This window comes from Cellulomonas sp. P1_G12_2 (assembly GCF_056405535.1).
In genome coordinates, this window is the sequence record NZ_JBFUBX010000002.1 from 566,429 (window position 1) to 624,099 (window position 57,671).

Below are 57,671 nucleotides of genomic sequence, written 5' to 3' on the forward strand. Positions count from 1 at the left end.
CGACCGGCCCCTCGGGCGTCATCGGACAGGAGGACGGCAAGTGAGCCTCACCCACTACCTGGTCCTGTCCGCGCTGCTCTTCTCGATCGGCGCCACGACGGTCCTGCTGCGCCGGAACGCGATCATCGTGTTCATGGGCGTCGAGCTCATGCTCAACGCCTCGAACCTGGCGCTCGTGACGTTCGCCCGGATCCACGGTGACCTGACGGGGCAGGTGCTCGCGTTCTTCGTGATGGTCGTCGCCGCCGCCGAGGTCGTCGTCGGGCTCGCGATCATCGTGGCCATCTTCCGCACCCGGCGCTCGGCCTCGGTCGACGACATCAACCTGTTGAAGAGCTGAGGGGCGACGTGCACACCCTGACCACTCTGGTGGCGAGCCTGCCGTCCGAGAGCTTCGAGCCCGCGAGCGAGATCGTCCGCAGCGGCGTGCTCCTCGTCGCGCCCCTGCTCGTCGGCCTGCCCCTGCTGAGCGCCGCGGTGCTCCTGCTGTCGGGCCGCCGGTCCGACCGGTGGGGCCACTGGCTCGGCGTGCTGGCGTCGACGGCGTCCTTCGTGGTCGCCGCGATCGTGTTCGTCGCGATGCTGCAGCGGTCGGCCGACGCCCGCGTCATCGACGTGTCGCTGGGTACCTGGATCGACGCGGGGGCCTTCCAGCTCGACGCGGGGATGCGGCTCGACCCGCTGTCGCTCACGTTCGTCCTGCTGGTGACGTTCGTCGGCACGCTGATCCACGTCTACGCCGTGGCGTACATGGAGCACGACGTCGACCGCCGCCGGTTCTTCGCGTACCTCAACCTGTTCGTCGCGGCGATGCTCATCCTCGTGCTGGCCGACAGCTACCTGCTGCTGTTCGTCGGCTGGGAGGGCGTCGGTCTCGCGTCGTACCTGCTCATCGGGTTCTGGAACCACAACTACGACTACGCGGTCGCCGCCAAGAAGGCGTTCGTCGCCAACCGCATCGGCGACCTGGGCCTGATCATCGCCCTCGGGCTCATGTTCGCCACCTTCGGCGCCGTGGACTTCGGGACCGTGCTCAGCGGCGTGGAGGGCAGCGCGAGCCAGGGGACCCTCACCGCCATCGGGCTCATGCTCCTGCTGGCCGCGTGCGGCAAGTCGGCGCAGTTCCCGCTGCAGTCCTGGCTCGGCKACGCGATGGCCGGCCCGACGCCGGTGTCCGCGCTCATCCACGCGGCGACCATGGTCACCGCCGGGGTCTACCTCATCGTCCGGTCGGCACCCCTGTTCGACGCCGCACCGACGGCCCAGCTCGTCGTCGTCATCGTCGGCGCGATCACCCTGCTGTTCGGGGCGATCGTCGGCTGCGCCAAGGACGACATCAAGAAGGCGCTGGCCGCCTCGACGATGTCCCAGATCGGCTACATGATCCTGGCCGCCGGGCTCGGCCCGGTCGGGTACGCGTTCGCGATCTTCCACCTGATCACGCACGGCTTCTTCAAGGCCGGGATGTTCCTCGGCGCCGGCTCGGTCATGCACGGCATGGACGACCAGGTGGACATGCGCCGCTTCGGCGGGCTCGCCCGGTACATGACCATCACGTGGCTCACGTTCATGGCCGGGTGGCTGGCCATCATCGGCGTGCCACCGTTCTCCGGGTTCTTCAGCAAGGACAAGATCATCGAGGCCGCGTTCGTCCCGGTCGACGGGTCGCCGTGGCGGGCCTGGGTGTTCGGCGGCATCACGCTGCTGGGCGCCGGGATCACCGCGTTCTACATGTCCCGGCTGTTCTTCATGACGTTCGAGGGCGAGCGCCGCTGGTCCACCAAGCGCGACGGCACGGCGCAGCACCCGCACGAGTCCCCGAAGCTCATGACGTGGCCGATGATCGTCCTGGCCATCGGGTCGATCGGCCTCGGGTTCTTCCTGAACCTGGGGGGTCGGTTCGTCGACTGGCTCTCGCCGGTGCTCGGGCACCCGGAGCACGAGGAGCCGGTGCTGCCCATCTGGGTCCTCACCGTCCTCACGCTCGGGCTCGTGATCGTCGGCGTGGTGATCGCCTGGCGGCGGTACGCCGTCTCGCAGGTGCCGGTCATCCCCCCGGTGGGCACGGAGCTCACCCGCGCCGCGCGCGTCGACCTCTACCAGGACTCGGTCAACGACGTCCTGCTGGTCGAGCCGGGGCAGGCGCTCACCCGCTCGCTCGTGTACGCGGACCGCACGGTCATCGACGGCACCGTCACCGGGGTCGGCCTGTCCACCGTCCTGCTGGGCGGGTGGGCGCGGCGCCTGCAGACCGGGTACGTCCGGTCCTACGCCGCGTCGATGCTGCTCGGGCTCGTCGTCCTCGTCGTCGCCGTCCTGGTCATCCAGAACTGAGGAGTGCTCACACCGATGTCGTCCTCCCTCCCCTGGCTGACCGCCCTCATCGTCGTGCCCCTGCTGGGCGCGGTCGCGCTGTGGGTGCTGCCTGCCAGTCGCACCCGGGCCGTCGCGCTCGGCGTGGCGCTGCTCGAGCTCCTGCTCGGTGTCGCTGCGCTCACCGCCTTCGACGTCGCCGACGCCGGCACCGTCCAGCTCACCGAGGTCCACGGCTGGATCCCCGCGTTCGGGGTGTCCTACGCGGTCGGCGTCGACGGTGTGGGCCTGATCCTCGTGCTCATGTCGCTGCTCATCGTGCCGGTCGTGGTGCTTGCCGCGTGGCGCGAGCAGGGTGCGCTCACCGTCGCCACCGACCGGCTGCGCCGCTACCTGGCCCTCGTCCTGCTGCTCGAGGCGTTCATCGTCGCGGTGTTCGCGGCGCGCGACGTGTTCTTCTTCTACGTCCTGTTCGAGGCCATGCTCATCCCGGTCTACTTCATGATCGGGCTCTTCGGCGGTGCCCAGCGCAGGTACGCGGCCGTGAAGTTCCTGCTGTACTCGCTGACCGGCGGGCTGATCATGCTGGTCGCCGTGATCGCCCTGTACCAGCAGGGGCCGGGCGGTCCGCAGGGCTTCCTCACCGAGAACCTCACGGGGATCGCGCTGGACCCGACGGCCGAGAAGCTCATGTTCAGTGCGTTCTTCCTGGCGTTCGCCATCAAGGCGCCCATGTTCCCCGTGCACACGTGGCTGCCCGACGCCGCCGAGAACGCCCCCGCCGGCACCTCGACGCTGCTGGTCGGCGTGCTGGACAAGGTCGGCACGTTCGGGATGCTCACGCTCTGCCTGCCGCTGTTCCCGAACGCGTCCCGCTGGGCTGCGCCGGTGGTCATCGTGCTGGCCGTGGTCTCGATCCTCTACGGGGCGCTGCTCGCGATCGGGCAGAAGGACCTGATGCGCCTGATCGCGTACACGTCGGTCTCGCACTTCGGCTTCATCGTGCTGGGGATCTTCGCGTTCACGTCGACGTCGGTGGCCGGCTCGTCGTTCTACATGGTCAACCACGGACTCTCGACCGCGGCGCTCTTCCTCATCGCCGGCTTCCTGGTGGCTCGCCGGGGGTCGCAGCAGATCGCCGACTTCGGCGGGTTGCAGAAGGTGGTGCCGGTGATCGCGGGGACGTTCCTGGTGGCGGGCCTCTCGGCGCTGTCGCTGCCGGGCCTGTCGACGTTCGTCAGCGAGTTCCTCGTCCTGGTCGGCACGTTCGCCCGGCACCCCGCCGCGGCCATCGTCGCGAGCCTGGGCGTGGTGCTCGCCGCGATCTACGTGCTCTGGACGTACCAGCGCATGTTCACCGGCCCGGTGCGCCCGGAGCTCGCCGGAATGCCCGACGCCGTGACGCGCGAGAAGTGGGTCGTCGCGCCGCTGCTCGGCCTGATGGTGGTGTTCGGCTTCGTGCCCGGACCCGCGCTCGACCTGGTCCGGCCGCCCGCGTCCGTCACGCTCGAGCAGGTGGGCGTGCAGGACGTGCCGACCGCCGCTGCAACTGAAGGGAGCGACCAGTGACCGAGTTCGTCGCACCGGACGTCGACTGGGCCGCCCTGAGCCCCGTCGTCATCGTGCTGATCGCTGCCGTGCTCGGCGTCCTGGTCGAGGCCTTCGTGCCCGCCCGCCTCCGCCGCACGGTGCAGCTGTCCCTGGCGCTCGTGGCCCTCTTCGGCGCGATCATCGCGGTCGCCGCACTGTGGAGCGGCGTCGAGGACACGGGTGGCACCGTCGTGCTCGGCGGATCGCTGCTCGTCGACGGCCCGACCCTCGTCCTGCAGGGCACCATCGCCCTGCTGGCCCTGCTGGCGCTCCTGATCATCGCGGACCGCACCGAGACGGGGGAGGACGCGTTCGCGCCCAACGCCGCCGCGGTCCCGGGCTCGGAGTACGAGGAGCTGGCGCGCCGCAAGGGCGTCCGGCAGACCGAGGTCTACCCGCTCGTGCTCTTCGCCACCGGTGGCATGCTGATCTTCCCGGCCACGGGGGACCTGCTCACGCTCTTCGTCGCCCTCGAGGTGCTCTCGCTCCCGCTGTACCTGCTCACGGGCATGGCCCGCCGGCGTCGCCTGCTCTCGCAGGAGGCGTCCATGAAGTACTTCCTGCTGGGCGCGTTCTCCTCCGCGCTGCTGCTGTTCGGCATCGCGCTCGTCTACGGCTACTCCGGCTCGCTGCGGTACTCCGAGATCGCCGAGGCCACCCAGGTGCCCGGTGGGCTGGACAGCCTGCTGCTCGTCGGGTCCGTGCTGATCCTGTCCGGCCTGCTGTTCAAGGTCGGCGCGGTGCCGTTCCACACCTGGACGCCGGACGTCTACCAGGGTGCGCCCACCCCGATCACGGGCTTCATGGCCGCGTGCACCAAGGTCGCCGCGTTCGGTGCGCTGCTGCGGATCGTCTACACGATGCTCCCCGGCCTGGCGTGGGACCTCGGCGTGGTGCTCTGGACCGTCGCGATCCTCACGATGGTGGTCGGCACGGTGGCCGCGCTGGTGCAGACCGACATGAAGCGCGTCCTGGCGTACTCCTCGATCGCGCACGCCGGCTTCGTCCTCACGGGCATCATCGCGCTGAACAAGGCCGGCATCACCGCGGTGCTCTTCTACCTGCTGGTCTACGGGGCGGCGACCATCGGCGCGTTCGGCATCGTCTGGCTGGTGCGCGAGCGCTCCGGCGAGGGGCCGGGGGCGATCCTCGGCGAGGCCACCCACCTGTCGCAGTGGGCAGGCCTCGGCCGCAGCCACCCGCTGCTCGCCCTCACGTTCGCCCTGTTCCTGCTGTCGTTCGCCGGCATCCCGCTGACGGCCGGCTTTGTGGGGAAGTTCTCGGTGTTCTCCGCGGCGGTCGAGGGCGGCGCGTGGCCGCTGGCCCTCATCGGCGTGCTGGCATCGGCCGCGGCGGTGTTCTTCTACGTGCGGATCATCGTGCTCATGTTCTTCACCGAGCCGGCGGGTGCCGACGAGGTGGCCACCGGCTCGGCCGTGTCGGCGCCCTCCGACTCGGCGATCGGGGGCACCGCGGTGGTCGTCGAGGCCCGTTCCACGGTCACGACGGCGGTCGTGGGGACCGAGGGGTTCGCCGTGGTCGCGATCGCGGTCTGCGCGGTCCTCACGGTCCTGCTCGGCGTGTTCCCGTCCCCGGTGCTCGAGCTCATCGACGGCGTGGCGGCATTCCTGCCCTGAGTGCCCCGCCTGTCGGGCGCGGTCGCTGCGCCGGGATAGGTTCTAGCCGTGACTTCCCTGACGGCCTTCCCGCTGGCCGATCCTGACCTGGCCGACCGGTTGGCCGTGCGCCTCGCGCTGGTCGAGGAGCGCCTGCGGGACGCGGTGACCAACGTGGACCCTCTGGCCGACGACGCGTCGCGCCACCTGGTGAACGCCGGCGGCAAGCGGCTGCGCCCGCTGCTCACCCTGCTGGCGGCCGAGCTGGGCGACGGCTCGCGGCGTGAGGTGGTCGACGCCGCGGTCGTCGTCGAGCTCACCCACCTGGCCACGCTCTACCACGACGACGTCATGGACTCGGCGCCCCTGCGCCGCGGCGCACCGGCGGCGCACGAGGTCTGGGGCAACTCGGTCGCCATCCTCACCGGGGACCTGCTGTTCGCCCGGGCATCGGCCACCGTGGCCGGGCTCGGCCCCGACGCGGTCCGCATCCAGGCCGCCACGTTCGAGCGCCTGTGCCTCGGCCAGCTGCACGAGACCGTCGGCCCGCGGCCCGAGGACGACCGGGTCGCCCACTACCTCCAGGTGCTGGCGGACAAGACCGCGTCGCTCATCGCCACGTCGGCCCGGTTCGGGGCGATGTTCGCGGGCTGCCGACCCGACGTGGTGGCCACCGTCACCGGGTTCGGCGAGAAGATCGGCGTGGCCTTCCAGCTGGCCGACGACGTCATCGACCTCACCTCCGACGGGGACGTCACCGGCAAGACGCCGGGGACGGACCTGCGGGAGCGGGTGCCGACGATGCCGGCGCTGCTCCTGCGCGCCCGCGCTGCGGGCCCGGACGCGACCGAGGAGGACCGGCGGCTGGTCGCCCTCCTCGACGGCGACCTCTCGGACGACGACGACCTCGCGTCGGCCGTCGCGGCGCTGCGCGTGCACCCGGTGGTCGGCGAGACCCGGGACCGCGCGGTCGCGCTGGCGCAGGCCGCGGTCCGCGAGCTCGACCCGCTGCCGGCCGGGTCGGTGAAGGACGCGCTCGTGTCGTTCGCGGACGCGCTGGTGGACCGCGCGTCCTGAGGTCGTCGCGGGGACCCGATCTGGCACCATGGCCGCGCGGCCCCGCTCCCGGGACCGCAGCCGGAGGACCGCCGTGAGCACGACCCCGACCGAGCCGACCGCGCCACTGCCCACGCGCGCGTCCCGGCGTGCGACGAGCGGCGCGGCGTCGTACCCGGTCACGCCGGGATCGGTCGCTCCTGTGGGCACCCGGGTGCTGGCGTACGCCCTCGACGTGCTCGTCGCACTGGCCGCGGTGGGCCTCGGGTACGCGGTCGCCGCGGCCGCGTCGGCGACCCGGGCCGTTCTCCTGCCCGGCCTCCTGGGCCTGGTGGTGGCGGTCGGGCAGTGGGTGGCGGAGGCGCGCACCGGTGCGACGGTCGGCGGCGCCGTGGTGGGCATCCGGACGGTGGCCGTCTCGACGGGTCGACCCGCCGGCATGCTCGCGATCCTCGTCCGGCAGCTGGTCGTCGCGGCCGGTGCCCTCGTGTGCCTGGTGGGCCAGTGGGTCGTGGTGGCGTCGGGCGCCTGGGACGACAGCCCGGCGCAGCGGGGCTGGCACGACAAGGCGGCCGGCACGCTCGTGCTCCGCGCACGGGCCCTGCGACCGCCGGCCGCCGGAGCGGGTACGACGGCGGCGTGGAACACCGCGGTCGCGCGCGCCGTCGGGCAGGGGCCGCGTGAGCCGATCCCGTTCGTGCCGCCGGACGCGGTGGGCCAGGCGCCGCGCGAGCCGATCCCGTTCGTGCCGCCCCCGCCCGGGCCGGACTCTGCCGGTCTGGTGCGGAGCGCGCCGGACGACCGGACCCGAACCGCCCCTGCACCCAGAGAGACCCCGGTCATCACGGGGATGCCCGGCGTCGATGCTGCACAGCCCGCGGTCGAGGCGCCGGCGGCGGCGTCGGTGATCGACGTGCCGGACGCGCCGGCCCTCGACGTCCCCGCGCCGCCGGTCGGAGCACGCGGCCTCCTCCCCGGGCCGCGCCCCGACCTCACGGGTGCCCCGCGGGTGCGTCCGGCCGACCCGGGCCTGGGCGAGCTCGAGCGTCTCGCCGACGCGCCGGTGGTACGTCCGGCGGACCCGGGGCTCGACGACCCGGAGCCCGCGGAGGTCGGCCTGGGCGACCTGGAGCACACCCGGCTGCGCCCGTCGGTCCCGGCGCCCCGCGTCCACCTGCACCTGCGGTTCGACACGGGCGAGGAGCTCGACGTCGAGGGCGACGGGCTCGTCGGACGCAGCCCGGCCACGGAGCCGGGGGTCGCCCACGTGGTGTCGATCGACGACCCCGACCGGTCGATCTCGAAGGCGCACCTCGCGTTCGGGCCGGAGCCCGGCGGTCGGCGCCTCTGGGTGGTGGACCGCGGGTCGACCAACGGCACGGTGCTCGTCGACCCGGACGGCACCAGCGTCGCGCTTCCCCCGGGCACGCGCGCGGTGGTCGAACGCGGGTGGACCGTGCGGTTCGGTCGGCGGAGCCTGCTGGTCCAGGACGGTTGACCTGCACCGCGGCTGCGCCGACCCGTAGCATGGCCGCCGTGAGGACGCCGACCGCCCAGCGACGACGCCGGGCCGCGGGGGCGCGCCGATGATCGACGACCGGGTGCGACTGGACGTCGGTGTCGCGACGGCCCGAGGACAGCGGGCTCGCAACGAGGACTTCCACTGGGCGGCCGACGGGGTGTTCCTGGTGGCGGACGGCATGGGAGGGCACGAGGCCGGCGACGTGGCCAGCCGCACGGCGATCGAGGTGCTCCGGGGTCTGGCCGTCGGCACCCCGGGACCCGACGACGCGCGCCGGACGGTCCGTCAGGCGCACTCCGCGGTCCGCGACCTCCCGGCGACCACCGGACGGCGCCCAGGCACCACCGCGACCGGCGTCGTGCTGACGGAGCACGGCGACACCCCGTGCTGGCTCGTGGTCAACGTGGGAGACTCGCGCACCTACCGGATGGCGGGCGGCGTGCTCGAGCAGGTCACGCTCGACCACTCGGAGGTCGCGGAGCTCGTGGCCAGCGGCATCGTCGCGGCCGACGAGGCGAGCCGGCACCCGCGACGGAACGTGGTGACGCGGGTGCTCGGCGGTGGCGCCTCGCAGGTCGAGCCCGACGTTTGGCTGCTCCCCGTGAGCCCGGGCGACCGCATGCTCGTCTGCTCCGACGGACTCACCGACGAGCTGTCGGACGCACGCATCGAGGCCGAGCTGCGGGCCGAGGACGCGGCTCAGCCCGCGGCGGACCGGCTGGTCGCCGCGGCGCTGGCGGCCGGCGGCCACGACAACATCACGGTCATCGTGGTGGACGCGACGCTGCGGCGCTGACGTCGGCCGCGCGACGGCTGAGCCGTTGGGCGTGACCGTGGCGGATGCCGTCGACCGTGAGGATGCCGAGCGCCACCCACACGAGCGCGAAGCCCCACCAGCGCGCGGCCGGCATCTGCTCGTGCAGGACGAGGACGCCGATGAGGAACTGCAGGGTCGGCGCGATGTACTGCAGCAGCCCGATCATCGACAGGGGCAGCCGCCGGGCAGCCGTGTTGAAGAGCAGCAGCGGGATGGACGTGACGATGCCGGACGACGCGAGGACCAGGGCGTGCCCGAGGCCCTCGGTCTCGAACGTCCCCGCCCCGACCGCGCTCAGCCACGCCAGGTAGCCGAGCGCCAACGGGAACAGGACGAGGGTCTCGACCGCCAGACCCGGCACGGCGCCGACGCTGCGTCCCACGCGGTTCTTGAGCAGCCCGTAGAAGCCGAAGCTCAGGGCGAGCGTCAGCGCGATCCAGGGCAGCTGCCCGTAGCCCGCAGTGATGATCACCACCGCGGCGGCCCCGAACCCGAGCGCCACCCACTGCACCGCGCGCAGCCGCTCGCGCAGCACGACGACCGCGAGCGTCACCGTCACGAGCGGGTTGATGAAGTACCCCAGGGCGGCGTCGACGACGCGGTCGGTGAGGATGCCGAACACGAAGACGAGCCAGTTGACGGCCAGCAGGACGGCTGCGACCGACAGCACGCCGAGGGTCCGCCGGTTCCGCAGCGCCGCGACGAACGTGTCCCACGTGCGGGTGGCGAGCAGCAGGAGGAGGCAGAACACCAGCGACCAGACGACGCGGTGCGCGATGATCTCGACCGCGCCGGCGGGCTGCAGCAGCGGGAAGTACAGGGGGAGGACGCCCCACAGGACGTAGGCGCCGACGCCGGTCGCCAGGCCGAGCCCGTCGAGGGGGGTCGTCGCCGGGCGGGTGGCGGGAGCGTCGGTCACCAGCAGAGCCTAGGTCCCTGTTGACGCGTCGGGAGACCTCCCCTAGTGTCCGGTTGCAGCAAGTTTCACCCGCGTTGCAGGGCGTGTTACAGCGTGTTGTGGCGCAGGTCCAGCGCGCCCTCCACCGGGGTCCCGGCGGTCGGCACACCTCCTCCCGGGACCGGTCCCGCCGGTCCCACCCGCGTTGCCGTGCGCCGCCACCACCCGGTGCGCGTCGGGCGGATGCAGGTCGGTCCCGCGACGGTGCGGTGACCGCGAGCGGCTCGACGACGTCGTCGGGCCCCACCTCGAGGAGTGCACCACGTGTCAGACCACCCGATCCACGTCCGACCGCGCCGAGCCGCCCTCGGCGCCCTGCTCGCCGCGGTGCTGGCCCTCGCCGGGCTGACCGCCGCGGGGCTCGCCACCGCCCGGCCCGCCGCGGCCGCACCCGCCACGATGCGCCCCGCCGCCAACCTGTTCCAGTGGACCTGGAACGCGATCGCGCAGGAGTGCACCACCCAGCTGGGGCCGGCCGGCTACGGCTACGTCCAGACGTCGCCCCCCAACGAGCACGTGGTGCTCGCCGGCCAGTGGTGGACGTCCTACCAGCCGGTCAGCTACAAGATCGCGTCCAAGCTGGGCACCCGCGCCGAGTACAAGGCCATGATCGACACCTGCCGGTCGGCGGGCGTCTCGGTCATCGCCGACGTCGTCGTGAACCACATGTCCGGTCAGACCAGCGCCGGCACCGGGTGGGCGGGCACCGCGTACTCCGAGGAGCGCTACCCCGGACCCGAGGGCGGCTACGGCCCGCAGGACTTCCACGCCTGCAAGACGAACATCAGCAACTACAACGACCGCTACCAGGTGCAGAACTGCCGGCTGGTCGGGCTGCAGGACCTCGACACGGGCAGCGACTACGTCCGCTCGGAGATCGCCGCCTACCTCAACGACCTCATCTCCCTGGGCGTCCGCGGCTTCCGGGTCGACGCGTCCAAGCACATCGCCGCGGCGGACCTGGAGGCGATCCGGGGCAAGCTCACCGACCAGAGCGTCTACATCGAGCACGAGGTGATCGCGGGCGGTGGCGAGCCGATCCAGCCGGCGGAGTACTTCGGCTCCGGGGACTCCAACGAGTTCAACTACTCCCGGAACCTCAAGTCGGTGTTCCAGAGCGGAACTCTGACCTCGCTCGGCGGGCTCAAGGACCAGTCCTGGCTGCTGCCGACCGACAGGGCCGCGGTGTTCGTCGACAACCACGACACCGAGCGCAACGGCGAGACCCTCAGCTACAAGGACGGCTCTGACTACCGCCTGGCCAACGTGTTCGCCCTCAGCTACCCGTACGGCTGGCCGACGGTGTACTCCGGGTACGCGTTCAGTGCCAACGACGCGGGGGCTCCCCAGCAGAGCAGCGGCAAGGTGAACGACGCCGTGTGCGGGCAGGGCACCTGGACCTGCGCGCACCGGTGGAACGAGACCGCGCACATGGTCGGCTTCCGCAACGCCGTCGGCACCGCAGCCCTGACCAACGTCTGGAGCGACGGCGGCCGGCTGGCCTACGGGCGCGGGTCGCTCGGCTACGTGGCGATCAACCGCAACGGCTCCGCCCTGCAGCGCACCTTCCAGACGTCACTTCCGGCCGGCCGCTACTGCGACGTGATCAGCGGCGCGACGACGAGCGGCGGGTGCTCCGGCACCACGGTCACGGTGGTGTCCGGCGGAGCGGCGTCGTTCACGGTCCCCGCCAACGGCTCGGTCGCCCTGCACGTGGGGCAGCCGGCCGGGGGCACGGCGACCCCCACGCCGACGACGTCGCAGATCTCCTTCGGTGTCGACGCGACGACGTCGTGGGGCCAGAACGTCTTCGTCGTGGGCGACCGCGCGGAGCTGGGCAGCTGGAACCCGGCGAGCGCCGTCGCGCTCTCGTCGGCGACCTACCCGGTGTGGCGGGCGTCCGTGACCCTGCCGGCGGGCACGGTCGTCCAGTACAAGTACGTGCGCAAGGAGTCGAACGGCGCGGTGACCTGGGAGTCCGGGTCCAACCGCACCGCGACGGTGCCGGCCAGCGGGGTCCTCACCCTGACCGACACCTGGCGCAGCTAGACGGTCCGGGCGCCGTCCTGCACTGCGGGACGGCGCCCGTGGCCCGCGGACGGGGGTGGCGTCGAGCGCGTGGAGGTGTGCGGCGCCACCCCTTCGCGCGTCTCACGTCTGTCCAGATGCTGGCGGCCACGGAAGGTCCGCCTCGCGCCCGGTCCTACACTGGCCTCGAGCACAGTCCTGCACGGTGCCGTCCGTCGTGCCTGCACCCGGCGTGACGCACTCCCGCAGGGCTCCCCTGATCGGAAGGCACCCGCGTCCCGTGAGCACCCCGACTCTGCGAGTGGCCGTCGTCGGCGCTGGCCCGGCCGGCATCTACGCCGCCGACATCCTGTCGAAGACCGACCTCGACGTCAGCATCGACCTCTTCGAGCGCCTGCCCGCGCCGTTCGGCCTCGTGCGCTACGGCGTCGCGCCCGACCACCCGCGCATCAAGCAGATCATCGTCGCGCTGCACAAGGTGCTGGAGCGCGGTGACATCCGCCTGCTCGCCAACGTCGACTACGGCACCGACCTCAAGCTGGACGACCTGCGCCAGTTCTACGACGCGGTCATCTTCTCCACGGGCTCCATCCGCGACGCCGCACTGCCGGTCCCGGGCATCGACCTCGAGGGCTCCTACGGCGCCGCCGACTTCGTGTCCTGGTACGACGGGCACCCGGACGTCCCGCGCACCTGGCCGCTGAACGCCCAGCACGTCGCCGTCCTCGGCGCGGGCAACGTGGCGCTCGACGTGGCCCGCATCCTGGCCAAGCACGCCGACGACCTGCTGCCCACCGAGCTGCCGGCCAACGTCTACGAGATCCTCAAGGCCTCGCCCGTCACGGACGTGCACGTGTTCGCGCGCCGCGGCCCGGCCCAGGTCAAGTTCTCCCCGCTCGAGCTGCGCGAGCTCGGTCACGTCCCGGACGTCGACGTCATCGTCTACCCCGAGGACTTCGACTTCGACGAGGGCTCGATGGCCGCCATCCACTCCTCGAACCAGACCAAGCAGGTGGTCAAGACCCTCACGGACTGGACCCTGAAGGAGCCGGAGGAGAACACCGCGAGCCGGCGCATCCACCTGCACTTCCTGCACAAGCCGGTCGAGATCCTGGGCGAGGACGGCCGCGTGGTCGGCGTCCGCACCGAGCGCACCGCCCTGAACGGGGACGGCAACGTCACCGGCACGGGCCAGCTGCAGGACTGGCCGGTCGAGGCCGTGTACCGCGCCGTCGGCTACTTCGGGTCGCCGCTGGTGGACATCCCGTTCGACGACGTCGCCGGCGTGATCCCCAACCGCGAGGGCCGCGTCGTCGACGTCGACGGTGAGCACCTGCCCGGCGTGTACGCGACCGGCTGGATCAAGCGCGGCCCGGTCGGCCTCATCGGACACACCAAGTCGGACGCGTCGGAGACCATCCGGCACCTCGGCGAGGACGTGGCCGAGGGCGGCGAGGCGTTCTACACGGCCACCGACCGCGACCCCGAGGCCGTCACCGAGTTCCTGCACGGCCGCGGCGTGGACGTCATCACGTGGCAGGGCTGGGAGCTCCTGGACGCGTACGAGCGCTCGCTCGGAGAGCCGCACGGCCGCGAGCGCGTGAAGCTCGTCCCGCGCGACGAGATGGTGGACGTCTCCCTGGGCCGCAACGGCTGACAGAACGCGCGCGACGTCCGAGCAGAGGCGGGTCAGAGCCCGCACCTGCTCGGACGTCGTCGTCTACGGGCCGGTGATGCGGCGCAGGAACTCGCGCGTGCGCTCCTCGCGCGGGCTGCCGAGCACCTGGGCCGGCGTGCCGCGCTCGTGCACGCGTCCTTCGTGCAGGAAGCAGACCTCGTCGGCCACCTCGCGCGCGAAGCCCATCTCGTGCGTCGCGATCACCATGGTCAGCCCCGTCTGCTTGAGCTCCGCGAGCAGCGCGAGCACCTCGCCGACCAGCTCCGGGTCGAGCGCGCTGGTCACCTCGTCGAGGAGCATCACGGCCGGCTTGCCGACGAGGGCGCGCGCGATGGCGACCCGCTGCTGCTGCCCGCCCGAGAGCTCGTCGGGAAAGGCCTGGGCCTTCGCGGCCAGGCCGACGCGGTCGAGGACCGCCAGCGCCTCGGCCTCCGCCTCGGCCCGCGACGTCTTGTGCACGAGGCGGGGCGCGAGCGTCACGTTGTCGATCACGCGCAGGTGCGGGAACAGGTTGTAGGCCTGGAACACCATGCCGATGCGGGCCCGGACGGCGTTGGCGTCCAGGCGGGGGTCGGTGATGTCCTGACCCTCGAGCTCGATCACGCCGTCGTCGACGTCCTCGAGCAGGTCGATGCACCGCAGCAGGGTCGACTTGCCGGAGCCGGACGCCCCGATGAGCACGACGACCTGGTGCGCGTGCACGTCGAGCGAGAGGTCGTCGAGCACCACGTGGTCGCCGAAGGCCTTGCGGACCCCGCGGACGGACAGCAGCGGGCGGTCCAGGCGCAGCGGCCGGCCGGGCATCGGGTCGCGCATCGGACCGGGGCTCATCGCAGCGCTCCGCCGCCGGCCAGCGCGCTCTGCGCACCGATCCAGCCCGAGCGTCGTGCCAGCACGTCGGTGAACCGGGTCAGCGGGATGGTCAGGGCCACGAACAGCACCCCCGCGACGACGTACGGCGTGAAGTTGGCGTACCGCGCGGTCTCGATCTGCGCGGCTCGGACCGCGTCGATGGCCCCGAGGATCGAGATGAGGCCGGAGTCCTTGGAGAGTGCGACGAGGTCGTTGAGCAGTGGTGGGATCACGCGCCGGACCGCCTGGGGGAGCACCACGTGCCGCATCGCCTGCGCGCGCGTGAGCCCGAGCGAGCGTGCCGCGGCCACCTGCGACGGGTGCACGGACTCGATCCCGGCCCGGAAGACCTCCGCGACATAGGCCGAGTACGTGAGCACCAGCGCCAGCGTGCCGAGCGCGACCGCCGACGTCGGGATCCCCTGCAGCCGCAGGCCCGGCAGCCCGAACCCGACGAGCAGCAGGACGAGGATCAGCGGCAGGCCGCGGAACACGTCGACGTAGCCGGTGGCCAGCGCCCGGACGGGGAAGAACACCGGGCCGCGCAGCGTGCGGGCGAGCGCCAGGGCCATCGCGACGATGACGATGAGGACGGCACTGACCGCCATCACCCGGATGTTCAGCCACAGCCCCTGCAGGATCGCCGGGAACGACTCGACCGCCACGTCCCAGTCGAAGAAGGACGCCTTGACCCGCGGCCAGCCGGGGGAGGACACCAGCGCCAGCACGGCGATGGCGACCAGCGCGATCGTCGACAGGAAGGCGACGGCGGTCGACCGGCGGGCACGGCTGCGGCGGTAGGCGTCCCGCTCCTCCTGGCGCTCGGACGGCACCCAGCTCACTGGAGGACCGGTGCACCCGCGGCGTCGGTGAGCCACTGCGCCTCGAGGTCAGCCAGCGTGCCGTCGTCGCGCAGGGCGTCGACGGCCTCGGTCACCGGCGTCGTGAGCGCGCTGCCCTTGTCGAGCACGAGCCCGAACTCGTCACCCCCGGCGCTGTCGGGCAGCGTGCCGATGATCTTCCCGCCGTCCAGCTCGGCCGCCGTGATGTACAGGGCGGTCGGCAGGTCGACGACGATCGCGTCCACGAGCCCGGCGGTCAGGGCCTGCTTGACCTGGTCGTTGTCGTTGAACGGCGACACGGGCGTGCTCGGGTCGATCGCCTCCTGGGCCGCGGTGAGGCTGGTCGTGCCCACCATGGCACCGATCTTCAGCGCCTTGAGGTCCGCGAGCGTCGTCGCGCCGGCGCCTGCCGAGCCCTCGAGCGTCACGACGGCCTGCGAGGTCGTGTAGTACGGCGAGGAGAAGTCGAGGTTGGCCTCGCGCTCGTCGCTGATCGACACCTGGTTGATCGCGAAGTCGAAGTCCTTGGCGCCCGGCGCGATGATCTGGTCGAAGCTGGCGACCGTCCACTCCACGTGGTCCTTGTCGAAGCCCAGCTGGTCGGCCACCGCGTACGCGACGGCCGACTCGAAGCCCTCGCCGCTGGTCGGGTCGTTGTCGATGACCCAGGGCTGGTAGGCCGGATCGGACGTCGCGATGGTCAGGACGCCGTCCGTGACCGTCGCCAGCGTCCCGTCGCTCGGGGCGGCGCCTGCGTCCTCGTCGGTCGGAGCACACGCGGCCAGCGCCAGGGCGGCGACGGCGGCAAGGGTGGTCCAGCGGGCTCTGCGCACGGCGTGCTCCGGAGGTGTCGTGGGAAGGGTGGGGTCAGGATACGAGGGAACCCCGACGCGGTGGCGCGCGTTCCACGGGTGCACTGCTGCGAGGAGAGAGAGACGATGGGTCACCGGCACTACAACGGTTTGAAGACGGCCGCGCTGTTCGGCGTGATGTGGGCCGTGCTGCTCGGCATCGGGTGGCTGCTCGGCCGCGGGACGCCGAAGTTCCTGCTGCTGTTCACCGCGCTCGGCCTGGTGATGACCGCGTACAGCTACTGGAACTCCGACAAGATCGCGATCCGCGCCATGAAGGCGCGACCGGTCAGCGAGATCGAGCAGCCGGCGATGTACCGGATCGTCCGCGAGCTCTCCACCGCTGCCCGGCAGCCGATGCCCCGTCTGTACATCTCACCGACGGCGGCGCCCAACGCCTTCGCCACGGGCCGCAACCCGAAGAACGCCGCGGTCTGCTGCACCGAGGGCATCCTGCAGCTCCTCGACGAGCGCGAGCTGCGCGGGGTGCTCGGCCACGAGCTCATGCACGTCTACAACCGCGACATCCTCACGTCGTCCGTCGCTGCGGCGGTGGCGGGCGTCATCACGTCGCTCGCGCAGTTCGCGCTCTTCTTCGGCGGGGGCAGCGACCGCGACCGCGGCGGCAACCCGATCGCCGGGCTGCTCCTGGTGTTCCTCGCTCCGCTGGCCGCGATGATGGTCCAGCTCGCGATCACGCGCACCCGCGAGTACGACGCCGACGAGGACGGGGCCCGGCTCACCGGCGACCCGCTGGCGCTCGCGTCCGCCCTGCGCAAGCTCGAGATGGGCACCCGGGCCAGGCCGCTGCCGCAGGACCGCCAGCTGGTGGACGTGTCGCACCTGATGATCGCGAACCCGTTCCGCGGCGCGGGGATGGCGAGGCTGTTCTCGACACACCCGCCCATGGCCGACCGGATCGCCCGCCTCGAGCGTCAGGCCGGCCCGCAGGACGGCATCTCGCGCTACTGACCTGGCACCGAGCGCGGTGGTTGCCGCGGAGCTCGGTGCCTCGAACCACCGAGCTCGGCGCCGACCACCGAGCTCGGCGCCGACCACCGAGCTCGAGGGCGTCAGCGGTAGTTGGTGAACTGCAGGTCGGCGTCGACGTCGGCGCCCTTGAGCAGCGCGATCACGGCCTGCAGGTCGTCGCGGCTCTTGCCCGTGACGCGCAGCTCGTCGCCCTGGATCTGCGTCTTGATGCCCTTGGGCCCCTCGTCGCGGACGATCTTGGCCACCTTCTTGGCGGTCTCGCTGCTGAGCCCCTCCTTGATGAGGGCCTCGAGGCGGTACTCCTTGCCGGACGGCTTGGGCTCGGGGGTGTCCTCCTCGCCGGTGTCCAGCGACTTCAGGGAGATGCCGCGTCGGATCAGCTTGGTCTGGAACACGTCGAGGACCGCGAGAACCCGCTCGGAGGAGTTGGCGATCATGAGGATCTTCTCGCCGCTCCAGGCGATCGACGCCCCGACGCCCTTGAAGTCGTACCGCTGCGCGATCTCCTTCGAGGCCTGGTTGAGGGCGTTGTCCACCTCCTGGCGGTCGACCTTGCTGACGACGTCGAACGAGGCTTCGCTCGCCATGTTTCCTCCTGCTGCTACGGGCACTGGGGCGCGGGCTCGGCATCGCTTTCGCTAGCACCGCCCGGGTGTTGCTATCCTTCCACCCGCACGCTGCACGCGCGTTCGCCCCCTGGGTGTCCTCTCGTTCGGCTGGCATCCCCGGCGGGTTACCCGAGTGGCCAAAGGGGGCTGACTGTAAATCAGCTGGCAACGCCTACGGGGGTTCGAATCCCTCACCCGCCACGTTGTGATCACGACCCCGGACCGCCTGCGGCCCGGGGTCGTGTCGTTGGTGTGGGCGAGTGCTGGCAGGGTGGGCGCGTGCCCCAGACCACCCGTGACGCCGCCCTCGACGTGCTGCGCCGACTCGTCGGCAACCCGACCGCCGACTTCCACGAGGGGCAGTTCGAGGCCATCGAGACGCTCGTCGACGACCGCCGCCGTGCGCTCGTGGTGCAGCGGACGGGGTGGGGCAAGTCGGCGGTGTACTTCGTCGCGACGATGCTCCTGCGGCAGCGGGGTGCCGGTCCGACCGTCCTCGTCTCGCCGCTGCTGGCCCTGATGCGCGACCAGGTCGCGGCCGCCGAGCGTGCCGGGGTGCGGGCGGTGGCGATCAACTCGACCAACGCGCACGAGTGGGACGAGCTCCTGGCGCGCCTCGCCGCCGACGAGGTCGACGTGCTGCTCGTCTCGCCGGAGCGTCTCAACAACCCGGCGTTCCGGGAGAACCAGCTGCCGGCCCTGGTGCGACGGCTCGGCATGCTGGTGGTCGACGAGGCGCACTGCATCAGCGACTGGGGCCACGACTTCCGGCCCGACTACCGGCGTCTGCGGGACCTCATCGCGACCATGCCGCCGGGAGTGCCGGTGCTCGCGACGACGGCCACCGCCAACAGCCGGGTCGTCGCCGACGTGGCGGAGCAGCTGGACTCGGGCGGCGACGGCGTGCTGACCATCCGCGGACCGCTCGCCCGGGCGTCCCTGCGCCTCGGCGTCCTGCGGCTGCCCGACGCGCGGACGCGGCTCGCCTGGCTGCTCAGCCACCTCGGTGACCTCCCGGGGTCCGGGATCATCTACACGCTCACCGTGGCGGCCGCGCAGGACACCGCACGCCTGCTGCGCGAGGCAGGCCACGACGTGCGGGCCTACACGGGCCAGACCGACCCCGCGGACCGGGAGGCCGCCGAGGCCGCGCTCAAGGCCAACGAGGTCAAGGCGCTGGTGGCGACGAGCGCGCTGGGCATGGGCTTCGACAAGCCGGACCTCGGGTGGGTGCTGCACCTGGGGGCGCCGTCCTCGCCGGTCGCCTACTACCAGCAGGTCGGCCGCGCCGGCCGCGCCACCGCCAGCGCGGACGTGCTCCTGCTGCCCGGCACCGAGGACCCGGACATCTGGCAGTACTTCGCCACGGCCTCGATGCCGAACCAGGACCGGGCGGAGCGCGTGATCGCGGAGCTGTCGGACCGCCCGATGTCGACACCGGCCCTGGAGGCGCGGGTGGACGTCCGCCGCACCCCGCTGGAGCTGCTGCTCAAGGTGCTCGACGTGGACGGTGCCGTGCGCCGCGTGCAGGGCGGCTGGGTGGCCACCGGGCAGCCGTGGACCTACGACGCGGAGCGCTACGCACGCATCGCCGCGGCCCGCCAGGCCGAGCAGGAGCACATGCTCGAGTACGAGCGCACCGACGGCTGCCGGATGGAGTTCCTGCAGCGCAGCCTCGACGACGAGACCGCGACGCCGTGCGGGCGCTGCGACTCGTGCGCGGGCGCCTGGTACCCGCGGGACGTCGCCGAGGGCGCGACGGCCTCGGCGGAGCGCTCGCTCGACCGCGTGGGCGTGCCTGTCGAGCCGCGGGTGCAGTGGCCGGTCGGCGCCGACCGGCTCGGCCTGCCCGTGCGCGGTCGCCTCGCCGAGTCGGAGCGGGCGGTCGAGGGCCGGGCGCTCGCCCGGCTCACCGACCTGGGCTGGGGGACCGCCCTGCGCGAGATCTTCGCGGCCGGCGCGGTCGACGCGCCCGTCACGCGGGCCATGCTCGACGGCTGCGTGCGCGTGCTCGCGCAGTGGGGCTGGGACGATCGACCCGCGGCGGTGGTCGCCCTGCCGTCGCGGCGGCGACCGCTGCTCGTCGACTCGCTGGCCCGGGGTATCGCCGAGATCGGCCGGTTGCCGTACGCGGGTGCCCTGGCGCCGCGCGACGGCGGTCCGAGCGGGGAGCCGGGGGGCAACAGCGCGTTCCGGCTGGCAGGCGTCTGGGGGCGGTTCGACGCGTCCGCGCTGCAGCTGCCGTCCGGGCCGGTGCTGCTCGTCGACGACCTGGTGGACAGCCGGTGGACCATGACCGTCGCCGCCCGCGAGCTGCGGCAGGCGGGTGCGCCGGCCGTGCTCCCGTTCGCGCTGGCGCTGCGCGGCTGATCAGGCGGGCGGCTCGACCGTCGTCACGCTCACGCCCCCCTGCGACAGCCGGGCGGCGGCGCGCAGCGTGGTGGGCAGGGCCACGGCGGCCGTGAGGTCCACCAGGACCGTCGCGTCGAACCCGTCCGCGCGGGCGTCCAGGGCGGTCGCGGTGACGCAGTGGTCGGTGGCCAGGCCGACGACGTCCACCTCCGTGACCCCCGCCGCGGTGAGGACCTCGGTCAGCCGGGCACCCTCGGCGCCGACGACCTCACCGGCGAACCCGGAGTAGTCCTGCCGGCTCTGACCCTTGCGCACGTGGACGGTGTCGGTGGGCAGGTGCAGGTCGGGGTGGTACTCGGCGCCGACGGTCCCGGCGACGCAGTGCACGGGCCAGGTGGTGACGTAGTCGGGATCGGCGCCGGTGGCGAAGTGCCCGTCGTTGGTGTCCGGCAGCGGTGCGTGCCAGTCCCGGGTGGCGACGACCGCGGCGTACCGGTCCTCGTGCTCGCGCACGTAGGCGGACACTGCCCGCGCGACCTCGGCGCCGCCGGTGACCGCCAGCGAACCGCCCTCGCAGAAGTCGTTCTGGACGTCCACGACGATCAGTGCCCTGCTCATGGTGCTGCCCCGCTCTCTGCCTGGACACCCATTCTCGTCCGGCGGGGCGCGGGTGTCAGGACGCGGCGCCGCAGGTGTAGGTGCCGGGGGTGATCGAGACCGTCGCGCCCTCGTAGAGCGTGTCGAACATGCCGGCGTCCTGCGCCGACCCGAAGGCCACTCCGACCCCGAGCGGGTTCGCGTACCCGGTGAGGCCGGCCAGCTGCTCCTCGGCGCCGCTCTGGCAGGCGGGGTCCAGCGGCAGGGTCGGGTAGCCCAGGGCCGCGAGGGAGTCGATGGACGGCTGCAGCGTGGTCGTGTCCCCGGCGCCGGTCTCCACGACCTCGGTCCAGACCACCCAGAACTGCTCGGTGGTGGCCGTGGGGTCGATCGCGGTGGGCCACGCGGGGACGGTCACGGCGTCCGTGGTCGGTGCGTCGTCGCCGTCGTCGTCGCCCGTGCACGCGGCGGTGCTGAGCAGGAGGGTGGCGGACAGGAGCAGGGCAGCAGCGGTGCTGCGTCGTGGCTGGCGCATGGGCCGGATCGTGGCACGCGGCGAGGGGCGGGGACCACGAGATGAATCGTTTAGGCAACCGCGTCGGCGCACGGTGCGAGGAGCCGATTTCGCGAGCACCCGTGGGCCCGTGTAACCTTGCTCGCGCTGCCCCGATAGCTCAGTCGGCAGAGCGTCTCCATGGTAAGGAGAAGGTCAAGGGTTCGATTCCCTTTCGGGGCTCTGTGGTGTGTTCGGGGTGCGACGCAGGTCGCACCTCGATATCACCCGAGGCGGGGTAGCTCAGGTGGTTAGAGCGCACGACTCATAATCGTGAGGTCGCGGGTTCGATCCCCGCTCCCGCTACATCCCAGTGACACAGCTGCGCGTCGGCCGGCGCGCAATGACAAGATCGCATGCATCCCGTTCCGGGTGCGAGAGGTGGCAAGACCATGGCCAGCAAGAGCTCGGACGTCCGTCCGAAGATCACGCTCGCGTGCACCGAGTGCAAGGAGCGGAACTACATCACCAAGAAGAACCGTCGGAACGACCCCGACCGTCTCGAGATGAAGAAGTTCTGCCCCCGCGACAACCGCCACACCCTGCACCGCGAGACCCGCTGACCTCGCACTGATGCCGGTCGACGTCGGTTACGCGGGTCGTCAGTACCCGCCGACCGCTGCCTACGAGGTAGGTCGTCAGAAGCTCCAGGAGTTCGCCGACGCGGTCGGCGCCTCCCACGCAGCCCACACGGATCCGTCGGTGGCGCGCGCGCTCGGGTATCCCGACGTGATTGCGCCGCCGACGTTTGCCGTCCTGGTGGCGCAGCGCGCCGAGGCCCAGCTGTTCGAGGACCCCGCCGCCGGGATCGACTTCAGCCGCGTCGTGCACGCCGACGAGCGGTTCACGCACCACCGGCCCATCCACGCGGGGGACCGTCTGGTGACGGTGCTCCACGTCGACTCGATCACGGTGCGCGCGGGACTGGCCATGATCACCACGCGTGCTGAGATCGCGGCCGAGGACGGCGAGCCCGTCACCACGGTGATCTCCACCCTGGCCGTCCGCCCGGAGGAGTCATGACCGAGGCCCTGGCCGTCGGCGACGAGGTCGCCCGCCGCGAGATCACCGTCGACCGCGCACGCCTCGTCCGGTACGCGGGCGCGAGCGGCGACTTCAACCCGATCCACTGGAACGACCGTGTCGCCACCTCGGTCGGTCTGCCCGGTGTGATCGCGCACGGCATGTGGACCATGGGTGCCGCGTCGAGCGTCGTCGCCGACTGGGCGGGGGACCCGGGCGCGATCCTCGACTACCAGGTGCGCTTCACGCGTCCCGTGCCGGTGCCCGACCCGGGTGCGGCGACCGTCGAGGTGATCGCGGTCGTCGGTGCCCTCGACAGCGAGGCCGGCACGGCACGGATCGACCTGACCGTCGCGGTCGACGGGGTCCGCGTGCTCGGCAAGGCGCAGGCGGTCGTCCGACTCAGCTGACGGTCGGCGCCGGACCGGTCGTCGTGCCGATCCGCAGGCTGACCGGCAGCTCCCGCCGCGAGGGGCCCTCGCCGGCCAGGAAGTCCTCGACGGCGTGCCCGATGGCGGCGCCCTTCTCCGCGAGCGGCTGGACGACCGTGGTGAGCACGTCCGGTGCGAGCCACGGCAGGTCGAGGCCGTCGAACCCGCTGACGGACACGTCCTCCGGCACGCGCAGCCCGAGCTCGCGCGCGGCGAGCACCACGCCCGACGCCAGCAGGTCGGACTGGCACGCGATCGCGGTCGGGCGGTCGGGGGTGGACAGCAGGGCGATCCCGGCGGTGCGCCCGTGCTCCACGAGCGAGGCCGGCGTCTCCCAGATCGCCACCGGCGTCACGCCCGCGTCGGTCACCCCGGTGAGCCGACGACGGGTGATCTCCCAGTTGAGGTGGTCCATCTGGTCGAGCGCGACGAGCCCCTCGCCGCGGGAGCGGTCGAAGGGGAGCGTGACGGACGCGATCCGCGTGTGGCCGAGCGCGAGCAGGTGCTCGGTGGCCTGCCGCATGCCACCGCGGTCGTCGATCCCGACCGAGGCGACGTCCGGCAGCTGCTGACCCTCGACGAGCACGGTCGGTGTCCCGCGCCGCCGCAGCGCCCCGAGCATCGGGTCGTCGGTGGTGCCGCCCCACATGATCACGGCGACGTCCATCGCGGCGGTCTCGAGCAGGGGGTCCACGGCGGGGCCGGCCGGGTCGCTCGAGCCGGGGATGAGCAGGACGCCCAGGTCGAGGGGGCCGAGCGTGCTGACCAGCCCGTCGAGCACCTGGATCGAGACCGGGTCCCGGAACGAGCGGCCGAGGGAGTCGCCGACCACGACCCCGACGATCCCGGACCGGCCGCGGCGCAGCTGGCGACCGAGGGGGTTCGGACCGGAGTAGTCGAGCGCCGCGGCCGCGTCGAGCACGCGCTGGCGCGTCGCCGCGGCGATCGGACCCGCACCGGAGAACGCGAGCGAGGCGGTCGATACCGACACGTGCGCGGCGGCGGCGACGTCGGCCAGGGTGGGGCGGTGCGGAGACAGGGGTCGGACCTCCGGATCGGCGCCGCGGCACCCGGGTGCACGCGACGCGCGTGACGAGCGCACGGTTGACGCAGCGGCCAGCGTACCCGCAGAATGGCTGCGACCCTCAAATCGATTCGACCACCGACGACGGCGCCTGGTCGAATCGATTCGATCGCCGCTCGACCCGATGCCCCGGAGCAAGCCCGTGCGCCACCCTTCCCCCTCCCTGAGTCGAGCCCGCTGGCTCCTCATGGGACTGTTCGCCCTCACCGGCATCACCTTCTCCAGCTGGCTCGCCCGCATCCCCACGGTCCGCGACCTGCTCGACCTGTCCACCTCCGAGCTCGGGGTGCTCCTGCTGGTCGGCTCGGTCGGCGCGCTGCTCACCGTGACCGTCTCGGGCGTCGCCGTGCAGCGGTTCGGCAGCCCGGTGGCGGTCGTGGCCTCGACGGCCGTCCTCGCCGTGGCGCTGGTGCTCATGGGCGTCGGGCCCTCGGTCGGCTCCGTCGGCCTGCTCGGCGTCGGCATCTTCCTCAACGGCGTCGCGGTGGCGCTCGGCAACGTCCCGCTCAACGTGGAGTCGGCGCGCATCGAGCGGGCGATGGGCCGCACGGTCATCCCGCAGTTCCACGCCGCCTTCTCGATCGGCGCGGTCGCCGGCTCGGCCCTCGGCGCGACGGCCTCGCACCTGGGCATCTCGGTGGCCGTGCAGTTCACCGCCGTCGCGGTCCTCGCGGTCGTGTGGCGACTGGCCTCGCTGCGCGGGCTCGTCCTGCCCGACGCGCCGGGGGACCGTCCTCGCACGCCCCATCGCGCGGTCCCCGGCGCGGTGACCATGGGCCGGCGCCGCCGCATCGCGAGCGCGCTCGACTCCTGGCGCGAGCCGCGCACCCTGCTGATCGGAGTCGTCGTCATGGCGGCCGCGCTGTCCGAGGGGTCGGCCAAYGACTGGCTGTCCCTGGCGGTCGTCGACGGATTCGACCAGACCGAGGCCGTCGGCGGCGCGATGCTCGCGGTGTTCGTCGGCGCCATGACCCTCGTCCGGCTTCTCGGCACGCGCGTGATCGACCGGTTCGGACGCGTGGCCGTCCTGCGCGTCTCGGGAACCGTGTCGGTCGTCGGGCTGCTGCTCTTCGGGTTCGCGCCCGGCTTCGCGCTCGCCGGCGTCGGGATCGTGCTCTGGGGCTTCGGTGCCGCGCTCGCCGTGCCCGTGGGCATCGCGGCCGCGTCCGACGACCCGATGCGGGCCGCCGGACGGGTGGCGGTCGTGTCGGCGTTCGCCTCGGTCGCCTCCATCGCGGCGCCGCCGCTGCTCGGGATCGCCGCCGCCTCCGCCGGTGCCCGCCACGCCCTGGTGCTCATCGCGGTCGCGATGGTGGCGAGCGTGCTGCTGGCCCACCGTGTCGCGCCGGAGCCGGCGTCGAACGAGGACGCTCCCGTGCGTCACCACGACGAGCCGCTCGCGCACCTCGCCGACGCGGACCCGGACCCGTACGGCGCGATCGTGGCCCGGCACACCGACCACCACACCCCTCGCACGCAGCGCAGCCCGCGTCGCCGACCCCTGCGCGTGCCCTGACCATGGAACGGACGACATCATGAGCACCGGAGGGCCGATGACGACGCCAGCGGGACACGACGACGAGCTGACGCTCCCGAGCGTGCCCGGACGCGCCTCGCGGGCGGTCGAACGGGCGTCGATCGCCGTCTTCGCCGTCTTCTTCCTCAACGGGTTCAACTTCGCCAGCTGGGCCGCGCGCCTGCCGGCCATCCGTGACGGGCTCGACTTCTCGCCGGCGCAGATGGGCCTGCTGCTCCTCGTCGGCTCGGTCGGCTCGCTCCTCTCGCTGCCGTTGTCGGGGATGGTGGTCGAGCGCCTCGGTGCCCGCCGCACGGTGCTCGCGTTCGCGATCCTCAACGCCTCGGGCCTCATCGTCGCGTCGGTCGGCGTCGCGCTCGGCCAGGTGCTGGTCGTCGGGCTGGGACTCGTCCTCTTCGGCGTCGGCACCGGTGTGTGGGACGCGTCGATGAACGTCGAGGGCGCGGCCGTCGAGCAGCACCTCGGCCGGACCGTCATGCCGCGGTACCACGCCGGGTTCTCGTTCGGGACGGTCGCCGCCGCCGGGGTCGCCGCCGTCGCGGCCGGGCTGCACGTCCCCGTCGTCGTGCACATCCCGATCGCGGTCGTCCTGTCGGTGATCGGCGTCGCGTTCGCGGTCCGGGTGTTCCTGCCGACCGCCGACGAGCCCGAGGTCCGGCACGCGGGCGACCGCCCGCAGACGGGTGCACGGGGTGCCCTGGCGGCGTGGCTCGAGCCCCGCACGCTGCTCATCGGCCTCGTGGTGCTCGCGGCGGCGCTCACCGAGGGGTCCGCCAACGACTGGGTCAGCCTCGCGGTGGTCGACGGGTTCGACGTGACGGACGCGGTCGGCGCGATCGCGTTCGCGGTGTTCGTCACGGCGATGACCGCGATGCGCTGGTTCGGCACCACGCTGCTGGACCGGTACGGCCGTGTCGCGGTCCTGCGGCTGTGTGCCGGGCTCTCGCTCGTGGGCCTGCTGATCTTCGGGCTGGCCGACCCGCTGTGGCTGGCGGCCGTGGGCATCGTGGCGTGGGGCGCCGGTGCGGCCCTCGGGTTCCCCGTGGGCATGAGCGCCGCGGCGGACGACCCGCTGCGGGCCGCCCAGCGCGTCAGCGTCGTCTCGACCATCGGGTACAGCGCGTTCCTCGCGGGTCCGCCGCTGCTCGGGCTGTTCGCGCAGCAGGTGGGCTACCGGCACGCGCTGCTGGTCATCATCGCCCCGATCGTGCTGGGCCTCCTCGTGGTCAACGCCGCCGCGCCCCTGAAGAAGGACCGCGTAGCCTGAGGGCGTGCAGAGTGAGCTGAGCACGGCCGACTGCTCGCCGGCGACCGTCCCTCCGACGATCACCTGGCCGGCCCGGACCGCCCCGTCGTCCACCACCCTCGCGGACCTCACCACCCTCCGGGTCGGCGGAGCGCCGCGGCGGTACGTGGAGACGACGACCGAGGCCGAGCTGATCGACGCCGTCCGCGCGGCCGACGCCGACTCCGAGCCGGTGCTCGTGCTCGGCGGCGGCTCCAACCTGCTCGTCGCCGACGACGGGTTCGACGGGGTGGTCGTGCGGGACGTGCGCAGCGGCATCGAGGTGCCGGACGCCTCCGCCTGCGCCGGTGCCACCCTCACCGTCCCGGCCGGCACGCCGTGGGACGACGTGGTGCGCTACGCGGTCGAGCAGGAGCTGACCGGGATCGAGACGCTCTCGGGCATCCCGGGGTCGACCGGCGCGACGCCCGTGCAGAACGTCGGCGCCTACGGTCAGGAGGTGTCGCAGAGCATCGCGACGGTCCGGGTCTGGGACCGCGGCCGGGGCAAGGTCCGCACGCTGCCCCTGGTCACGCTGGCGTTCGGGTACCGCACCTCGCTGCTGAAGCGCTCGATGCGCGAGGCGGACCCGGCCGACCCGCAGGCACCCTGGTCGCCGACCCCGCGCTACGTGGTGCTCGACGTGACGTTCCAGCTCCGTCCGGGCTCGCTGTCCCGCCCCATCGCCTACGCCGAGCTCGCCCGCACGCTGGGGGTCGAGGTGGGCGGCCGCGCCCCGCTGGCCGAGGTGCGCGACACCGTGCTCGCCCTGCGCGCCCGCAAGGGCATGGTGCTCGACGCCGCGGACCACGACACGTGGAGCGCCGGCTCGTTCTTCACGAACCCGCACCTGAGCCCCGCCGAGGCGGCTGCCCTGCCGGAGGACGCCCCGCGCTTCCCGGCCGACGACGCCCGCGTGAAGACCAGCGCCGCGTGGCTCATCGAGCGGTCCGGGTTCTCGCGCGGCTTCGGCGCCCCCGGCCCGGCGACCCTGTCCACCAAGCACACGCTCGCCCTGACCAACCGCGGGGGAGCGAAGGCGGAGGACCTGCTGGCCCTCGCGCGTCAGGTGCGCGACGGCGTCCGATCCACCTTCGGCGTCGAGCTGGAGCCCGAGCCGGTGCTGGTGGGCGTCGCGCTCTGACGCGTCACGCTCTGCCGCCCGAGCAGGGCGCCGTGCACGAGCACGAGCGCCTCGTCGTCGGTCAGCCCGGCCGCGCGCACCGCGGTCACGTACGTCTCGGCAGCGCGCCGCGCGATGTCCGTCGGCACGGACGCACCCTCCGCGATGACCGTCCCCGCGCGGCGGCGCGTCTCGACGACCCCCTCCGCCTCCAGCTCGCGGAACGCACGCGCCACCGTGCCGGCGGCGAGCCCGAGATCAGTGGCCAGCGCACGGATCGTCGGCAGCCGGTCGCCCGCGACGAGCCGACCCGCGGCCACGTGCGCGACCACCTGCGCGCGGATCTGCTCGAACGCGGGGACTCCGGAGGTGAGGTCGACCTCGAGCTCGGCGGTCATGACGCGCGCGCCTGCGTCGCCGTCCCGACCAGAGGCTGCCGTTCGGCGGCGCTTCGAGCGCGGACGGCGGACTGCCCGGCGACGACCGCGGACGTCACCGCCACGGCGACCGCCACGAGCGTCCCGACGAGGGCGACGGCCACGGCGACGGGGTCAGCAAGGGGCACGTCGTCGACCGAGCCGCCCTGCGCCCCGCGCAGCGCGGCGCTCGCGACACCCAAGCACCCGGCGAGCGTCCAGCCGAGCACCAGCTGGACACCTCCCAGCACCCGGCGTGCCGAGAGCCGACGCAGGGCCGTGTCGTCGTCGGCGGAGGCGTCACTCACCGCGGGCCGGCGCGCGACCAGTCGCAGGACGGCGACGCAGCCGATCAGCAGGACCGCGACCGCGAGGAGGATCCAGCGTCCGTAGAACCAGCCGGGGAACGGGCCGGCCGCGCTGGTGATGTCCGGGCCGTGGCGCCAGGGCAGGGCGCGCCCGTCGTCCGTCGCGACGATCGCGCAGACCGTGAGGAGCACGAGGAGCGCACCCGACCAGCTGAGGACCAGGACGGCCGGGCCGGTCGGCGCGATGTCCCGGAGCCCTCGGCGGCTGAGCGCCGCACGGCGGACGGCACCCGTCGGCCGCGGCCAGGTGAGCTCCCCGATCGCGTGCACCGCAAGGAACGCCGCGCCGCCGGCCGCGGGGAGCAGACCCATGACGAGCCCGGTCGTCAGGCCCCGCAGCGCAGGGACCACCGCGACGCCGACCAGCAGCGGTGCTGCCACGAGCCCGGTCCAGGCGCTCGCGGAGACACGACCGGCGTGCCGGGCGGCGGTCAGCCACGCGTCGGACGGGCTGACCGGTCCGACGGTCCGGGTCGGCCGCAGGGCCGCGCCGATCGCGAGCACCACCAGGAGGAACAGCACGGGGACGAGGACGGGCATCCCGAACTCCTTTGTGTCAATGAATCAATTGATTGACACAATGCCGCAGTCTGGCGTCCGGGTCAAGAGGCCAGCCACGCGTCCACCCCGGCGAGCAGGCGTGCGCGCACGTCGTCGGCGGCGCGGCTGGCCCGGATGGACGACCGCGCCAGGCCCGCGAGCTCGTCGTCGGAGAACCCGTGCACGTCTCGCGCGATCGCGTACTGGTCCACCAGCCGCGAGAGGAACAGGAGCGGGTCGTCGGCGCCCAGCGCCACGGTCGCGCCCGCGTCCACGAGCGCGCGCAGGGGGACGTCGGCGGCGGTCGCGTACACGCCGAGCGACACGTTCGACGCCGGGCAGACCTCCAGCGCCACACCTTCCTCGACCACGCGCTCGAGCACCCGGGGGTCCTCGGCGGACCGGACGCCGTGCCCGAGCCGGTCGGGGTGCAGGTGCCCGACGACGTCCTCCACGTGCGCGGGACCGAGCAGCTCGCCACCGTGCGGGACGGAGGCCAGGCCGGCCCGGCGGGCGATCGCGAACGCGGCGGCGAACTCGGGGGTCTCGCCGCGGCGCTCGTCGTTCGAGAGGCCGAAGCCGACCACCTGCCCGGGTCCGTCGCCGGCGTGCGTCGCGGCCAGGCGCGCGAGGGTCCGGGCCTCGAGCGGGTGCCGCATGCGTGACGCCGCCACGATGACCCCGATGTCGACCCCGGTGGCCGCGGACGCCTCGCGCGCCGCGTCCAGCACGATCTCGAGCGCGGGCGTCAGACCGCCGACGAAGGGCGCGTAGGACGTGGGGTCCACCTGGATCTCGAGCCTGCCGGACCCCTCGCGCGCGTCGTCCTCGGCGGCCTCCGCGACGATCCGGCGCATGTCGGCCTCGCCACGCACGCACGCCCGCGCGGCGTCGTACAGCCGCTGGAACCGGAACCACCCGCGCTCGTCGGCGGGCACGTGCAGGGGATCCGCGTCGAGGAGGGCGGCCGGGAGCCGGATCCCGTGGAGCGTGGCCAGCTCGGCCAGCGTGGAGATCCGCATGGACCCGGTGAAGTGCAGGTGCAGGTGCGCCTTCGGCAGAAGCGCGAGGTCCCGGCTCACACGCCTGCCGCGGTCGCGTCGATCAGCCGGTACCCCACGCCGCGGACGGTGTCGAAGTGCTCGGCGCCGACCTTGCGTCGCAGGTACCGCACGTACACGTCGACCACGTTGGAGCCCGGGTCGAAGTCGAAGCCCCACACCTCCGACAGCAGGCGCTCACGCGTGAGCACGTCTCCGGGGTGCCGCAGGAACGTCTCGGCCAGCGCGAACTCCCGCGCCGACAGGTCCACCTCGTGCGTGCCCACCTTGATCCGCCGCGTCCGCAGGTCCAGCTGGAGAGCACCGTGCTTGAGCACCGACGCCTCACCCGTGGCCACTCCGTGTGCCCGCAGCCGCAGCCGCACGCGGGCGAGCAGCTCCTCGAACCGGAACGGCTTGGCCATGTAGTCGTCGGCCCCGGACTCCAGCCCGGTGACCGTGTCCGTCACGGACGACCGCGCGGTCAGCACGATGACCGGGACCGTCTCCCCGGCCGCGCGCAGTCGCCGCAGGACCTCGAACCCGTCGATGTCGACCAGGCCCAGGTCCAGGATGAGCAGGTCGATGCCGCCCGACTGCACCGTCGCCAGAGCCTCCTCGCCCGAGGTCACCGCGCTCGTCTCGAAGCCGGAGGCACGCAGGCCCTTGGCGACGAACGCGGCGATGCGCTCCTCGTCCTCCGCGATGAGGATGTGCGTCATAGGTACTCCACCAGCTCCGGGACAGGTCGGGGTTCGCCGTCCACGAGGTCGACGGCCGGCAGGTCCAGCACGAAGACTGCGCCGCGCCCGACGTTAGCCGGTGGATGCTCCACGAACACACGGCCGTGATGGGCGTGTGCGATCGCTGCGACGATCGGCAGACCCAGCCCGGCGCCGTGCGAGAGGCGGTCGGCCTGACCGCGATGGAACCGTTCGAAGATGCGGTCCGCCTCGTCCGGCGGGACGCCCGGACCCTCGTCCCGCACCCACAGGAGCAGGCGGTCGTCGGCCACCTCGCTGCCCAGGCGCACCGTCGACCACGGGTCCGAGTACCGGTACGCGTTCGCGAGCAGCTGCAGCCACGCCTGCGTGATGCGCTGCGCGTCCAGCTGGACGGTGACGTCCGCGCGGGCGGCCACCACCCAGTGCCGGTCGCCGAGCCCGCGCGCCTTCTCGTGCACGTCGTCCGTGAGCCGGCCGACGTCGGTGGGCGCGTACCGGACGAAGTCGGGCCGGTCCGCGGTGGCGAGTGTCATGAGGTCGTCCACCAGCCGCTGCATGCGGTCCAGCTCGTCGAGGGCCAGCGCCTGCGTGGCGCGGACGTCGTCGGGGTCGTCGGGGTCCAGCAGCTCGAGGTGACCGCGGACGATGGTGAGCGGTGTGCGCAGCTCGTGGCCGACGTCGTCGAGGAGCTCGCGCTGCGACCCGAACGCCCGCTCGAGCCGGCCGAGCATCGCGTTCACCGTCCGGGCGAGGTTCGACAGGTCGTCCTTGCCGGTCACGGCGATGCGCTGCGACAGGTCGGACTCGGTGATGCGGTGGGTGGTCTCGCGCAGGAGCCGGATGGGCCGCAGCAGCCGGCCGACGACGAACCACGCGACGACCGCGATGACGGCGAGGGCGGCGAGCCCGACCGCGGAGTAGGTGAGGAACGTCCGACGCAGGCTCGACATCTCCGCCGACCGGTCGAACGCGACGACGAACATCCCCGTGCCGGGGTCGCCTGGGAGCAGGACCGGCACGGCGATGAGCCGGTACTGCGTGATCGAGGTGCCCACGGTGCGGGGCAGCGACGGTGTGTCGGCGGTCAGCTCGGCCAGCATCGCGACCAGCTCGGGGTCCTGCTCGAGCCGGACCGACCTGGTCTCCACGGCGGGCTTCCACTTCGGGTCCCCGTCGATGAGTGTGAGGACGCCCTCGTTGTTGCCAGGGACGCGGCTGCGGACCCCTTGCTTGAGCACGTCGCTCACGTTGGCGAACGCCAGCTCCGTGGTCGGGTCCTCCTTGGCCTGCACGTTGCGCAGGGCAGCGACCGCTCGGGACAGCGAGTTGTCCATCCGGGCGTCAGTCTCCGCGGCCTGCAGCGCGAACGCCGTGCCCCCCGCGATCATCACGGTGAGCGCGGAGAGCATGAGCACCGCGGTGAGCAGCCGCGCGCGGACCGTCAGGTGCGCGAGCGTGCGCTGGTAGGCGGGGATGGAACCGGTCGAGACGCCGAGGACCTCGGCGCGACCGCCGGCCCTGGCGCTGCGTGACATGGACGCAAGTATGTCCGGCTCGCCCGGCCCGGCGCAGGTGCGTTCCGGGGTCAGCCGTCGTCGCGCCGCTGCCACCGGAACGTGCGGATCCCGACCACCAGGCCTCCGACGGCCCACACGAGCAGGACGGCGGCCGTCGCGCCGTGCTGCCACGAGCCGCTGACCTCCCACGCCTCCGCACTGGGCGGCAGGAACACCGAGCGCATGCCCTGCGCCATCCACTTCAGCGGGAACACCGACGCCACCTGCTGCATCCAGGTGGGCAGGTCCTGGAACACGAAGAACACCCCGGAGATGAACTGCAGGACCAGGACGACGGGGGTCACCACCGCGCTCGCGGACTTGCCGCTGCGGGGGACCGAGGAGAAGGCGACCCCGGCCAGCGTGCCGGCGGCAGTCCCGAGGACGAACACCCACGCGAACGTGGCCCACGCGGTCGCGGTCGTCGGGAGGGGGACGTCGAAGAGCAGCGCAGCGGCGGCGAGCAGCAGCGCCGTCTGGATCAGGGAGGTCGCCAGGACCTCGCCGGTCTTCCCCAGGAAGTACGCCGCCGGCGGCAGCGGGGTCCCGTGCAGCCGCTTGAGACCGCCGTCGTCGCGCTCGACGGCGATCGAGATGGCGAGCTGCTGGAAGCTCGAGAGCATGACGCCCGTCGCCACCATCCCGGGCAGGAAGTACTGAGCGAACGGGATCCCTGGCTCCGGGCCGACCGTCGCGCCGTCCTGCCCGAACACCGTCGCGAAGATCGCGAGCATGATGATCGGGTAGGCGAAGATGAAGACGACGGCGTCGCGCTCGCGGAAGAACGTCCGCACCTCGTAGCCGGTGCGGACCAGACCCAGGCGCAGCACGCCGGGAAGTCGGGTCCGGGTGTCGACGACGCTCACGAGGTGCCCCCGTCGATCAGGCTGACGTACACGTCCTCGAGAGTGGGCCGGAGCACCTGCAGCCCGGGGACCTCCCCGCCGAGCGCGCCGGTCAGCTCGACCACGGTCTGCGTCGGGGTGTCGGTGCGGACCTCGCGCGTCTCACCGTCCTGCGTCCAGCGCACCACCGCCTGCCGCGCGGTGCGGCCGCCGAGGTCCGCGGGCGGCCCCTCGGCCACGAGCCTGCCGTCGCGCACCACGAGCACCCGGTCGGCGAGCCGCTCCGCCTCCTCCAGGTAGTGCGTGGTCAGCAGGATGGTCGTCCCCTCGGTGGCGAGCTGTTCGACCAGGTCCCAGAACGAGCGCCGCGCCTGCGGGTCGAACCCGGTCGTCGGCTCGTCGAGGAACAGCAGCTCCGGCCGGCCGACGATGCCCAGGGCCACGTCGAGCCGTCGCCGCTGCCCGCCCGAGAGCTGCCGCGCACGGGTCTTGACCTTCTCCTGCAGGCCCACGGCGGCGATCACCTCGTCCGGGTCGCGGGGGTCCGGGAAGAACCGGGCGAAGTGGTGGACGAGCTCCGCGACGGTCGCCTCGGCGAGGTCGTTGTTCGTCTGCAGCACGATGCCGAGTCGCGAGCGCCAGGCCCGGCCCCCCGTCTGCGGGTCCTGGCCGAGGACGCGCACGTCGCCGGCGTCCCGCGACCGGTAGCCCTCGAGGATCTCGACGGTCGTGGTCTTGCCGGCGCCGTTCGGGCCGAGGATCGCCACCACCTCGCCGTGCGCGACGTGCAGGTCGAGGCCGTCGACCGCCTGCTTCTCGCCGTAGGCCTTGCGCAGGCCGACGACCTCGACCGCATCCGGCATCGCGCGCTACTCGGCCTCGGCCAGGAGCGACTGGATCCGGGTGACGCCCTCCACCAGGTCGGCGTCGCTGAGCGCGTACGACAGTCGCAGGTACCCGCTCGGACCGAACGCCTCGCCCGGCACCACCGCGACCTCGGCCTGCTCGAGGATGAGCGTGGCCAGCTCGGCGGAGGTCTGCGGGGTGACCCCGCGGATGGTTCTGCCGAGCACCCCCTCGACCGACGGGTACACGTAGAACGCGCCCTCCGGGGCCGGGATCCGCACGCCGTCGATCTGCGACAGCATCTCGACGATCGTCCGTCGCCGACGGTCGAACGCGGTGCGCATCTCCTCGACGGCCGTGAGGTCGCCGCTCAGTGCGGTGATCGCGGCGCGCTGCGAGATGTTGGCGACGTTCGACGTGAGGTGCGACTGCAGGTTCGTCGCGGCGGTGATCACGTCGGCCGGGCCGATCATCCAGCCCACCCGCCATCCGGTCATCGCGTAGGTCTTGGCGACGCCGTTCAGCACGATCGTCGTGTCCGCGAGCTCCGGCACCACGCGGACGATCGGGGTGAACACGGCGTGGTCGTACGTCAGGTGCTCGTAGATCTCGTCGGTGATCACCCACACGCCGTGCTCGAGCGCCCAGCGGCCGATCGCGGCGGTCTGCTCGGGGGAGTACACCGCGCCGGTCGGGTTGGACGGCGAGTTGAACAGCAGCACCTTGGTCTTCGGGGTGCGTGCCGCCTCGAGCTGCTCGACGGTCACGAGGTAGCCCTGGTCGACGCCGGCGAACACCTCGACCGGGACGCCACCCGCCAGCCGGATCGCCTCGGGGTACGTGGTCCAGTACGGCGAGGGCAGGATCACCTCGTCGCCCGGGTCCACGATCGCCGCGAACGACTGGTAGACCGCCTGCTTGCCGCCGTTGGTGACCAGCACGCTCGACGGCTTCACCTCGTAGCCGGAGTCGCGCAGCGTCTTGGTGGCGATCGCCTCGCGCAGCGCGGGCAGCCCGGCGGCCGGCGTGTAGCGGTGGTTGGCGGGGTCCTTCGCGGCGGCGATGGCGGCGTCGACGATGTACTCGGGTGTCGGGAAGTCCGGCTCCCCGGCGCCGAAGCCGATCACCGGACGGCCGGCGGCCTTGAGCGCCTTGGCCTTGGCGTCGACCGCCAGCGTCGCGGACTCGGCGATCGCGGCCAGTCGGGCGGACACACGGGCGCGGGGGGAGGTCTGCTCGCTCACGGGGCCCATAGTGGCAGAGGTCACGCTCGCTCGTGCCCGCCATTTCGTCCCTCCGGCGGGCATCGGGACGGTTCGACCCACGGGCGCTCGTCGCGTACAGTGGACCCCCGGCGGTTGACGTCCGCCATGATGAGCCGTGCCCCGGAGGTCTCCGGGAGCCTGTGCGGAGCCCCTGCGGGTGGTGTCCGTCGGTGCGCGCCTACGGGCGGACGGATCGTCGTGGAGGCCCAGGCCGCCGTAGGGCAGTGGCGCAATTGGTAGCGCAGCGGTCTCCAAAACCGCAGGTTGCAGGTTCGAGTCCTGTCTGCCCTGCGCACGCGTCTGGTCCTCCGGGTTCGCTCGGAGGTCCGGGAGGCGAGCAGGACCGCCGGTCGGTCCGGCGCGACGCGTCGGCCCGTCCGTCCGTCAGGTTCCGTACGGGACCTGACCACCACGAGACGTAGGGGTCAGACGTGAGCGAAACAGCACCGGCTGCGGCGTCCGACGCCGAGGGTTCGGCGGCGCGCCCGTCGGCACCGAAGGCTGCCGGCAAGGGGTCGTCGTCGTCTCGTGGCGGCTTGTTCGCACGCATCGCACTGTTCGTCCGCCAGGTCGTCGCGGAGCTGAAGAAGGTCGTCCGGCCCACGCGGTCGGAGCTGATCACCTACACGAGCGTCGTGCTCGTCTTCGTCGCGGTGGTCATGGCCTTCGTCACCGTGGTCGACCTGGGCATCGGCAAGCTCACGTTCTGGGTCTTCGGAGGCTGACGCCCACGGGCCGTCAGGCTCGCGTCGCCCCACCCGGGTCGAGCACCCACCGCCCCGGTCCGCCGGGGCGCACACGCAGGAGAAAGCAGGTTCGCACGTGTCGCAGGAGTCGCAGGAGCCCACCACGGGCGCCGAGGCGGAGCTCGAGGACGCCATCGCGTCCGTCGAGGCCGTCGAGTCGTCGGCTGTCGAGGACGCCTCGTCCGAGGATGTCAGCGCCGACGCCACCGAGAGCGACGAGCCGGCCGACGAGGGTGCCGAGCCTGCCGCCGACGAGGTCGCCGAGGAGTCCGACGAGGCCGAGGCAGAGCCCGACGTCGAGGACGACCCGGTCGCCGCGTTCAAGGCGCAGCTCCGCAGCCAGCTGGGTGACTGGTACGTCATCCACTCCTACGCCGGCTACGAGAACCGCGTGAAGGCGAACCTCGASAACCGTCGCCAGAGCCTCAACATGGAGGACTTCATCTACGCGGTGGAGGTCCCCATGGAGGAGGTCGTGGAGATCAAGAACGCGCAGCGCAAGGTCGTCAAGCGCGTCCGGATCCCCGGCTACGTCCTCGTCCGCATGGACCTCACCGACGAGTCGTGGGGCGCCGTCCGGCACACGCCCGGCGTCACCGGCTTCGTGGGCCACACGCACCAGCCGGTCCCGCTGACGCTGGACGAGGTCTTCTCGATGCTCGCGCCGTCGCTGGAGCCCAAGCAGGCGACCACCGCCGCCGGCGCCGCCAAGGCCGCCTCCCAGATCAAGGTCGACTTCACCGTCGGCGAGTCGGTCACCGTCACGGACGGCCCTTTCGACACGCTGCCGGCCACGATCTCCGAGATCAACGCCGAGAGCCAGAAGCTCAAGGTGCTCGTCTCCATCTTCGGCCGGGAGACCCCGGTCGAGCTGTCCTTCAGCCAGGTCGCCAAGATCTGATTGAGCGTCCTCGCGCTGCGAGGACGCACTGCAACCGGGTCATCGCCCACGGCGTCGGCCCACGACACGAACGGAAGCAGCTATGCCCCCGAAGAAGAAGGTCACCGGCCTGATCAAGCTCCAGATCAAGGCCGGCGCCGCCACCCCCGCGCCGCCGATCGGTCCGGCGCTGGGTCAGCACGGCGTCAACATCATGGAGTTCTGCAAGGCGTACAACGCGGCCACCGAGGCGCAGCGCGGCAACGTCATCCCCGTGGAGATCACGGTGTACGAGGACCGCTCGTTCACCTTCATCACGAAGACGCCGCCGGCCGCCGAGCTGATCAAGAAGGCCGCCGGTGTGGCCAAGGGGTCCCCGACCCCGCACACCGTCAAGGTCGCCACGCTCACCCGGGCCCAGGTCACCGAGATCGCGAGCACCAAGCTCGAGGACCTCAACGCCAACGACCTGGCCGCGGCCGAGAAGATCATCGCGGGCACCGCTCGTTCGATGGGTATCAACGTCCAGGGCTGATCCAGCCCACCCCAGTGGCAGGGCCATGTGCGGCCCGCAGACCACGACTGCTGATCAAGGAGAACCAAGCAGATGGCTAAGCACAGCAAGGCGTACCGCGCCGCGGTCGAGAAGATCGAGGAGGGGCACCTCTACACCCCCCTCGAGGCTGTCCGGCTCGCGCAGACGACCGCCACCACCAAGTACGACTCGACCGTCGAGGTGGCCTTCCGCCTCGGTGTCGACCCGCGCAAGGCGGACCAGATGGTCCGCGGCACGGTCAACCTGCCCCACGGCACCGGCAAGACCGCCCGCGTCATCGTGTTCGCCACCGGCGAGCGCGCCGAGCAGGCCCGCGCCGCGGGTGCCGACGAGGTCGGTGGCGACGAGCTCATCGACAAGGTCGCCGCCGGCTGGACCGACTTCGACTCCGCCGTCGCGACGCCCGACCTCATGGGCAAGGTCGGTCGACTGGGCAAGGTCCTGGGCCCGCGTGGTCTTATGCCGAACCCGAAGACCGGCACCGTGACGATGGACGTGGCCAAGGCCGTGTCCGACATCAAGGGCGGCAAGATCGAGTTCCGCGTGGACCGTCACGCGAACCTGCACTTCATCATCGGCAAGGTCTCGTTCAGCGACACCGCGCTGGTGGAGAACTACGCAGCCGCGCTCGACGAGATCCTGCGTCTGAAGCCGTCGGCCTCGAAGGGTCGCTACATCGCGAAGGCGACCTTCTCGACGACGAACGGCCCCGGCATCCTCGTCGACCAGAACAAGACGCGGAACCTGCTCGAGGACGACGCCGCCTGACGGTAGCTCCAGCAGGACGAAGGCCCGGTCCCCCCTGCGGACCGGGCCTTCGTCGTTCCCGGGCCGACCGGGATCAGCGCGCGCGCCGCGCCGCCCCCGGTCGAGCCGCACCGACCAGCTCGAGCGGGCGCGTCCACAGGCCGGAGAGCCAGCTGAGCTCGTCGTCCGTCGGCTCTGCGGCGACGGCGAGCTGCGCGCTCCACTCGATCGCGGTGCCGACCGTCCGTGCGACGGCCATCGAACGGGTCGGGGTCGCGTCCCCGCCGAGGCTGCGGTACTCCGTGAGGAACGTCGCCACCGGGTCCAGTCCCCATGCCGGATCGAGCACCGGGCCGAGGGCGATGGCGACCCAGTCGAGCGCCGTGGCCACGTCCCACCGTGGGTCGCCGCACCCGGCGGAGAGGTGGTCGCGACCCGGGAGCGCACCGTCCGTCTGCGGGATCCCGCCGAGGAGGACCGCGCGCACGGATCCGCGCACGCGGGTCACTGCCACGTCGTCGCCGGTCGGCTCGCCGTGGATCCACTGCGCGGTCGTCCATGTCGATCGGGCGTCCGCGAGCGCACGCCCGATCGCGGGATGCGCCCGCACGGCCCACACCGGCCCCGCCTGCACCGGCAGCTCGTCGAGCCAGTCCGGCAGCGGTGCGTCGAGCACCCAGGGGAGGCCGGCGGTCGGCGTGAGCGCCGTGAGCGGCGTGCGGTGCAGGCGCACCAGGGCCGCCGCCCACGCGGAGAGGAGAGCCGTGAGCTCTCCGCGCAGGACCGGCGCGGGTCCTCGCTCGTGGAGCCGTCCGACGAGGTCCTCGAGCTCGCGGACCAGCGGACGCCCGTCCGGCTCGGGCACCAGCGCGGTCCCCCCACCGCGCTGGTGCCGAGCCGGGTGTGCGGGGACCGCCGCGACCGGGTGCCCCAGGTCCGGGACCAGCGCGACGACCTCCGGCGAGAGGCCGGCCGCAGTGTGGCGCCCGACCCGCGGACGCAGCGCGACGACGCGTGCGGACGGACTGCGGTCGACCGCGGCGCGGCTGCGGCCGGCCGTGCTCTCCACGTCGACGGACATCGCGCTGCCTTCCTCTCTCTGCTTCGTGGAGCCGGGGTGGTGGGTCAGCGGGCCCGGCCGCGGACGATGGCCGTCACGTAGCCGGCCCAGAACGCCTCGCGCAGCCGGAGCGACGCGTAGGCCCGTGCGCGGGCGCCGGCGGCACCGCCGGGGCCCGCTGCCTGCGTGTGGGCCTCGGTGAACGGTTCGGTGAACGGCTCCGTGAAGGGTTCCGTGAACGGTTCGGTGAAGGGTTCGGTGAACGGGTTGGCTCCGAACGCCTCGGTGAACGGTTCGGTGAACGGTTCCGTGAAGGGCTCGGTGAACGGCTCCGTGAACGGTTCGGTGAATGGCTCGGTGAACGGGTTCGCTCCGAACGCCTCCGTGAAGGGCTCCGTGAAGGGCTCCGTGAAGGGCTCGGTGAACGGTTCGGTGAACGGTTCCGTGAAGGGTTCGGTGAAGGGCTCGGTGAACGGGTTCGCTCCGAGCGCTTCGGTGAAGGGCTCCGTGAACGGTTCGGTGAACGGTTCGGTGAACGGTTCGGTGAACGGCTCGGTGAACGGCTGCGCGTCCGCGCCGGCCGCCGCAGCCGACTGAGCGGATGCCGCCGCGCCCGGCTGAGCAGGGGCGGCGACGCGACGCCCGGTGGCGCCGTTGCCGCTCGTCGCCGTGCCGGGTGCGGCAGGGCGCCGGCGGGTGCGACGACGCCCGTACGCCGCCTCGATCGGCGGGAAGAGCGAGGGAGCACCCGTCGGCCGGGCGGGACGCGACCGCACCGCCCGCCGTGCCGCGAGGGCGCGCGCCGCGGTCGGGGTGAGGACGTCGACGCCCAGCGTGCCCAGCACGGCACCGATCGGGTTCGCCACGGAGAACGAGCCGTCGTCCTCGCCCGCCCACAGCAGGCCCACCACGCGGCCGTCCTCGGTGACGATCGCCGAGCCGGAGTCGCCCTCGGCCGAGAAGGCGGCGACGCCCTCGGCGGGCTCGATGCGGATCTGGTCGCGCAGGGTCTTCCATCCGATGCCGGGCCCGAAGTCGACCGCGGTCGTGTAGTCGGTGGAGGTGATCGTGCCGCTGGTCAGCCCCGTGGTCCGGCCGGTCTTGCGGACGGCCGACCCCTCGGTGGCGGGCTCGGACCCCGTCACGGGCCCGATGCCCACGATGCCCGGCACCCAGGGTGCACCGGGCGCCAGTGCGACGACGGCCGCGTCGATGTGGTCGGTCAGCGCCCCGCGCACCAGCGCGCCGACGCGGTCGGACCGGGGGTTCCCGCCGTCGGCGAGCGCCGGCTGGATCCACGTGCTCGCGACGTCCTCGAGCCCGTCGCCCGCCGCGACGTGCCAGTTCGTCAGGCCGAAGGTCTGGCCGGTGTGCCGCTCGTACACCAGCACGCCGAGCGTGCCGTTGACCGACCGCAGCTGGGCCGTGCCGTCCACGGGGATCGTCACCGGGGCGGCGGGTCCGATGCTGATGCCGCCGGCGAGTGGTCGCACGCGCTTGCTCGCCGGGGTGGGCTCCGCGTCGGACAGGAGCCGCACGCGGTGCTCGACGACGTCGGTGGGGATGCCGTCGATCTCGCTGGGGATGCGCTCGCTGTCGGGCAGGTCACCGGCGGCGCGCTTGCGCTCGACGTGGACCACGATCGCCTGCCGGCCGGTGGGCGACCCGTCCGACCACTTCTCGCCGATGTCGACCCCCACCACGCCGGGCCGGGCGATGAGCGCGTCCTCGACGGTGCGCTTCGTCGTACGGATCTGCTCGCGGGTGTACGGGTCGGGTGTGGGGTCCTGCTCAGTCATGTCGCGCGTCTCCTCAACCGGTCGGGTGCTCGTCAGGAGCGGGTGAAGTCGGGCTAGATACATCCGCCAGGAACGAACACTCGCAGAGATGTATCTGGCTGCCGAGAGGGGGCTCCTCTTCGTCGACCCGGTCGAGTGGGGTCGCCCGCGGGTGCTCGCGGGGGCAGGCCGTCACCAGCGGCTTGCCCGGGGCAGCGGCGAGCGACGCCGATTTCCTTGTCGGGGTTGTCCGGGTCGTCCTACTGTGTGCGGGGCGGCCGCCCGACGAGGCCTGCCTGTGAGGGGTCCATGATGAGTGACGACCTGGTGGAGCCGGTGGACACCGAGCTCCGCAGCCAGGGTGAGGGGCTCGCCGACCAGGCGGCCCGCGCGGTGGTCGCCTACCGCGACGGAGACCGCGCGCCGCTCGCCGCCCTGGTGCAGGTGATGACTCCCTTGCTGTGGCACACCGTGCGCGCCCAGGGGGCCGACCCCGAGCTGGCGCAGGACATCGTGCAGAACACCTGGCTGACCCTCGTGCGGGACATCGAGTCGATCCGCGATCCCCGCGCGACTCTCCAGTGGATGCTCGTCACCGCCAAGCGCGCCGCGTGGAGGTCCGTGCGGCGCAGCCGCGACGAGATGGTCCGACAGGAGCAGGACGAGCACGTGACCGACTGGCTCGCCGCACCGGCGGACGACCTGCCCGACACGGTCGCGGTGCGTTCCGAGCGGGACAAGCTGCTCTGGCAGCATGTCGCCGAGCTGCCCGACCGGTGCCGGCGGCTGCTCGGCCTGGTCGCGCTGGTCGACCGCCCGGACTACGGGGTGGTCTCCCGGGCGCTCGGCATGCCGGTGGGGAGCATCGGACCCACCCGCGGCCGCTGCCTCGCCAAGCTCCGCGTCGCACTCGCCTCCGACCCCGCCTGGAGCGTGTCATGAGCACCGACGAGAGGACCCTCGCGCTCGTCGCCGCGGGTGGCCTGGACATCGACGACCGGCGCATCCTGAACCGTCTGGCGGAGCTGGTCGAGCGCGCGGACCCCGTACCGCCGGGCCTCATCGAGAGCATCGGCATGGCGCTGACCATCGAGGCGATGCACGCGGAGGTGGCCGAGCTGCACCTGGTCGGTGAGCCTGCGCTCGCCGTCCGCGCGGACGAGACGAGCATCGAGGCCGGCACCATCACGTTCACCACCGACGTGCTCACCGTGATGATCTCGGTGCACGCCGAGGCGGGTCGCGTGCGGGTCGACGGCTGGGCGGCGCCGGCGGGCGAGCTGTCCGTGGAGCTGCACCAGGGCGGTGACGTGACGTCGACGACGTCGGACGTGGACGGCCGCTTCTCGTTCTCCGACATCGAGCGCGGACCTGCGCGGCTGGTGCTCCGGCGTCCCTCGGAGCCGACGGTCCCCATCGTCACCCCGCAGATCGAGCTCTAGCGCAGATGGCCGAACCCGGCGGTCCGGCGGCGGCCGGATCGCCGTCACTCGGCGCGCTGGCCGAGCAGGTGCAACGAGCGGACGACGACAACGCGGAGGGTCGGCCCACCCGCGCGCGTCGTCGGCTGCGTCCTGCGCTGCGCGCGCTCGACGCGATGCCCCCGACGCCGGAGGTCGCCCGGTGGCGCGGTCGCGCGCTCGTCGAGCTCGCCAAGTGCGACTTCGAGACCCGGGGCGGGCCACGCCCCGTGCTCGAGCGGCTCGACGCGATGCTGGTGGAGCAGGAGGAGTCGGGCGGGGGCTGGCGCGGGCTGCGTCCGGCGGTCTCCGGCCTGCGCGGGCTGCTGGCGCTGCGGGCCGGTCGCCAGGACGACGCGCTGCGGGAGCTGGACGTGGCGATCGCCGCGTCCGACGACGCCGACCCGATCGACGCGTGCCGCTCGCTGCTGAACCGCGGCGTGCTGCACATCGAGCGCCGCGAGGTGGCGGCGGCGAGGGCGGACTTCGCGGAGTGCGCCCGGCGCGCGCGGGAGGCCGGCTTCGTCCGCCTCGTGTTCAAGGCGGAGCACAACCTCGGCTACCTGAGCTTCGTCGCCGGCCGGATGCCCGAGGCCCTCGCCGTGATGGAGGCCGCGGCCGCGATCCTGCCGGGGCCACCCCGACCCACCGCGCTCCAGGACCGCGCGCGCGTGCTGCTGGAGGCGGGGCTGGTCGGTGTCGCCGACAGCACCCTGGCGGAGGCCGCCGCGCGGTTCGCCGAGCAGCACCTCCCGCGCGACGTCGCCGAGTGCGAGCTGGGTCGGGCCGAGTGCGCGATGCTGCGTGGCGACCTCGCCGCCGCCCGTGACTTCGCCCTGTCGGCCGAGCGACGGTTCCGTCGGCGCGGCGACGACGCGTGGGTGGTCCGCTCCTCCCTGCTCGCCCTGCAGGCCGATGCCGAGGCGTACGCGAGCGCCCCGGGTGACGTGCACTCCCGCGCCCGCTGGGCGGCCCTGGCTCGCAGCGCGAGTCGGCTGGAACAGATGTGCATCTCCACCGGCCGCACCATCTGGGCCACCGCCGCGGCCTACGTGCGGATCGAGGCGGATCTCGCGCGCGGGGTGCTCACCGAGCCCGCCGCGGTGCTCGAGGCGCTCGGCCCCGTGCGGAACAGCGACCCCATCGCGGTCCGGCTGCACGGGCGCCGCATCCGCGCGATGCTCGCGCTCGAGGCGGGGGACCGGGAGCGCGCGGGGCGGTACGTCCGTGCCGGTCAGCGCGATCTCGGGCTGCACCGGTCGCGGTTCGGCTCGCTCGACCTGCGGACGGCCGGCGCGGTGCACGGGACCGGGCTCGCGGCGCTCGACGTGTCGCTGGCGCTCGCCACCGGCCGGGCCTCGGCCGTGCTCGACGCGGCGGAGCGGGTGCGGTCGGTGATCGGCGGGACCCCGCGGGTCAACCCGCCCAGCGACCCCGTCTCGGCGGCCCTGCTCGAGGAGCTGCGCGAGCTGATCGACAAGAACCGTGGGGTGCGGCTGCGGGTGGGCGGCGACCCTCGGCTCCTCCGTGTCGAGCGCGAGGCGCAGCGCCTGAAGCACGAGATCCTGGCCCGGTCCTGGCACGAGAGCGGACGGGCCGGGGGTGACCGGGCGGGTCGCACCGTCGAGGTGCGGCGGCTGCTGCGCGACCGGCCCGGCGGCGTGGTCCTCGACGTGCTCGAGCACCGGGGCGAGCTCCTGGCCGTGGAGGTCGGCGACGACCGCACCGTGCTGCACCACCTCGGGGAGACGGCGAGCATCGCGGAGCTGGTCCGGCGCGTGCACGCCGACCTCGAGGTAACCGCGAACCCCCTCGTCCCCTCCGACCTGCGCGGCGTCGCGCTGAGCTCCCTGCACACCGGGATGACCCGGCTGGAGCAGCGGCTCAAGCCGGCGCTCGGCGCGCCCGGTGAGCTGGTCGTCGTGGCGACCGGCTGGCTCGGCGTGCTGCCGTGGTCGATGCTCTCGTCGCGCGTGGGCCTGCCGACCGTCGTCGCCCCGTCGGTCCACCACTGGATGACCTACGCCGGCACGGCAAGCCCCGTCCCCGTCCGGGTCAGCGCCGCCGCCGGACCGGGTCTGCGCCACGCCGAGGCGGAGGCCGAGGAGATCGGCCGGCTGTGGCCGGGGGGAGAGGTCGTGGTGGGCGAGGAGGCCACGGTCTCCCGGATGATCGCCCTGCTGGGCTCGCCGGGCATCGTGCACCTCGCCGCGCACGGCCGCCACGAGCCCGACAACCCGCTCTTCTCGTCGGTCCGCATGGCCGACGGGCCGCTCTTCGCGCACGAGCTGGACTCGGGTGGGGGGTCGCCGGACCTCGTGCTGCTGTCCAGCTGCGAGGTGGGCCGCGCGAGCATCCGGGCCGGGGGAGAGGCGCTCGGGCTCGCGAGCGTGCTCCTGCGCACCGGGGTCGGTTGCGTCGTCGCCGCGCTCGCCCCGCTCCCGGACGCGACCGCGCTCAAGGTGATGACGCGCACCCACGCGCTTCTCGCCACGGGCGTCCCGGTCGCGCAGGCTGTCGCGACGGCGACCGCCGAGGACGCGGCCCAGACCGGGGTCGTCGCACCGCTGGTCTGCTTCGGCGCCCCGCTCTGACCGGCGATTTGGTGGCCTCCGGCCCGTGCCGTACCCTGAGGGGACCCAAAGACCGCCGGTCGTCGACCGTGTCGTGCGCACGCAGTGCTCACGCCCGATCGCCCGAAGTCCCGCAGCACGCGGAGGCCAGCGCAGGTGAGAGTTCCCGGATGGTTCGGCTTGCGCCGAGCTTCCTGGCGAGCCCCGCGCCTGCGCGGGGCTCTTTCTGTTGGGGGACGTGACGACCGGTGGCACCACCATCGGAAGGATTGCCATGGCGAGGCCGGACAAGGCAGCCGCTGTCGCAGAGCTCACGGACCTGTTCCGTGACTCCAACGCAGCCGTGCTGACCGAGTACCGCGGGCTCACCGTTGCTCAGCTCAAGAAGCTGCGCAAGGCGCTCAGCGGCAACGCAACCTACGCCGTGGTGAAGAACACGCTGACCGCGATCGCGGCCAAGGATGCCGGCCTCGAAGGCCTCGACGACGCGCTCACGGGCCCGTCGGCGATCGCCTTCGTCTCCGGTGACCCGGTCGAGGCCGCCAAGGGACTGCGTGACTTCGCCAAGGCGAACCCTGCACTGGTCATCAAGGGCGGTGTCCTCGACGGACGCGCCCTGACCGCTGCGGACGTCACCAAGCTCGCGGACCTCGAGTCCCGTGAGGTTCTGCTGGCCAAGGCGGCCGGCGTGTTCAAGGCGTCGCTCTTCCAGGCGGCCTACCTGTTCACCGCCCCCGCTGCTCAGGCTGCACGCACCGTCGACGCTCTCCGGCTCAAGCTCGAGGAGTCGACCGAGGTCGCTGCCTGAGCCACCCGGCGACAGGCACTCACTGAACCCCCGCCCAGGTAGCCGCACCGGCCACCGGGCATTGATCGGAAGGAACCGCCACCATGGCGAAGCTCACCACCACCGAGCTCATCGACGCGTTCAAGGAGCTCTCCCTCATCGAGCTCTCCGAGTTCGTGAAGGCGTTCGAGGAGACCTTCGAGGTCACCGCTGCCGCTCCCGTCGCCGTTGCGGCCCCCGCCGGCGCCGGTGGCGCTGCCGAGGTCGAGGCCGAGGAGGAGAAGGACTCGTTCGACGTCGTCCTCGAGGCCGCCGGTGACAAGAAGATCCAGGTCATCAAGGAGGTGCGCGTCCTGACGAGCCTCGGCCTGAAGGAGGCCAAGGACCTCGTGGACGCCGCTCCCAAGGCCGTCCTGGAGGGCATCACCAAGGAGAACGCCGAGAAGGCCAAGGCGACCCTCGAGGCCGCCGGCGCCACGGTCACCCTCAAGTGATCGCCGCCTCCGTCGCCGGTCCGCCGGTCGCACGGAGGTAGCACGCCAGCTCGCAGACGAGGCCCGCGCCCCCCAGGGGACGCGGGCCTCGCCGCGTCCGGATGAGGGACAGGCTTTCGCCGGCCCGCCACGTGTGCCACCATGTGCGCGACGACAACGACGTCGTCGTGCGGGCGGAGCCGCCCGCTCGTACCGGACGCCTCAGGGTCGGTCAACCACTTCGGTGGGGGACTCCAGGGGGTGTCGATGCCGGGTGGACTTTGCAGCCGCGGCCGAGTATGCTAGCGCTTTGCGCTGGCCTGTGCCCGCGATCCCGTATAACCCGAGCCCACCCTCGTCGTCAATGCACGACGTCGTGGGGCTCGCCGGCCGGGGGATCGCGCCTAGCCAGGACCAGTGCAGCGTGCACTCGATCCGCTGGGAAGGACCCCTCTTTTGGCTGCCTCGCGCACCCCTTCTGCTCCGACCGCCGACGCCATCGCGAACCGCACCGCCTCTCGCCGTATCTCCTTCGCCAAGATCCACGAGCCCCTCGAGGTCCCGGACCTGCTCGGTCTGCAGACGGAGAGCTTCGACTGGCTGCTCGGCAACGAGAAGTGGCAGGGCCGTGTGGCCAAGGCCCTCGAGGCCGGTCGGCAGGACGTTCCCGAGACCGCTGGTCTCGAGGAGATCTTCGAGGAGATCTCGCCCATCGAGGACTTCGGCGGCTCCATGTCGCTGTCGTTCCGCGAGCACCGCTTCGAGCCGCCGAAGTACACGGCCGAGGAGTGCAAGGAGAAGGACTTCACCTTCGCCGCCCCGCTGTTCGTCACGGCGGAGTTCGTCAACTACACCACCGGTGAGATCAAGAGCCAGACGGTCTTCATGGGCGACTTCCCGCTCATGACCGAGCGCGGCACCTTCATCATCAACGGCACCGAGCGCGTCGTCGTCTCGCAGCTCGTCCGCTCGCCGGGCGTCTACTTCGAGCGCACCGCGGACAAGACGTCCGACAAGGACGTCCTCACGGCCAAGGTCATCCCGAGCCGCGGCGCCTGGCTCGAGTTCGAGATCGACAAGCGCGACAACGTCGGCGTGCGCGTCGACCGCAAGCGCAAGCAGAACGCCACTGTGCTGCTCAAGGCGCTCGGCATGACGGACGCGGAGATCCGCGAGGAGTTCGCCGCGTACCCGGCCGTCATCGACACGCTGGACAAGGACCACGTCCAGACGCAGGACGAGGCGCTGCTCGACCTCTACCGCAAGATCCGCCCGGGCGAGCCGCCCACGGTCGAGGCTGGTCGCGCGCTGATCGAGAACTTCTACTTCAACCCGAAGCGCTACGACCTCGCCAAGGTCGGCCGCTACAAGCTGAACAAGAAGCTCGGCCTGGACGTCCCGCTCGCCGACTCGGTCCTGTCCAAGGACGACGTCGTCGCGACGATCAAGTACCTCGCGTCGCTGCACATCGACCTGCCCTCGCTGCCCGGCACGCGTGGCGGCGAGTCCGTGGAGATCCGCGTCGAGCCCGACGACATCGACCACTTCGGCAACCGTCGCATCCGCGCGGTCGGCGAGCTCATCCAGAACCAGGTCCGCACGGGCCTGTCGCGGATGGAGCGCGTCGTGCGCGAGCGCATGACGACGCAGGACGTCGAGGCGATCACCCCGCAGACCCTGATCAACATCCGCCCCGTGGTGGCGTCGATCAAGGAGTTCTTCGGCACGTCGCAGCTGTCGCAGTTCATGGACCAGAACAACCCCCTCGCGGGCCTGACGCACAAGCGTCGCCTGTCCGCGCTGGGCCCGGGTGGTCTGTCCCGCGACCGCGCCGGCATGGAGGTCCGTGACGTCCACCCGTCGCACTACGGCCGCATGTGCCCGATCGAGACCCCTGAGGGCCCGAACATCGGCCTCATCGGCTCGCTCGCCACGTACGGGCGGATCAACCCGTTCGGCTTCGTCGAGACCCCGTACCGCAAGGTCATCAAGGGCAAGGTCTCCGACGAGGTCCACTACCTGACCGCCGACGACGAGGACCGCCACGTCATCGCGCAGGCGAACGCCCCGCTCAAGGCCAACGGTGCCTTCGAGGAGGACCGCGTCCTGGTCCGCGTCAAGGGCGGCGAGATCGAGTACGTCGCCGGCGAGGCCGTCGACTACATGGACGTCTCCCCGCGCCAGATGGTGTCGGTGGCCACGGCCCTGATCCCGTTCCTCGAGCACGACGACGCCAACCGCGCCCTCATGGGCGCCAACATGCAGCGCCAGGCCGTCCCGCTGGTCCGTTCCGAGGCCCCGCTCGTGGGTACCGGTATGGAGCGTCGTGCGGCCATCGACGCGGGCGACGTCATCGTCGCGACGAAGCCAGGTGTCGTCACCGAGGTGTCGGCGGACCTGATCGTCGTCGCCAACGACGACGCCACCACGTCGACGTACCGCGTCGCCAAGTTCCGTCGCTCGAACCAGGGCACGTCCTACAACCAGCGCGTGCTGGTCGACCAGGGCGCCCGCGTCGAGGTCAACTCGGTGCTCGCCGACGGCCCGGCCACGGACGAGGGCGAGCTCGCGCTCGGCCGCAACCTGCTGGTCGCGTTCATGTCGTGGGAGGGCCACAACTACGAGGACGCGATCATCCTGTCGCAGCGCCTCGTGCAGGACGACGTCCTGTCCTCGATCCACATCGAGGAGCACGAGGTCGACGCGCGCGACACCAAGCTCGGCCCGGAGGAGATCACGCGGGACATCCCGAACGTCTCCGAGGAGGTCCTCGCGGACCTGGACGAGCGCGGGATCATCCGCATCGGCGCCGAGGTCGCGGCCGGCGACATCCTCGTCGGCAAGGTCACGCCCAAGGGCGAGACCGAGCTGACCCCGGAGGAGCGCCTGCTCCGTGCGATCTTCGGTGAGAAGGCGCGCGAGGTCCGGGACACGTCGCTCAAGGTGCCCCACGGCGAGTCCGGCACGGTCATCGAGGTCCGCACGTTCAGCCGGGAGGACGGCGACGAGCTGCCCGCCGGCGTGAACGAGCTGGTCCGCGTGTACATCGCGCAGCGCCGCAAGATCACGGACGGCGACAAGCTGGCCGGCCGTCACGGCAACAAGGGCGTCATCTCCAAGATCCTGCCGGTCGAGGACATGCCGTTCCTCGCCGACGGGACCGCGGTCGACGTCGTCCTCAACCCGCTCGGTGTGCCCGGTCGTATGAACGTCGGCCAGGTCCTCGAGACGCACCTCGGTTGGGTGGCCAAGCAGGGCTGGGACATCCAGCTCGCCGAGGGTGACGTGTCCTGGCGGGACGACGTCCCGGCCATCGCCGCGTCGTCGCCGGCCGGCAACCCGGTCGCGACGCCCGTGTTCGACGGTGTCCCGGAGACGACCCTCACCGGTCTGCTCTCGGCCACGCTGCCGAACCGTGACGGTGTCCGCACCGTCGGGGGCGACGGCAAGGCGCGCCTGTTCGACGGGCGCTCCGGCGAGCCGTTCCCGGACCCGGTCGCGGTCGGCTACATGTACATCCTCAAGCTGCACCACCTCGTCGACGACAAGATCCACGCACGTTCCACGGGTCCGTACTCGATGATCACGCAGCAGCCGCTGGGTGGTAAGGCGCAGTTCGGTGGCCAGCGGTTCGGCGAGATGGAGGTGTGGGCCCTCGAGGCGTACGGCGCTGCCTACACGCTGCAGGAGCTCCTCACCATCAAGTCGGACGACGTCCCCGGACGCGTCAAGGTGTACGAGGCGATCGTCAAGGGGGAGAACATCCCCGACTCGGGCATCCCGGAGTCCTTCAAGGTCCTCCTCAAGGAGATGCAGTCGCTCTGCCTGAACGTGGAGGTGCTCTCCTCGGACGGCGTCTCCATCGACATGAAGGAGAACGACGACGAGGTCTACCGCGCAGCGGAAGAGCTCGGCATCGACCTGTCCCGGCGTCCGAACGCCAGCAGCGTCGAAGAGATCTGACGTCGAGCCCCCGGTCGGTTGCTCACCCGAGATGCCGACCGGGGTGCCCGCACCCTTTAGCAACATTTCCGTTCCGCTGGTCCTCGAGACCGGCAAGCGAAGGAAGTAGGACCCCTCTTGCTCGACGTCAACGTCTTCGACGAGCTGCGTATCGGCCTTGCCTCGGCCGACGACATCCGTGCCTGGTCGCACGGCGAGGTGAAGAAGCCCGAGACCATCAACTACCGGACCCTGAAGCCGGAGAAGGATGGCCTGTTCTGCGAGAAGATCTTCGGTCCCACCCGGGACTGGGAGTGCTACTGCGGCAAGTACAAGCGCGTGCGCTTCAAGGGCATCATCTGCGAGCGCTGCGGCGTCGAGGTGACCCGCTCCAAGGTCCGTCGTGAGCGCATGGGCCACATCGAGCTGGCCGCGCCCGTCACGCACATCTGGTTCTTCAAGGGTGTGCCGTCGCGCCTCGGCTACCTGCTCGACCTCGCCCCGAAGGACCTCGAGAAGGTCATCTACTTCGCGGCCTACATGATCACGTGGGTCGACGTCGACGGCCGGCACGAGGACCTCCCCAACCTCCAGAACGGGATCGACCTGGAGAAGAAGGAGATCTCGGACCGCCGCGACAACGACATCAACACCCGCGCCACCAAGCTCGAGGCCGACCTGGCCGAGCTCGAGGCCGAGGGTGCCAAGGCCGACGCACGCCGCAAGGTGCGCGACTCCGCCGAGCGCGAGATGGCGCAGATCCGCAAGCGTGCGGACCTGGAGCTGGACCGCCTCGACGCGGTCTGGGACCGGTTCAAGAACCTCAAGGTCGCCGACCTCGAGGGCGACGAGATGCTCTACCGCCAGCTCCAGGACCGGTACGGCAACTACTTCGAGGGCTCGATGGGCGCCGCGGCGATCCAGAAGCGTCTCGAGGCGTTCGACCTCGAGGCCGAGTCCGACTCGCTGCGCGAGATCATCAAGACCGGCAAGGGCCAGCGCAAGACGCGTGCCCTGAAGCGGCTCAAGGTCGTCAACGCGTTCCTCACGACGACCAACTCGCCCACCGGCATGGTGCTCGACGCCGTCCCGGTCATCCCGCCGGACCTGCGTCCGATGGTCCAGCTCGACGGTGGCCGCTTCGCCACCTCGGACCTGAACGACCTGTACCGCCGCGTGATCAACCGGAACAACCGCCTCAAGCGGCTGCTCGACCTGGGCGCGCCCGAGATCATCGTCAACAACGAGAAGCGGATGCTCCAGGAGGCCGTCGACTCGCTGTTCGACAACGGCCGCCGTGGCCGTCCGGTGACGGGTCCGGGCAACCGCCCGCTCAAGTCGATCTCGGACATGCTCAAGGGCAAGCAGGGTCGGTTCCGTCAGAACCTGCTCGGCAAGCGCGTCGACTACTCGGGCCGTTCGGTCATCGTCGTCGGCCCGCAGCTCAAGCTCCACCAGTGCGGCCTGCCCAAGCAGATGGCGCTCGAGCTGTTCAAGCCGTTCGTGATGAAGCGCCTCGTGGACCTCAACCACGCGCAGAACATCAAGTCGGCCAAGCGCATGGTCGAGCGCGCCCGTCCCGTGGTCTGGGACGTGCTCGAGGAGGTCATCACGGAGCACCCGGTGCTGCTCAACCGCGCACCCACGCTGCACCGTCTGGGCATCCAGGCGTTCGAGCCCCAGCTGGTCGAGGGCAAGGCGATCCACCTGCACCCGCTCGTCTGCGCCGCGTTCAACGCGGACTTCGACGGTGACCAGATGGCCGTCCACCTGCCCCTGAGCGCGGAGGCGCAGGCCGAGGCCCGCATCCTCATGCTCTCGAGCAACAACATCCTCAAGCCGTCGGACGGTCGTCCGGTGACCATGCCCTCGCAGGACATGATCATCGGCCTGTACCACCTGACCAACGACAAGGACGAGGCGCTCGGCGCCGGCCGTGCGTTCAGCACGGTCTCCGAGGCGATCATGGCGTTCGACCAGGGTTCCCTGGACCTCAACGCCGTGGTGCGCATCCGCTTCGACGACCTGGTCCTGACCGAGGAGGACGCACCCGAGGGCTGGTCCGAGGGCGACGTGCTCCTGTACGAGACGACGCTGGGCCGGGCGCTCTTCAACGAGCTCCTGCCCGTCGACTACCCGTACGAGAACGGCGTCGTCGACAAGAAGCGCCTCTCGGTCATCGTCAACGACCTGGCCGAGCGCTACCCCAAGGTCGAGGTCGCTGCCTCGCTGGACGCGCTCAAGGAGGCCGGCTTCCGCTGGGCCACCCGCTCGGGCGTCACGATCTCCATCTCGGACGTCGCGACCCCGTCGGCCAAGGCGGCCATCCTCGAGGAGCACGAGGGACGTGCGGCGAAGGTGCAGGGCCAGTACGAGAAGGGCCTGATCACCGACGACGAGCGTCGTCAGGAGCTCATCGAGATCTGGACGCAGGCCACCGACAAGGTCGCCAAGGCGATGCAGGAGAACTTCCCGCGCCAGAACACCGTCTACAAGATGGTCGGCTCGGGCGCGCGCGGCAACTGGATGCAGGTCCGCCAGATCGCCGGTATGCGTGGCCTCGTCGCCAACCCGAAGGGCGAGATCATCCCTCGCCCGATCAAGTCGAACTACCGCGAGGGGCTGTCGGTCCTCGAGTACTTCATCGCGACGCACGGTGCCCGCAAGGGTCTGGCGGACACCGCTCTGCGGACCGCCGACTCGGGCTACCTGACCCGTCGTCTGGTGGACGTCTCGCAGGACGTAATCGTCCGTGAGGACGACTGCGGCACCGAGCGTGGTCTGACCATGCCGATCGGCGTCCCCGGGACCGACGGCACGCTGCGTCGTCACGACAAGGTCGAGACGAGCGTCTACTCGCGCACGCTGGCGACGGACGTCGAGATCGACGGCGAGGTCATCGGTCACGCCGGTGACGACGTCGGCGACGTGCTGCTGGACCGCCTCCTCGAGGCCGGTGTCACCGAGATGAAGATCCGCTCGGTGCTCACCTGCGAGTCCCGCGTCGGCACCTGCGCGCGCTGCTACGGCCGTTCGCTGGCCACCGGCAAGCTCGTCGACATCGGCGAGGCCGTCGGCATCATCGCGGCCCAGTCGATCGGTGAGCCCGGCACGCAGCTGACGATGCGTACCTTCCACACCGGTGGTGTGGCGTCGGCCGACGACATCACGCAGGGTCTGCCGCGTGTCCAGGAGCTCTTCGAGGCCCGCACCCCCAAGGGTGAGGCGCCCATCGCGGAGTTCTCGGGTCGCATCGCGGTGGAGGAGGGTGACCGTTCGCGTCGCCTCGTCCTCACGCCCGACGACGGCTCCGAGGAGATCGCCTACCCGATCACCAAGCGCTCGCGCCTGCTGATCTCGGACGGCGACCACGTCTCCGTGGGTACCCAGCTCGTCGTGGGTGCGGTGGACCCGAAGAAGGTCCTGCGCATCCTCGGCCCGCGTGCCACGCAGAAGCACCTGGTCGACGAGGTGCAGGTCGTCTACTCCTCGCAGGGTGTGGACATCCACGACAAGCACATCGAGGTCATCGTGCGGCAGATGCTGCGCCGCGTGACGGTCCTCGACTCCGGCACCACCGACCTGCTGCCCGGCGAGCTCGCCGAGCGTGGGCGCTTCGAGGACGCGAACCGCGCTGCGGTGTCCGAGGGCGGTCAGCCGGCGTCGGGTCGTCCGGAGCTCATGGGCATCACGAAGGCGTCGCTCGCGACGGACTCGTGGCTGTCGGCGGCCTCCTTCCAGGAGACCACCCGGGTGCTCACCGAGGCTGCGATGTCGGGTCGGTCCGACCCGCTGCTCGGCCTCAAGGAGAACGTCATCCTCGGCAAGCTCATCCCGGCCGGCACGGGGCTTCCCCGCTACGGCAACATCGCGGTCGAGCCCACCGAGGAGGCCAAGGCCGAGCTGTACCCGACCTTCGGCTACGACGAGATCGACTTCCCCGCCCTGGGCCTCGGCTCCGGCGAGGCGATCCCGCTCGAGGACATCGACTTCGGCGACTACCGCTGACGTCGGCCTCACATGCCGACCCGAGGGGGTCCACCGTCACGGTGGGCCCCCTCGGGCCTTTTGTCCCGGGAATCCCCGGTGCGGCCCGGGTGTTCTTCAGGGGTGGCCCGCAAGGGCTGGCTCTGTGGTCAGCCGCTTTGACGCCTCCCCAGGCGCCAGGTAACGTAGGACACCGTGCCCGCGCCGTCGGGCTCTCGCGCATGCACTCGGTGGACGCCTTGGTTCTGGACTCAGTTCAGGATGGTGCGTCCGAGGGCATCGGGTGGTCTCTCTCCACCGCGCCGTCTCTCCTCAAGGCAACCTTGCGGACTGCGGTGCGGAGGACCGGGGCGACACGCCCGGGCGCGGGGGTCGGTGCGGGACGCAAGAACTGCGAGGTAGTCGCGCGACGGGCGACGATCCTCGACCATGCCGGCCGTCCAGGGTGACGGGTGCCGGTCGACCAGAGATTCATCCAACAGACGGAGACGTAGTGCCTACGATCCAGCAGCTGGTCCGCAAGGGCCGGCAGGCGAAGACGAACAAGTCGAAGACGCCTGCCCTCAAGGGCTCCCCCCAGCGACGCGGTGTGTGCACCCGCGTCTACACCACGACCCCGAAGAAGCCGAACTCCGCGCTCCGCAAGGTCGCGCGCGTCCGCCTCTCGAGCCAGGTCGAGGTCACCGCGTACATCCCCGGTGTCGGTCACAACCTGCAGGAGCACTCGATCGTGCTCGTGCGCGGTGGCCGTGTGAAGGACCTCCCGGGTGTCCGGTACAAGATCGTCCGAGGTGCCCTCGACACGCAGGGCGTCAAGAACCGTAAGCAGGCGCGCAGCCGCTACGGCGCGAAGAAGGTGGGCTGATGCCTCGCAAGGGTCCGGCCCCCAAGCGGCCGCTCGTCATCGACCCCGTCTACGGGTCCCCGGTCGTCACGCAGCTGATCAACAAGGTCCTGCTCGACGGCAAGAAGTCCGTCGCGGAGCACATCGTCTACGGCGCCCTCGAGGGTGTCCGTGAGAAGACGCAGGGCGACCCGGTCGTCGTGCTCAAGCGCGCGCTGGACAACGTCCGCCCGTCGCTCGAGGTGCGCTCGCGCCGCGTCGGTGGCGCCACGTACCAGGTGCCCGTCGAGGTGCGCCCGGTCCGTCAGACCACCCTCGCGCTGCGCTGGCTCACCGACTACTCGCGCGCTCGCCGCGAGAAGACGATGACCGAGCGCCTCATGAACGAGATCCTCGACGCGTCCAACGGCCTCGGTGCCGCGGTGAAGCGTCGCGAGGACATGCACAAGATGGCCGAGTCCAACAAGGCCTTCGCGCACTACCGCTGGTAATCCCGGCACCCACGGGCGCTGCGCCGCCGGTCCGATCCTCGGGCCGGACCGGTGGCGCCACCCAAGCCAACCGACAAGGGGCAACTCACGTGGCACTGGATGTGCTGACGGACCTCACGAAGGTCCGCAACATCGGCATCATGGCTCACATCGATGCCGGCAAGACGACGACCACCGAGCGGATCCTCTTCTACACCGGGGTCAACTACAAGATCGGTGAGACGCACGACGGCGCGTCGACGATGGACTGGATGGAGCAGGAGCAGGAGCGCGGCATCACGATCACGTCCGCCGCGACGACCTGCTACTGGCACGACAACCAGATCAACATCATCGACACCCCGGGCCACGTGGACTTCACCGTCGAGGTGGAGCGATCGCTGCGCGTCCTCGACGGCGCCGTCGCCGTCTTCGACGGCAAGGAGGGCGTCGAGCCCCAGTCCGAGACCGTCTGGCGTCAGGCCGACAAGTACGACGTCCCGCGCATCTGCTTCGTCAACAAGATGGACAAGCTCGGCGCGGACTTCTACTTCACCGTCGACACCATCGTGAACCGCCTCAAGGCCCGGCCGCTGGTCATCCAGCTGCCCATCGGCGCCGAGAACGACTTCATCGGCGTCGTGGACCTGGTCACCATGCGTGCCCTCGTCTGGCGCGGCGAGACCGCCCTGGGCGAGAAGTACGAGGTCGAGGACATCCCGGCCGACCTGGTCGAGAAGGCGGACCAGTACCGCGCAGCACTCCTCGAGGCCGTCGCCGAGACCGACGACGAGCTGCTCGAGAAGTTCCTGGGTGGCGAAGAGCTGACGGTCGCCGAGATCAAGCGCGGTATCCGCAAGCTCACCGTCTCCAGCGAGGCATACCCGGTCCTGTGCGGTTCGGCGTTCAAGAACAAGGGCGTCCAGCCCATGCTCGACGCCGTCATCGACTACCTGCCGACGCCCCTGGACGTCCCGGCGGTCGAGGGCCACGACATGAAGGACCCCGAGCTCGTCGTCGAGCGTCACCCCGACTCGACGGAGCCGTTCTCGGCCCTCGCGTTCAAGGTCGCCTCGCACCCGTTCTTCGGCAAGCTCACCTACGTCCGGGTCTACTCCGGCAAGGTGGCGCAGGGCGCCCAGGTGCTCAACTCGACCAAGAACAAGAAGGAGCGCATCGGGAAGCTCTTCCAGATGCACTCCAACAAGGAGAACCCGGTCGACGACGCCACGGCGGGTCACATCTACGCGTTCATCGGTCTCAAGGACGTCACCACGGGTGACACCCTGAGCGACCCGGCGCACCCCGTCGTGCTCGAGTCGATGACGTTCCCGGAGCCGGTGATCGACGTCGCCATCGAGCCGAAGACGAAGGGTGACCAGGAGAAGCTCTCCGTGGCCATCCAGAAGCTGGCCGAGGAGGACCCGACCTTCCGCGTCAAGCACGACGAGGAGACCGGCCAGACCGTCATCGGCGGCATGGGCGAGCTCCACCTCGACATCCTCGTGGACCGCATGCGTCGCGAGTTCAAGGTCGAGGCCAACGTCGGCAAGCCGCAGGTCGCGTACCGCGAGACGATCCGTCGCTCGGTCGAGAAGATCGACTACGTGCACAAGAAGCAGACCGGTGGCTCGGGCCAGTACGCGAAGGTCCAGATGACCTTCGAGCCGCTGGACCCCGCCGAGGGCGAGCTGTACGAGTTCTCGAACAAGGTCACCGGTGGCCGCATCCCGCGCGAGTACATCCCGTCGGTCGACGCCGGCATCCAGAGCGCGATGCAGCTCGGCGTCCTCGCGGGCTTCCCGCTCGTGGGCGTCAAGGCGATCCTGCTCGACGGTGCCGCGCACGACGTCGACTCCTCGGAGATGGCGTTCAAGATCGCGGGCTCGATGATCCTCAAGGAAGCGGTCCGCAAGGCCGACCCGGTTCTGCTGGAGCCGGTCATGGCCGTCGAGGTCCGTACTCCTGAGGAGTACATGGGTGACGTCATCGGCGACATCAACTCGCGCCGCGGCATGATCCTTGCCATGGAGGACGCAACGGGCGTGAAGGTCATCC

At 71.8% G+C, this 57,671-nt stretch carries 50 protein-coding genes and 4 tRNA genes (2 of these 54 running past the window's edge); 36 read left to right on the forward strand and 18 right to left on the reverse strand.

Annotation, left to right across the window (positions count from 1 at the left end; all coding sequences use genetic code 11):
• The 8 genes from AC1DXT_RS10645 to AC1DXT_RS10680 all read left to right on the forward strand — a co-directional run.
• Window positions 1-44: the 3' end of an NADH-quinone oxidoreductase subunit J gene (locus tag AC1DXT_RS10645; RefSeq protein WP_477061324.1), read on the forward strand. It extends 889 nt beyond the left edge of the window; 44 of the gene's 933 nt are visible here — the last part of the coding sequence; its start codon lies beyond the left edge, outside the window; its stop codon occupies window positions 42-44.
• Window positions 41-340 (forward strand): NADH-quinone oxidoreductase subunit NuoK, encoded by a 300-nt coding sequence (gene nuoK, locus AC1DXT_RS10650; RefSeq protein WP_056088780.1) that lies wholly within the window; start codon window positions 41-43, stop codon window positions 338-340. Before AC1DXT_RS10645 ends, nuoK begins: the two co-directional genes overlap by 4 nt.
• 8 nt (window positions 341-348) lie before the next feature.
• On the forward strand, window positions 349-2,334 hold the full coding sequence (gene nuoL / locus AC1DXT_RS10655) for an NADH-quinone oxidoreductase subunit L (protein ID WP_477061325.1): 1,986 nt from the start codon (window positions 349-351) through the stop codon (window positions 2,332-2,334).
• A 15-nt stretch (window positions 2,335-2,349) separates the two neighbouring features.
• A complete protein-coding gene (locus AC1DXT_RS10660; RefSeq protein WP_477061326.1) occupies window positions 2,350-3,882 on the forward strand; it encodes an NADH-quinone oxidoreductase subunit M in 1,533 nt (510 codons plus the stop codon).
• On the forward strand, window positions 3,879-5,540 hold the full coding sequence (gene nuoN / locus AC1DXT_RS10665; RefSeq protein ID WP_477061327.1) for an NADH-quinone oxidoreductase subunit NuoN: 1,662 nt from the start codon (window positions 3,879-3,881) through the stop codon (window positions 5,538-5,540). Before AC1DXT_RS10660 ends, nuoN begins: the two co-directional genes overlap by 4 nt.
• A gap of 48 nt (window positions 5,541-5,588) precedes the next feature.
• Complete coding sequence (locus AC1DXT_RS10670; RefSeq protein ID WP_477061328.1) at window positions 5,589-6,596, forward strand: polyprenyl synthetase family protein; 1,008 nt, start codon at window positions 5,589-5,591, stop codon at window positions 6,594-6,596.
• A gap of 73 nt (window positions 6,597-6,669) precedes the next feature.
• Entirely contained in the window at window positions 6,670-8,073 is a 1,404-nt protein-coding gene (locus AC1DXT_RS10675; protein ID WP_477061329.1) for an RDD family protein, read from the forward strand.
• Window positions 8,074-8,161: 88 nt separating this feature from the next.
• A complete protein-coding gene (locus AC1DXT_RS10680) occupies window positions 8,162-8,893 on the forward strand; it encodes a PP2C family protein-serine/threonine phosphatase (RefSeq protein WP_477061330.1) in 732 nt (243 codons plus the stop codon).
• On the opposite strand, the gene rarD is transcribed toward AC1DXT_RS10680, so the two are convergent.
• Window positions 8,862-9,833 (reverse strand): EamA family transporter RarD, encoded by a 972-nt coding sequence (gene rarD / locus AC1DXT_RS10685; protein ID WP_477061331.1) that lies wholly within the window; start codon window positions 9,831-9,833, stop codon window positions 8,862-8,864. The genes AC1DXT_RS10680 and rarD overlap by 32 nt on opposite strands.
• A gap of 303 nt (window positions 9,834-10,136) precedes the next feature.
• On the opposite strand from rarD, the gene AC1DXT_RS10690 reads away from it, so the two are divergent.
• On the forward strand, window positions 10,137-11,921 hold the full coding sequence (locus AC1DXT_RS10690) for a carbohydrate-binding module family 20 domain-containing protein (protein ID WP_477061332.1): 1,785 nt from the start codon (window positions 10,137-10,139) through the stop codon (window positions 11,919-11,921).
• A 259-nt stretch (window positions 11,922-12,180) separates the two neighbouring features.
• Window positions 12,181-13,557, forward strand: a complete 1,377-nt coding sequence (locus AC1DXT_RS10695; protein WP_477061333.1) for an FAD-dependent oxidoreductase — start codon at window positions 12,181-12,183, stop codon at window positions 13,555-13,557.
• A gap of 63 nt (window positions 13,558-13,620) precedes the next feature.
• On the opposite strand, the gene AC1DXT_RS10700 is transcribed toward AC1DXT_RS10695, so the two are convergent.
• The 3 genes from AC1DXT_RS10700 to AC1DXT_RS10710 are packed head-to-tail and all read right to left on the reverse strand — an operon-like array spanning window position 13,621 to window position 16,105.
• Window positions 13,621-14,409: an amino acid ABC transporter ATP-binding protein gene (locus tag AC1DXT_RS10700; RefSeq protein ID WP_477061334.1), complete on the reverse strand. Its 789-nt coding sequence runs from the start codon at window positions 14,407-14,409 to the stop codon at window positions 13,621-13,623.
• Window positions 14,406-15,272 carry an amino acid ABC transporter permease gene (locus AC1DXT_RS10705; protein ID WP_477061335.1) on the reverse strand — a complete coding sequence of 289 codons (867 nt, stop codon included), beginning with the start codon at window positions 15,270-15,272 and terminating at the stop codon, window positions 14,406-14,408. Before AC1DXT_RS10705 ends, AC1DXT_RS10700 begins: the two co-directional genes overlap by 4 nt.
• Window positions 15,269-16,105, reverse strand: a complete 837-nt coding sequence (locus AC1DXT_RS10710) for an ABC transporter substrate-binding protein (protein WP_477061336.1) — start codon at window positions 16,103-16,105, stop codon at window positions 15,269-15,271. The genes AC1DXT_RS10705 and AC1DXT_RS10710 overlap by 4 nt, the downstream gene beginning before the upstream one ends.
• Before the next feature lie 105 nt (window positions 16,106-16,210).
• On the opposite strand from AC1DXT_RS10710, the gene htpX reads away from it, so the two are divergent.
• On the forward strand, window positions 16,211-17,095 hold the full coding sequence (gene htpX / locus AC1DXT_RS10715) for a zinc metalloprotease HtpX (RefSeq protein WP_477061337.1): 885 nt from the start codon (window positions 16,211-16,213) through the stop codon (window positions 17,093-17,095).
• A gap of 101 nt (window positions 17,096-17,196) precedes the next feature.
• Here the strand turns inward: htpX and AC1DXT_RS10720 are convergent, their stop codons facing one another.
• Window positions 17,197-17,703 carry a YajQ family cyclic di-GMP-binding protein gene (locus AC1DXT_RS10720; protein WP_421743517.1) on the reverse strand — a complete coding sequence of 169 codons (507 nt, stop codon included), beginning with the start codon at window positions 17,701-17,703 and terminating at the stop codon, window positions 17,197-17,199.
• A 140-nt stretch (window positions 17,704-17,843) separates the two neighbouring features.
• Between AC1DXT_RS10720 and AC1DXT_RS10725 the strand changes: the two genes are divergently transcribed.
• Together AC1DXT_RS10725 and AC1DXT_RS10730 are read left to right on the forward strand one after the other, a co-directional pair.
• Window positions 17,844-17,925: transfer RNA gene (locus AC1DXT_RS10725), tRNA-Tyr, on the forward strand.
• A 78-nt stretch (window positions 17,926-18,003) separates the two neighbouring features.
• Entirely contained in the window at window positions 18,004-20,094 is a 2,091-nt protein-coding gene (locus tag AC1DXT_RS10730) for a DEAD/DEAH box helicase (RefSeq protein ID WP_477061338.1), read from the forward strand.
• Here AC1DXT_RS10730 and AC1DXT_RS10735 read toward each other — a convergent pair whose 3' ends face one another.
• Complete coding sequence (locus AC1DXT_RS10735) at window positions 20,095-20,694, reverse strand: isochorismatase family protein (RefSeq protein ID WP_477061339.1); 600 nt, start codon at window positions 20,692-20,694, stop codon at window positions 20,095-20,097.
• A gap of 55 nt (window positions 20,695-20,749) precedes the next feature.
• Window positions 20,750-21,208 carry a hypothetical protein gene (locus AC1DXT_RS10740; RefSeq protein ID WP_477061340.1) on the reverse strand — a complete coding sequence of 153 codons (459 nt, stop codon included), beginning with the start codon at window positions 21,206-21,208 and terminating at the stop codon, window positions 20,750-20,752.
• Between the two features lie 128 nt (window positions 21,209-21,336).
• On the opposite strand from AC1DXT_RS10740, the gene AC1DXT_RS10745 reads away from it, so the two are divergent.
• From AC1DXT_RS10745 to AC1DXT_RS10765, 5 genes are all read left to right on the forward strand, one after another.
• Window positions 21,337-21,409: transfer RNA gene (locus AC1DXT_RS10745), tRNA-Thr, on the forward strand.
• Between the two features lie 49 nt (window positions 21,410-21,458).
• A tRNA-Met gene (locus AC1DXT_RS10750) sits at window positions 21,459-21,532 on the forward strand.
• Between the two features lie 86 nt (window positions 21,533-21,618).
• On the forward strand, window positions 21,619-21,789 hold the full coding sequence (gene rpmG, locus AC1DXT_RS10755) for a 50S ribosomal protein L33 (protein WP_029290226.1): 171 nt from the start codon (window positions 21,619-21,621) through the stop codon (window positions 21,787-21,789).
• Between the two features lie 10 nt (window positions 21,790-21,799).
• Window positions 21,800-22,249, forward strand: coding sequence for an FAS1-like dehydratase domain-containing protein (locus AC1DXT_RS10760; RefSeq protein WP_477061341.1), 450 nt, complete (start codon window positions 21,800-21,802; stop codon window positions 22,247-22,249).
• Window positions 22,246-22,659, forward strand: a complete 414-nt coding sequence (locus AC1DXT_RS10765; RefSeq protein WP_477061342.1) for a MaoC family dehydratase — start codon at window positions 22,246-22,248, stop codon at window positions 22,657-22,659. Before AC1DXT_RS10760 ends, AC1DXT_RS10765 begins: the two co-directional genes overlap by 4 nt.
• Here the strand turns inward: AC1DXT_RS10765 and AC1DXT_RS10770 are convergent.
• The gene (locus AC1DXT_RS10770; RefSeq protein ID WP_477061633.1) at window positions 22,652-23,719 is read right to left on the reverse strand and encodes a LacI family DNA-binding transcriptional regulator; all 1,068 of its coding nucleotides are present in this window, start codon (window positions 23,717-23,719) and stop codon (window positions 22,652-22,654) included. The two genes, AC1DXT_RS10765 and AC1DXT_RS10770, sit on opposite strands and share 8 nt — an antisense overlap.
• Before the next feature lie 232 nt (window positions 23,720-23,951).
• Here AC1DXT_RS10770 and AC1DXT_RS10775 point away from each other — a divergent pair, with 232 nt between their 5' ends.
• The 3 genes from AC1DXT_RS10775 to AC1DXT_RS10785 are packed head-to-tail and all read left to right on the forward strand — an operon-like array spanning window position 23,952 to window position 27,730.
• Window positions 23,952-25,280 (forward strand): MFS transporter, encoded by a 1,329-nt coding sequence (locus AC1DXT_RS10775; RefSeq protein ID WP_477061343.1) that lies wholly within the window; start codon window positions 23,952-23,954, stop codon window positions 25,278-25,280.
• Between the two features lie 37 nt (window positions 25,281-25,317).
• Window positions 25,318-26,568: an MFS transporter gene (locus AC1DXT_RS10780; RefSeq protein WP_477061344.1), complete on the forward strand. Its 1,251-nt coding sequence runs from the start codon at window positions 25,318-25,320 to the stop codon at window positions 26,566-26,568.
• 58 nt (window positions 26,569-26,626) lie between these two features.
• Window positions 26,627-27,730, forward strand: coding sequence for a UDP-N-acetylmuramate dehydrogenase (locus AC1DXT_RS10785; protein WP_477061634.1), 1,104 nt, complete (start codon window positions 26,627-26,629; stop codon window positions 27,728-27,730).
• Here AC1DXT_RS10785 and AC1DXT_RS10790 read toward each other — a convergent pair.
• The 8 genes from AC1DXT_RS10790 to AC1DXT_RS10825 form a co-directional block, all read right to left on the reverse strand.
• The gene (locus AC1DXT_RS10790; protein ID WP_477061345.1) at window positions 27,652-28,107 is read right to left on the reverse strand and encodes a GntR family transcriptional regulator; all 456 of its coding nucleotides are present in this window, start codon (window positions 28,105-28,107) and stop codon (window positions 27,652-27,654) included. The two genes, AC1DXT_RS10785 and AC1DXT_RS10790, sit on opposite strands and share 79 nt — an antisense overlap.
• Complete coding sequence (locus AC1DXT_RS10795; protein ID WP_477061346.1) at window positions 28,104-29,033, reverse strand: hypothetical protein; 930 nt, start codon at window positions 29,031-29,033, stop codon at window positions 28,104-28,106. Before AC1DXT_RS10795 ends, AC1DXT_RS10790 begins: the two co-directional genes overlap by 4 nt.
• Before the next feature lie 62 nt (window positions 29,034-29,095).
• Window positions 29,096-30,115 (reverse strand): adenosine deaminase, encoded by a 1,020-nt coding sequence (locus AC1DXT_RS10800; RefSeq protein ID WP_477061347.1) that lies wholly within the window; start codon window positions 30,113-30,115, stop codon window positions 29,096-29,098.
• Window positions 30,112-30,795 (reverse strand): response regulator transcription factor, encoded by a 684-nt coding sequence (locus AC1DXT_RS10805; RefSeq protein WP_477061348.1) that lies wholly within the window; start codon window positions 30,793-30,795, stop codon window positions 30,112-30,114. The genes AC1DXT_RS10800 and AC1DXT_RS10805 overlap by 4 nt, the downstream gene beginning before the upstream one ends.
• A complete protein-coding gene (locus AC1DXT_RS10810; protein ID WP_477061349.1) occupies window positions 30,792-32,333 on the reverse strand; it encodes a sensor histidine kinase in 1,542 nt (513 codons plus the stop codon). Before AC1DXT_RS10810 ends, AC1DXT_RS10805 begins: the two co-directional genes overlap by 4 nt.
• A 50-nt stretch (window positions 32,334-32,383) precedes the next feature.
• Entirely contained in the window at window positions 32,384-33,220 is an 837-nt protein-coding gene (locus AC1DXT_RS10815; protein WP_477061350.1) for an ABC transporter permease, read from the reverse strand.
• Window positions 33,217-34,062, reverse strand: coding sequence for an ABC transporter ATP-binding protein (locus AC1DXT_RS10820; RefSeq protein ID WP_477061351.1), 846 nt, complete (start codon window positions 34,060-34,062; stop codon window positions 33,217-33,219). The genes AC1DXT_RS10815 and AC1DXT_RS10820 overlap by 4 nt, the downstream gene beginning before the upstream one ends.
• 6 nt (window positions 34,063-34,068) lie before the next feature.
• Complete coding sequence (locus tag AC1DXT_RS10825; RefSeq protein WP_477061635.1) at window positions 34,069-35,298, reverse strand: pyridoxal phosphate-dependent aminotransferase; 1,230 nt, start codon at window positions 35,296-35,298, stop codon at window positions 34,069-34,071.
• Between the two features lie 230 nt (window positions 35,299-35,528).
• Here AC1DXT_RS10825 and AC1DXT_RS10830 point away from each other — a divergent pair.
• From AC1DXT_RS10830 to rplA, 5 genes are all read left to right on the forward strand, one after another.
• Window positions 35,529-35,601 (forward strand) — tRNA-Trp (locus AC1DXT_RS10830).
• Window positions 35,602-35,741: 140 nt separating this feature from the next.
• Window positions 35,742-36,035, forward strand: coding sequence for a preprotein translocase subunit SecE (secE, locus tag AC1DXT_RS10835; RefSeq protein ID WP_477061352.1), 294 nt, complete (start codon window positions 35,742-35,744; stop codon window positions 36,033-36,035).
• A gap of 97 nt (window positions 36,036-36,132) precedes the next feature.
• Window positions 36,133-36,957, forward strand: a complete 825-nt coding sequence (nusG, locus tag AC1DXT_RS10840) for a transcription termination/antitermination protein NusG (protein WP_477061353.1) — start codon at window positions 36,133-36,135, stop codon at window positions 36,955-36,957.
• An 82-nt stretch (window positions 36,958-37,039) separates the two neighbouring features.
• Window positions 37,040-37,471, forward strand: a complete 432-nt coding sequence (gene rplK / locus AC1DXT_RS10845; RefSeq protein ID WP_477061354.1) for a 50S ribosomal protein L11 — start codon at window positions 37,040-37,042, stop codon at window positions 37,469-37,471.
• Between the two features lie 72 nt (window positions 37,472-37,543).
• Window positions 37,544-38,260 carry a 50S ribosomal protein L1 gene (gene rplA, locus AC1DXT_RS10850; RefSeq protein ID WP_056088868.1) on the forward strand — a complete coding sequence of 239 codons (717 nt, stop codon included), beginning with the start codon at window positions 37,544-37,546 and terminating at the stop codon, window positions 38,258-38,260.
• 73 nt (window positions 38,261-38,333) lie between these two features.
• On the opposite strand, the gene AC1DXT_RS10855 is transcribed toward rplA, so the two are convergent.
• Together AC1DXT_RS10855 and AC1DXT_RS10860 are read right to left on the reverse strand one after the other, a co-directional pair.
• The gene (locus AC1DXT_RS10855) at window positions 38,334-39,320 is read right to left on the reverse strand and encodes a phosphotransferase family protein (RefSeq protein ID WP_477061355.1); all 987 of its coding nucleotides are present in this window, start codon (window positions 39,318-39,320) and stop codon (window positions 38,334-38,336) included.
• 44 nt (window positions 39,321-39,364) lie between these two features.
• Window positions 39,365-41,098: a trypsin-like peptidase domain-containing protein gene (locus AC1DXT_RS10860; RefSeq protein WP_477061356.1), complete on the reverse strand. Its 1,734-nt coding sequence runs from the start codon at window positions 41,096-41,098 to the stop codon at window positions 39,365-39,367.
• A 291-nt stretch (window positions 41,099-41,389) separates the two neighbouring features.
• Between AC1DXT_RS10860 and AC1DXT_RS10865 the strand changes: the two genes are divergently transcribed.
• The 10 genes from AC1DXT_RS10865 to fusA form a co-directional block, all read left to right on the forward strand.
• Entirely contained in the window at window positions 41,390-42,019 is a 630-nt protein-coding gene (locus AC1DXT_RS10865) for an RNA polymerase sigma factor (RefSeq protein WP_477061357.1), read from the forward strand.
• Entirely contained in the window at window positions 42,016-42,519 is a 504-nt protein-coding gene (locus AC1DXT_RS10870; protein WP_477061358.1) for a carboxypeptidase regulatory-like domain-containing protein, read from the forward strand. The genes AC1DXT_RS10865 and AC1DXT_RS10870 overlap by 4 nt, the downstream gene beginning before the upstream one ends.
• A gap of 5 nt (window positions 42,520-42,524) precedes the next feature.
• Entirely contained in the window at window positions 42,525-45,131 is a 2,607-nt protein-coding gene (locus tag AC1DXT_RS10875) for a CHAT domain-containing protein (RefSeq protein WP_477061359.1), read from the forward strand.
• Between the two features lie 253 nt (window positions 45,132-45,384).
• Complete coding sequence (rplJ, locus tag AC1DXT_RS10880; RefSeq protein ID WP_056088890.1) at window positions 45,385-45,918, forward strand: 50S ribosomal protein L10; 534 nt, start codon at window positions 45,385-45,387, stop codon at window positions 45,916-45,918.
• A gap of 83 nt (window positions 45,919-46,001) precedes the next feature.
• On the forward strand, window positions 46,002-46,391 hold the full coding sequence (gene rplL, locus AC1DXT_RS10885) for a 50S ribosomal protein L7/L12 (protein WP_477061360.1): 390 nt from the start codon (window positions 46,002-46,004) through the stop codon (window positions 46,389-46,391).
• Between the two features lie 435 nt (window positions 46,392-46,826).
• A complete protein-coding gene (rpoB, locus tag AC1DXT_RS10890; RefSeq protein WP_056088898.1) occupies window positions 46,827-50,333 on the forward strand; it encodes a DNA-directed RNA polymerase subunit beta in 3,507 nt (1,168 codons plus the stop codon).
• Between the two features lie 117 nt (window positions 50,334-50,450).
• Entirely contained in the window at window positions 50,451-54,320 is a 3,870-nt protein-coding gene (locus tag AC1DXT_RS10895) for a DNA-directed RNA polymerase subunit beta' (protein ID WP_477061361.1), read from the forward strand.
• A 472-nt stretch (window positions 54,321-54,792) separates the two neighbouring features.
• On the forward strand, window positions 54,793-55,164 hold the full coding sequence (gene rpsL, locus AC1DXT_RS10900) for a 30S ribosomal protein S12 (protein ID WP_013770160.1): 372 nt from the start codon (window positions 54,793-54,795) through the stop codon (window positions 55,162-55,164).
• Window positions 55,164-55,634, forward strand: a complete 471-nt coding sequence (gene rpsG, locus AC1DXT_RS10905; RefSeq protein ID WP_028045072.1) for a 30S ribosomal protein S7 — start codon at window positions 55,164-55,166, stop codon at window positions 55,632-55,634. The genes rpsL and rpsG overlap by 1 nt, the downstream gene beginning before the upstream one ends.
• 89 nt (window positions 55,635-55,723) lie before the next feature.
• Window positions 55,724-57,671 carry the 5' portion of an elongation factor G gene (fusA, locus tag AC1DXT_RS10910; protein ID WP_477061362.1) on the forward strand. It continues 155 nt past the right edge of the window, so only the first 1,948 of its 2,103 coding nucleotides appear in the window; its start codon is at window positions 55,724-55,726; its stop codon lies off the right edge, out of view.

Bases quoted from the DNA above. Each gene is read 5' to 3' on its own strand.
- AC1DXT_RS10760 (WP_477061341.1), top strand. From the start codon at position 21,800: ATGCCGGTCGACGTCGGTTACGCGGGTCGTCAGTACCCGCCGACCGCT.
- AC1DXT_RS10700 (WP_477061334.1), bottom strand. From the start codon at position 14,409: ATGAGCCCCGGTCCGATGCGCGACCCGATGCCCGGCCGGCCGCTGCGC.
- AC1DXT_RS10855 (WP_477061355.1), bottom strand. From the start codon at position 39,320: ATGTCCGTCGACGTGGAGAGCACGGCCGGCCGCAGCCGCGCCGCGGTC.
- AC1DXT_RS10790 (WP_477061345.1), bottom strand. From the start codon at position 28,107: ATGACCGCCGAGCTCGAGGTCGACCTCACCTCCGGAGTCCCCGCGTTC.
- AC1DXT_RS10765 (WP_477061342.1), top strand. From the start codon at position 22,246: ATGACCGAGGCCCTGGCCGTCGGCGACGAGGTCGCCCGCCGCGAGATC.
- AC1DXT_RS10825 (WP_477061635.1), bottom strand. From the start codon at position 35,298: ATGGGCCCCGTGAGCGAGCAGACCTCCCCCCGCGCCCGTGTGTCCGCC.
- AC1DXT_RS10820 (WP_477061351.1), bottom strand. From the start codon at position 34,062: ATGCCGGATGCGGTCGAGGTCGTCGGCCTGCGCAAGGCCTACGGCGAG.
- AC1DXT_RS10680 (WP_477061330.1), top strand. From the start codon at position 8,162: ATGATCGACGACCGGGTGCGACTGGACGTCGGTGTCGCGACGGCCCGA.
- rplJ (WP_056088890.1), top strand. From the start codon at position 45,385: ATGGCGAGGCCGGACAAGGCAGCCGCTGTCGCAGAGCTCACGGACCTG.
- AC1DXT_RS10805 (WP_477061348.1), bottom strand. From the start codon at position 30,795: ATGACGCACATCCTCATCGCGGAGGACGAGGAGCGCATCGCCGCGTTC.
- AC1DXT_RS10780 (WP_477061344.1), top strand. From the start codon at position 25,318: ATGACGACGCCAGCGGGACACGACGACGAGCTGACGCTCCCGAGCGTG.
- AC1DXT_RS10660 (WP_477061326.1), top strand. From the start codon at position 2,350: ATGTCGTCCTCCCTCCCCTGGCTGACCGCCCTCATCGTCGTGCCCCTG.
- AC1DXT_RS10740 (WP_477061340.1), bottom strand. From the start codon at position 21,208: ATGCGCCAGCCACGACGCAGCACCGCTGCTGCCCTGCTCCTGTCCGCC.
- AC1DXT_RS10860 (WP_477061356.1), bottom strand. From the start codon at position 41,098: ATGACTGAGCAGGACCCCACACCCGACCCGTACACCCGCGAGCAGATC.
- AC1DXT_RS10735 (WP_477061339.1), bottom strand. From the start codon at position 20,694: ATGAGCAGGGCACTGATCGTCGTGGACGTCCAGAACGACTTCTGCGAG.
- rpmG (WP_029290226.1), top strand. From the start codon at position 21,619: ATGGCCAGCAAGAGCTCGGACGTCCGTCCGAAGATCACGCTCGCGTGC.
- rplK (WP_477061354.1), top strand. From the start codon at position 37,040: ATGCCCCCGAAGAAGAAGGTCACCGGCCTGATCAAGCTCCAGATCAAG.
- rpsG (WP_028045072.1), top strand. From the start codon at position 55,164: ATGCCTCGCAAGGGTCCGGCCCCCAAGCGGCCGCTCGTCATCGACCCC.
- AC1DXT_RS10865 (WP_477061357.1), top strand. From the start codon at position 41,390: ATGAGTGACGACCTGGTGGAGCCGGTGGACACCGAGCTCCGCAGCCAG.
- AC1DXT_RS10810 (WP_477061349.1), bottom strand. From the start codon at position 32,333: ATGTCACGCAGCGCCAGGGCCGGCGGTCGCGCCGAGGTCCTCGGCGTC.
- AC1DXT_RS10795 (WP_477061346.1), bottom strand. From the start codon at position 29,033: ATGCCCGTCCTCGTCCCCGTGCTGTTCCTCCTGGTGGTGCTCGCGATC.
- htpX (WP_477061337.1), top strand. From the start codon at position 16,211: ATGGGTCACCGGCACTACAACGGTTTGAAGACGGCCGCGCTGTTCGGC.
- AC1DXT_RS10720 (WP_421743517.1), bottom strand. From the start codon at position 17,703: ATGGCGAGCGAAGCCTCGTTCGACGTCGTCAGCAAGGTCGACCGCCAG.
- AC1DXT_RS10875 (WP_477061359.1), top strand. From the start codon at position 42,525: ATGGCCGAACCCGGCGGTCCGGCGGCGGCCGGATCGCCGTCACTCGGC.
- AC1DXT_RS10870 (WP_477061358.1), top strand. From the start codon at position 42,016: ATGAGCACCGACGAGAGGACCCTCGCGCTCGTCGCCGCGGGTGGCCTG.
- rplL (WP_477061360.1), top strand. From the start codon at position 46,002: ATGGCGAAGCTCACCACCACCGAGCTCATCGACGCGTTCAAGGAGCTC.
- rplA (WP_056088868.1), top strand. From the start codon at position 37,544: ATGGCTAAGCACAGCAAGGCGTACCGCGCCGCGGTCGAGAAGATCGAG.